The following is a 55085-nucleotide window of genomic DNA, read 5'->3' on the forward strand; positions in this document are numbered from 1 at the left end:
GTGATCGGCTATGCCGTCGGTGACGGATGCTCCATCTGCACCATCGAGAAGAACGGATCGATCGAGATCGGACCGCTCGTCAAGATCGACACCAGCGCGGGCCTGCCGTCCGAGCTGTGCTGGCTGGCCATCGCGCCCGATGATCGCACGATCTACGCAACGAACTTCGGCTACAGCAACATCAGCAGCTACCGCATCAATGGTAGCGGCCTTGAGATTGCGTGCGATCCGGCGTGTCCGAAGGTCCCCGGCGACGGCACCGCGAGGGGATTGAACGGAACCGTGACGAGCGGTCCCAGCGATAGCTGGATCTCGCCGGACGGCGCCTATCTCTATCAGATCTACGGCAACGCCTCGAAGCTGGTCAGCTACAGCACCCAGCCGGACGGTTCGCTGAAGGAGATCGGCAGCGTCAAGATCCCGTACAACGGCTCCCAGGGTCTTGCGGGTTTCTGATCCCGGTTTCACGACATGAGGTCCGGGCGTGGTCGGCATTGCCGTTCCACGCCCGGCCTCTCCCTCGCCGATATGCGAGACACACACGGTCAATCATGAGCCCCGAGACGGATGTTTGAAGCAATTCACGAGCGCTCTCGCGGGACATCCGCGGCTCATCCCGGCCATCCGGGAGAAGGGCAGAGCGCCACGGAAAAATTCGATCTGCAGCGCGCTGTCGGGGAAGCTCGCGTGGTGTTCTCCGGCGCCGCAAACGGCACGGAGATCATCGACGTCTATCAGAAGTTTCCGATGGCCGTTGCCTTCCCGAATGTCGACGATCGTCGGCGCAAGGAGGCGGTCCTCATCAATACCTCGGGCGGTGTCGCAGGTGGCGACGAGATCAGGATCGAGGTGGTCGCTCAAGGCAATGCGTCGGTCGCGGTGACCACGCAGGCCGCGGAGAAGGTCTATCGGGCGCTGGATCGGCCTGCCCGAATCCGGACGCGGTTAAGGGCGGAGGGAAATGCCCGGCTTGCGTGGCTTCCACAAGAGACGATCGTCTTCAACCAGGCGCGCATCGCGCGGCACACCGAGATCGATGTGTGCTCGGGCTCCGAATTGATTGCCCTTGAGTGGCTGGTTCTTGGCCGCATCGAGAGCGGCGAGGAGGTTCTTGCCGGACATATCCTGGACAGTTGGCGCGTCAGGGTCGACGGCCGTCTGGTATGGGCGGATGGCTTCCTCGCCTCCGACCAGGCGCTCCTGCAGCTTCGGAAGACGGCGCTGCTCTCGAACTGGAAGGCGATCGCGACAATGATCTATTTCGGTCCGGGTCTCGAGGCCCGGCTCGAGAGATTGCGCGAGATCGGTGCTTCGCTGGAATGCGCGTGCGGCGTCACGATCGTGGGCGCGATCATTGTGGTCCGGATCGCCGCGATTGCAAGCGTGGATCTCAGGCGAGGTCTGCGCCGCTTCCTCGATCAACTCGACCATGAACTCGGATCCGGTCCCTTCGGAGTGCCGAAGATGTGGTCCTGTTAGCAGCGCGGCCAAGTGGGAGGAGCATCTTGAATCTGACGCCACGGGAACGAGACAAGCTGATGATCGCCCTCGCCGCGATCGTTGCGCGCGGCCGGCTCGCGCGAGGCGTCAAGCTGAATTATCCCGAAAGCATCGCATTGATTTCGGATGCCATCATGGAAGGCGCCCGCGACGGACGATCGGTCGCGGATCTGATGTCCGAAGGCGGCCGGCTGCTGCGCCGCGACCAGGTCATGGAGGGCATCCCGGAAATGATCCGCGAGATCCAGGTGGAGGCAACGTTTCCGGACGGGACCAAGCTTGTCCCGGTGCACAACCCGATCCGATAGGAGCTGATGATGCGCATCATCCCGATTTGCGTCGCCGCGTTGAGTCTGCTTGCGGCGCCGGCCTTCGCTCATCCCATTCCGGGTGCGGGCAGTTCGTTCGACGCCGGTCTCGTCCATCCGTTCAGCGGCGCGGATCATCTGATTGCGATCACCTTGGTGGGAACGTGGAGCGCGCTCGTGGGCGGATCCGCGAGAGCCGTGTGGCCGCTGACCTTTCTGATCGCGATGCTGGGCGGCTTCGCCGCGGCAAGCGCAGGACTTCAGATGGGCTTTGTGGAGGCAGCGATCAGCCTCTCGGTGGTGGCGCTGGGAGCGTTCGTCGCGTTCGAATTCAGGATGCCCGTCATGCTGGGCGCGGCGGCTGTCGGCCTGTTCGCGTTCTTCCATGGTCACGCCCACGGAACTGAAGCCGCCGCGATGCTTGTTCCCTACGTGATCGGCTTCACGACGGCGACCGCCGCTCTTCTCCTGACCGGCATGGTCATCGGGCTCTGGGGAGGACACGCGGCCAGAAGAAGCTTGCTTCGCGCGGCGGGCGTTTGCGCCGGGCTTGTCGGGCTGCTGCTGCTTGGAGGCGTGGCATGATTCCCGGGGAGGTCATTCCGGCCGGCGGCGACATCGTCCTGAACGGGGACAGGACCGGACCATCGATTGCGGTCGCCAACACCGGCGACCGGCCGGTCCAGGTGGGCAGCCATTATCACTTCGCCGAAGTGAACGCCGCACTCGTGTTCGATCGATCCCTTGCCCGTGGCTGCCGCCTCGATATCCCGGCCGGGACGGCCGTGCGGTTCGAGCCGGGTCAGTCGCGCGAGGTCTCATTGATTCCGTTTGCCGGAGCGCGGCGCATCTACGGCTTCAGCGGCGGCGTGATGGGACCTCTGGAATCGGCGACCGATGCGTCCGGCGCCAACGAATAAGGTGAGGAAGACATGTCCCACACGATGAGCCGCGCGGCCTACGCGCAGATGTTCGGCCCCACGGTCGGCGACAGGGTGCGCCTGGCGGATACCGACCTGTTCATCGAGCCCGAGAGGGACCTCACGATCTATGGCGAGGAGGTCAAGTTCGGCGGCGGCAAGGTCATTCGCGACGGCATGGGACAATCGCAGCTCACGCGCGCGCAGGGGGCGGTCGATACGGTCATTACCAACGCGCTGATCCTCGATCACTGGGGAATCGTCAAGGCCGACATCGCGATCAGGGACGGGCTCATTGCCGCCATCGGCAAGGCGGGCAACCCCGACATTCAGCCGGGTGTCTCGATCATCATTGGGCCGGGGACGGAAATCATCGCGGGCGAGGGCAAGATCATCACCGCCGGCGGAATGGATACGCACATTCATTTCATCTGCCCCCAGCAGATCGACGAGGCGCTTTTCTCGGGCGTCACGACCATGATGGGTGGCGGCACCGGACCCGCCGCTGGGACGACGGCGACCACCTGCACGCCGGGGCCATGGCACATCCATCGGATGCTCGAGGCGCTGGATGGGTTCCCGATGAACTTCGGCATTTTCGGCAAAGGCAATGCGAGCCTACCCGCGGGCCTGGTCGAGCAGATCGAAGCCGGCGCGTGCGGCCTGAAGCTGCACGAAGACTGGGGCGCAACGCCCGCATCGATCGACTGCTGTCTCTCTGTCGCCGACGACATGGACGTGCAGGTCATGATCCACACCGATTCCCTGAACGAAGGCGGGTTCGTCGAGCGCACGATCGCCGCGTTCAAGGGCAGGACGATCCATGCGGCCCATACGGAAGGGGCCGGCGGCGGGCATGCGCCTGATATCATCAAGGTCTGCGGCGAGAGCAACGTCATTCCGGCCTCGACAAATCCCACGCGCCCCTACACTGCGAACACGCTCGACGAAGCACTCGACATGCTGATGGTGACCCACCATCTGGACCGCCGCATTCCGGAGGATGTCGCCTTCGCGGAGAGCCGCATCCGAAAGGAGACGATCGCCGCCGAGGACATCCTGCACGACCTCGGCGCGTTCTCGATCGTGTCGTCGGATAGCCAGGCGATGGGGCGCGTCGGCGAGGTGATCACGCGGACGTGGCAGACCGCCGACAAGATGAAGAAGCAGTTCGGGCGGTTGCCGGAGGAGACCGGGCAGAACGACAATTTCAGGGCGCGGCGCTACGTCGCGAAATACACGATCAATCCGGCCATCGTGCAGGGAATGTCACGCCATGTCGGTTCGGTCGAGGTCGGGAAGCTCGCGGACATCGTCGTATGGGATCCGGCGTTCTTCGGCATCAAACCCGACATGGTCCTGAAATCCGGCATGATCGTCGCCGCGATCATGGGCGACCCCAATGCGTCGATACCGACGCCTCAGCCGGAATATTACCGGCCGATGTTCGGGGCCTTCGGCCGTTCTCCCGGCAGAAATTCGGTGACCTTCGTCAGTCAGGCCTCGCTCGAAACGACGAGGCAATTGGGCCTGGCAAAGCAGCTCCTGCCGGTCTCGAACACGCGATCGATCGGCAAGCATTCCATGATCCTCAACGACGCGCTGCCCCGCATGGAGGTCGATGCCGAAACCTACGAGGTGCGGGCCGACGGACGGCTGCTCACGTGTCCGCCGGTGAATGTGGTCCCGATGGCGCAGCGCTATCTCATGTACTGACGCGTTGCCGGCATGGTGGTGCGATGACAGAACAGACTTATGGACATACGGCGCTGGCGTTCCTGAGGCTGCAGAGCTGGCTCTCGCCGTCGTTCCCGAACGGGGCCTACAGCTACTCGCACGGACTGGAGTGGGCCGTGGAGGCCGGCTATGTCTCCGATCGGCGCAGCCTGGTCGATTGGCTCGAGGCCGACCTTTGCTATGGCTCCGGCCGAAACGAAGCCATCTTCTTCAGCGAAGCCCACCGATGCGTGGCCGAGGGCGCCGAGGACCAGCTCCCGGAGCTGGCCGAACTCGCCGCCGCTTCCCGCGGCACATCCGAATTCGTGCTCGAATCCGCACAGCAATCGTCCGCGTGCCTTACGACCCTTCGCAGTGTCTGGCCGGATCGAATTCTGGACATGTTCTCCGACCCGAAATGTCCGCCGGTGCTGGCTGTCCTGCTCGGAGCGCGAGCGGCGCGCGAACGGATTGCCGTCGACATCGCGCTGCCGGCATTCCTGCACAGCTACATCGCCAATCTGGTGAGCGCGGGCGTGCGATTGGTGCCGCTCGGTCAGACCGATGGTCAGCTTGCCATCGCGGCGCTCGAGCTGCCGATCCTGTCGCGCAGTGAAATCGCAAGCCGTGAGACGGTCGAGGATCTCGGTTCGGCGGGCCTGATGGTCGAGCTCGCGTCCATCGCACACGAGCTCCAATATACGAGGTTGTTTCGGTCATGAAGACGATTGAACGCGAGAGCAGTTCTCTCCGCACACCCGGCATTGCGGCAACCAACGGGCCGCTGCGCGTCGGCATCGGCGGTCCGGTCGGTTCCGGAAAGACGGCGCTGGTCGAGGCGTTATGCAAGCACCTGCGCGATTTCTACGAGATCTACGTCATCACCAACGACATCTACACCAAGGAGGATCAGCTCATCCTGACCCGTGCGCAGGCATTGGCGGCAGAGCGCATCATGGGGGTGGAGACGGGTGGCTGTCCGCATACGGCCATACGGGAGGACGCCTCGATGAACCTGGCGGCGATCCACGACATGAACCTGAAGTTTCCGGACGCGGAGCTTTGCTTCGTCGAGTCGGGTGGCGACAATCTCGCCGCCACCTTCAGCCCGGAGCTTGCGGACCTGACCGTCTACGTGATCGACGTCGCCGCAGGAGAGAAGATCCCGCGCAAGGGAGGGCCGGGGATCATGCGATCCGATTTGCTGGTCATCAACAAGATCGACCTGGCTCCCATGGTGGGCGCAAATCTGGAGATCATGGAAGCGGACGCGCGGCGGATGCGAGGCGCGCGACCGTTCATCTTCTCCAATCTGAAGAGTGGCCAAGGTGTCGACGAGATCGCGGGCTTCATTCTGCAGAAGGGCGGGTTGTCCGCCGCGACGCTGCCTGGAGGTGCCGATCGATGACGTATGATGACCAGGAGTTTGCCGGCGATCTCGCTAGGCTGCGCCGCAGCATCGACAATCTGGATGCAGCGATGGTGCACCTGCTCGCAGAACGCTTTCGCTGCACGGATGCGATCGGAAAGCTCAAGGCCAGACATGGACTGGAGTCCCGGGATCCCAGACGTGAAGCGGCGCAATTGAAGCGGCTTCGCATGCTCGCCGCACAGAGCGGGCTCGATCTGGATTTTACCCGGAAGCTGCATGCCCTGGTCGTGCGAGAGGTCATCACCAATCATGAGGCGGTGAAGTTCGAGTCGGGAGCCGGCTAGAGCCGCCAACCCCGGGAGCTGCATTTGTCGAATGATCTGCGCAGCTGCGCCGCCGCTCTGGCGATCGTGGCAAGCTTCTGGACGCACCCCGCGATCGCGGACGAACCCGGAAACGCCGACTATGCGGCGCTGAACAAGGCGATCGTCGATGGCAAGGAATTTCGCATGCTCGTCGACCTTTCAGCCTGTCAAGTTCGCGGCACGGGCGCGGCGGGACCTCCGGTCAAGGCGAGCATGCGGTTTGACGGATACATGATCCAGCCTGACGGGACGATCGCTTTCGCGACGACCCATTTCACGGTGAGACCGGACAAGGCGGTCAGGGAATTCCTGTCGTTCAGGGTGCACCCAAACGGCAGGATCGAAGCGCGCACGATGATCCTGGATGCCGTCAATGACGCCGTTCTCAAGGATACGGCATTCGATTGCGAGATTGGAAAAGGCGCGACATTCCACTGGTGACGCGCGGTCGTTACGCGGACTGGTCGACCAGACTGCCGGGCTGCTGGCCCTTCTTCTCCAACTGCTTTTCGATGGCGTCCCGGATCTTCTGCTCCACCGCCGCTTTCTGGTCCGGGGTCATGTTGGCGAGGTCGGCCTCGCTGAGATTCATGCTCTTCAGAATGGCGGCCCGCATACGGTCGAAGGGATTCATCTTCGCGTATTTCAGGAATTCCTGCACGACGCTGCTGTCGCCCGATGCGCTATCTTCGCTTGCTTGCGAGGGCCCACCATTGTCGGTCACCGACGGCTTCGATGCACCGGTCGATGAGCCGGCTTTTGCAGGCTGGTAGCCGAAGATTGAAGCTCCTGGCGTGACTTGCATGTTCGGTCCCTCGAGACGATCGCGAAGGGCAAGCAACGTGCGTGCCAAATCATTTCGTTCGATTTCCCGATGTTTCCGGGCGCGCGCTCATCGGCAGCTTGAAAAAATTGCCGGTGCGGCGGTGTCGCCGGCAAAGTTTGCCCGGTCGCCTGCGCGAATCGCGTCGTCGCGCGTGCCGTCGGCACCGATCAGGTTGCCTTCACTCCGGCGCTCGCCGGGCGTCGCCAAAGGCCGAGCCTGAACCATAGCAGCCTGGCGGCGGTCGATGGCCATCGCACCTCCCAGGCAGGTCGCCGCGGTTTGTCCAGGCGCTCGGCAATCAGGAATGCACTGGTCGCGGCCATCGCCGGCAAATGCCCGCCTTGCGTCGCCAACGGAACGAGCATCAGCGCCCAGCAGGCGCCGCAACACCAGATACCCTGGGTGACGCCATATCCGAGTGCAGCCAGGTCGGCCCTGATTCCATACGCCGCCAGCGGCGGCTGGTCGTGGCAGTGGTTCAGGCAGATCTGTTTCCCGGGGGAGAATTGCCAGACCAGGACGAGCGATCCTGCCAATGCGATCGTGACGATCGATGATGATTGCATCAGTTGCAGCGCCAGCACGGCCAGCACGATGGGAACGCCACAGGCAACCCAGATGGCGCAATATCCGATCATGAAGAGCGCCATCGACCGTATGCGTCGACGCGGCAGGCTTCGCGCACGCACGTGCCCGATAGCGCCCGCGAGCATCGGCGTCATCATCGCCGCGACCATCAGCATCCATTCGCCGGCGAGTCTTGCCGGCGAATAGAACGTCATGGCAAGGGCGAGCTGATCGAGCGACAGTGCCGGCCAGACATCGCTGTTGCAGAAGGCGACGAGCCTGCGTTGATCCGACAACGCCACGACCGCCGCCCACGCGGCGGCAGCCGCGACGGTGAGCGGAATACGGATTTGCAGACGCTCGTAGGCCGCGGGCGTCATGAGCTGCCGTCAATCGCCCTGTCGGACGATGCTGATGCGGCCGACACTCACGTCGGCCGACTGCTGCACCGGCGCGACGGCCTGGAGGCGAACGCCGACCTTTGCGGGATCGGCATTGCCCGAACCGGCGAACTCCGAATAGGGCTTGGTAATGTTCAGCGCGTACGACAAGCCGTCTCCCGTGTGCCCGGTATCGCTCTCCGTCGCCTTGGTGACGCCGAACAGCCCGATGCTCCCGACCTGCCGCTCGAAGGACGGTGCGCCGTCCTTCCCCGCAAACTGCAGATAGACCTGCAGCACGGTGGCGTCGGAATATCCGCGCACATTCTCCAGATTGAGAAAGACCTGCTCCGCGCGTGCCCCGGGCGCGGGGCCGGCAGCCAGCCTGGCGGCAACTTTCGTATGCGTACGCGCATCGAGCTGGACGGAGGTCTCGGCACCTTTCCCTGCGATGGGAAGCGATTGGGCATTGGCGCCAAGCACCTCAACTGTTGCTCCAGTCGATCTCGCCATCGCGACCGCTCCGGGTGATGTCGCTGTCCTGCCGGCGACGGCCGCCAATGGCGCGCCTGCCGGCGAGAAATCGCTGTAAGTATAGCCCACCCCGGCAAAGTCCGACATCTGTTCCGGCGTGTACTCCCACGGCGAGCCGTCGGGGAGAGGAACGACAAATTTATGCTGGCCGACGCTGGCAGGTCCCTTTTTCCAACTGGCTTCTTCCGGATCCGTGTTCTGGGAATCGCTCTGCCTCCAGCTTTGCCACAGCCGATCGATATTCGCGTGGTGCAGCCAGAAGATGGGATCCAGACCGGCCGTCACCGGTGACGACATCAGTCCCGGCAATGGCCTCGTGCTCGCCTCCGGGAACATCTTCTCGCCGCCGACAAGGCCGTGAACCTGGTCGTGCGGTTGACTTTCGATGTCGCCATGCTTGGTGCCGCCGTGCTCGAAGCCGGTGTCGATGCCACCGAAGCCGCGGTCGCCGCCACTTGCCACACCGGTGAACTCGTGAACGTCCATCGCATCCAGGTTCACGGCATCGAGCGGGACGAAGACCTTGCCGGGCTGCGAGGGATCGCCGGGTCCCCACCGCTGTTCAATAAAGAGGGGATTGTTACCTGTGCCGTCCGGCCAGTCCGGGCTGCCGAATGCCGGCGGCAAGCCATCCTGACCGGGTTTGAAGTAGTTCCAGTAGGGCAGGGTCCAGTCAGGCGGCCCGCCGAGCGTCACGACGGTCGAACGAATGAGCTTCTCAAACCCGATCAGATAGCCGCGGTGCCACGGCAGAAAATACCAGCTGCCGTGCTGACATTGCTGCCAGAACTCGTCGAAGTCGGCCTGGGCAGGAACCTGCTCGGCAGGCGCCTTGTAGCCGTAGAACTCCCACAGGCCCTGATGATAGCCGTGCATGCCGGCCCAGAAGCGCCAGCTGGTTCGATCGTTGAGCGGCTTCGGCCTCAATGCGCCAACCGCGCGCGCGTACCAGAGAATCGGATCCGCCCAGTCGCCGCCAAGCTCCCACACGTTCTGTCGAACCAGCATGCCGCTCTCCTTGTCGCTTGACTGCGGCGCCGGCCCGCCGAGAGAACGGGCAGGCGGCTCCGCCGGATTGATCTTGCTCTCATCCACCGGCTCGCTCTGAGAGCCGGCATCTTGGGTCACTCGGACTTCTGCCGAGGACGCTCCGCAATGGCCGCGGTCAGGAAAATAGACGAAAAATCTATGGTTGTGTAGTAGTGAATTCTAACCGTTAGCGCGAGCAGCCTTTGATCGGCCGGCGTCGGCCGCCGGAAATGCCTGCAACGACAGGAGAATAGCGGCGCATGAACGTGCGAACTCACGGCCGGCAACAATCTGCGACAAAACGCCGTTGATCCCGGTCGGCCGCGCGCATCCTCAGAACGTCGTGATCGGCTTGCCGTCCGCCCCGACGAGACTCGACGGCGCCTCGCCGAACACCAGCCCCTCCGGCTGAAACTTGATCGTCTTGCCGCCCTCGACGAAGTCGGCGAAATTGCGCGGCGTGGCCGAGTGCACGCCGTTGGTCAGGAAGTCGTCGATCTCGTAGCAGGTGTCGGGCTTGCCGCCGGAGCCTTCGCCCAGAAACTTCTGGAAGGTCTGGCTCGTCACCTTGGCCTTCTTGCGCGCCGACCAGTTGGTGTAGCGGCGATAGAGCTTCGGCAGGATCACGGGGCCCTTGTCGGTCGCGAGCACGTCGGTCTCGTTCTTCCTGGGTTCGCGCAGGTCGAAGTCGAAGGCGGGAATCGTCCTGGCGAGATGCTTCCAGACCGGCAGCTTCTGCGCGCGTGCGGGCTTCGCGAGCGCGAGGAAGGCCTTGATCTCGTCGTCGTTCATCGAAGAGTAGAAGGTCGGATAGGCAAAGCCCTGCTCGACCAGCCAGTGGTTGATGTCGATGGTCTTGCCGGCGACCGTGACCTCGATGTCGCCGACCAGCCGTCCATAGGTGTCGAACACCTCGTTCGGCGCATCGACATGGGTGAACACCCGGCAGGCGAGCGTCGGCCCGCCGGCGCTGCTGAGGAAGTCATGCAGCGCCTTGCTCGTCGTCGCGCCAAGAAACTGCCGGTAGGGGTGTGTGACCTCGTGATAGGCCTGCCGCTTGGCGTCGCTCAGGCCCTTCTTCTCGGCGGCCGAGAGCGGCGAGGGCTGATAATGCAGCTCCGGCGCGTCGATACCTTGAAGGCGAATGGTGAGCTTGCCGTTCTTGATCGGCGCCGTCGCGGTCCGGCCCTTGACCTTGGCGCCCTCGAAGACGTGGGTCGGCTGGAACGGCACCGAGTCGTTCTTGCGGAAGCGGATCGCGTCAGGGGCGACATTCACCACGACCTTGGTGGTGTCGGCGTCCGACCGGCCCTCCGGCCAGAACTGGCTGACATCGATGGTGCCTTCGACCTCCAGCAGTCCAACGGGCATCGGGCGCTCCTGTCAAACAAACGCGGCGGTCGCCTCAAGCAGGCGACTCGCACGCGCACTGGCAGGTAGCGGATCATCTTCGTGCGACAGGCCCGTGACGGGGCGCGGCCGCGAGACAGTGCAACGCGGCCTTCGAGCGGAGCGGGCGGGGCATGATTGGTCCGTCGTGCAACGCATGCTGTGGCGACGACGGACCATCCTAGATTGGTGCGGAAGCCTCCGCGCTGCTCCCGCTCGGAATCAGGGTCGGTACGGACAGACCATCGTCAGGTGGAGCAGCGTCGGCGCCTGGTCCTCGCCGTTGTCGTATTCCCACTCCAGCCGGATTTCGTGCCGGTCGGCATAGGCGTCGCTCGCCGCGTGGCTGATGATGTTCGTCTTCATCGGGATCGGCGGCTCGGAATTGAAGCACTTCCGCACGCAGGCATCGAGCAGCGCGCATCGCGTCAGCGGGATCACGCCGGGCTCGTCCTTGGACAGCGGGACCGTATTCAACTGCGTGGTGAGGTCGACGCGAGCCCGTCCCTTCTCCTTGTGCCAGTACGCCGCGCTCCCGTCCGGCCATTTGTCCGCTGGCGTCAGGATCAGATGGTACTGGCCGTACTCCAGGGTCGGCACGTGGATGTCCGACGACGCCTTGAGGATGTCCACGCTCCTCTGCATATTTTCCAGAGGGAAATAATTGTCGTTCATCAAATCTTTGAATGAAGCCCCGGTGTAAGTTCTCGACCCCATCGTCTTTTCCCTCAATATGTCCTTGGCTTTGTGAAAATACATACAGCTCCGCGACGCCGGTTAGTTTTGCCAACCCGGCTTCGCCGAATATATGCCCCATCTTTGCTGGGATTTGCATAGGCTACCACTCAGGACTGTGTTTCGTCCAGATCGCCAACCGCACCGTGCTCCGCTAACGGCGATGGGCAAGTCCGATTGCTAAGCGGTTCTTGATAGGTATTCTTACCACGAGTTGCTCGCGGGCGCTGGACGACAGCGACGCCGCGATCCTTGAAGGCGCAGGAATGCATTGCTTCGCGTGCCAGTCGGCGATTGATTCGGACGATAGCTGGTGCTCCAAGTGTGGGGCGGCGGTACGTCGGCGTGCTGATCCCGACAGCGAGCGGCGGTTTGTGACAATTCTCCGAGCCGACGTCATCGACTCCACAGGGCTTGTTGCCGAATTGGAGCCGGAGGAGGCCGTCTCACGCCTGGAGCCAGCGCTGGCGGCCATGAGGGGCGCGGTACGCCAGTTTGGCGGCATCGTCAGCAAGGAGTTGGGGGACGGCTTGGCCGCTGTCTTTGGTGCCCCGATCGCCGACGACAACCATGCTCCGCTGGCCTGCCATGCGGCCATCGAGCTTGTCCGGCGGGTCGGCAGTCTTGGCGATCCCGGACTTCAGGTTCGGGTCGGCCTCCATTCGGGGCACGTCGTCGCCTATATGGTCGCCAGCGAGTTTTCCAAGGTCTACGAGATCGGAGGAGCCGCTCAGCATCTTGCCGCGAGGCTGGAGGCAGCGGCCGAGGCCAATCAGATCTACGTGTCGGAAGCCTGCCAGAAACTCGCGGATGGACATGTCCGATTCGAAGGCTTGGGCCGCAAGGTGCTGCGCGGTTTCAACGAGCCGCTGCCGGTCTACCGTGTCGTCGGAGCGAGCGACCTTTCAAGCTGGCGGGTGCGACGAGCGCGGAGCGTTTCGCGGTTTGTCGATCGCACGACTGAGCGGGCCCTGTTGGGACGTGCCGCTGAGAGGTCCAGTGCAAGCCGGCAGACGGTCCTGCTGATCGGCGATGCAGGCATCGGAAAATCGCGGCTCGCGCATGAGTTCGCCCAGGAGCTCAAGGCCGATGGCTGGCGGCTGATTGACGCCGAGTGTAGTCCGAACCTTCAGGGCGTGCCGTTCAGCGCGCTCAAGCGCACCATACTTTCGATCATCGAAGTTGCCGCCAGAGATTCGGATAGTCTGGTCGACATCCGAAAGGAGTTGCCGGCAATCCATCAGCTCGCGATCGATTCCATATTGGATATTCCGGTCGCGGATCATCGCTGGAGTGAGCTGGAGCCTTACGCGCGCGCGCGTGCCATTTCCGATGCAAGTTGCGCCATCGTGCAAAGCCTGGCCTTTCAACAGCGTACGGTTCTTCTCATCGAGGACCTGCACTGGATCGACCGAGCCAGCGATGCGGTTGTTGCTGCAATTGCGTCGTTACAGAGTCCCAACCTGATAGTTTTTCTCACGAGCAGGCCGAACGGCATGCCCGAGTGGATCGCACGCTGCCATGCGGAAGTGATTGCAATGCGCCCTCTGGATGACGATTCGGGATTGGCCATGTTGGCCGATATGCTCGGACCGTCGGCGATGAACACCGATTTGAAGAACCGGATCATCTCTCATACTGCCAACGTTCCTCTATTTCTCGAGGAAGTCTGCCGTGGACTGAAAGATAGTGGCACGCTTCGCGGTCAGTGGGGTGACCTTGCGCTCGTTCGACCTATTGACGAGCTCGGCATCCCTACCAGCATTCAGGGGGTGATTGCGGCGCGGCTCGATCGTGTCTCGAGGCAGGAGCGCTCGGTTCTCCAAATAGCGGCTGCGCTGGGGCCGCGCTCAAGCGTGATGATGCTGCGGAACGTCGCCGCGCTGCCCGAAGACATTCTCCAGGATTGCCTCGGAGCGCTCGACCGAGCCGAGATCCTCGTCAGGATCGATAGTGAACTTGAGGACTCGATCGAGTTCCAGCACGAGATGGTCCGCCAAGTGACCTACGAGTCGATGGTCGAAAAGGTGCGCGAAAATATACATGGGCGAATACTTGCGGCCTTCGAAAGCGACGAGACATGGAGCGACGGTCCTGACACGCTTTGCTACCACGCAATGCGCGCGAAGGATTGGCTGAAAGCGTTCGGGTACGGGAGAGGTGCCGCGCAGAAATGTCTTGTGCGCTCGGCGTATGCCGATGCGGTCGACTATTTCGGGATCGCGATGAGTTCGCTCGACAAGATGCCGATGACTCTCTCGCGGGAGGCGGATGCAATTGACCTCCGGATGGAGGCGCGAATGGCATTCATCTGGTCCGGTCAGGTTGCCGAGTGGATCGATCTCGGAAAGGAGGCCGAACGCCGGGCTAGTGGAATTGACGACATCGGAAGAAAGGTCGCCGCCATGACCGTCATGGCGGGTGGACAGAATTTCTACGGAACGCCAACTGAAGCGGTTGCGCTCGGCCAGGAGGTCGTTGGCCTCGCCGAGAAGTCAGGCAACCCGGGTTGGCGCAACCTTGCACAATACAATCTGGGACAGGCCTATTTTCTCGCCGGTCGATATCGCGAAGCGGAGCAGACGTTGGCGCAAGGCCGCGCTAATCTCATGGGGCCGGACGCAAGCGCGCCCTTCGGAACTCCCCCAAAATACACGCTCCTCCTCTGCTGCATGATGAAGAGCTTCACGCACACCGTCATGGGTGAGCTCGACACCGCCGGCCAGCTCCAGCAACAAGCCGCTGCGATCGCGGAGGAGACGGGCCGCCCCTATGACCGCGTCGCCGCCGCCTATAGCGGCGGCTGGCTGATGCTCGGCCGCAATGAGCCGGCCGCGGCCGCTGCCATTCTCGAAGACGGGTTCGTGCTGGCGCAGAAGCACGGCATCCGGCTGTTCGTGCCGGTGCTCGCCTGTCATCTCGGCATCGCCTATCTGGAGCAGGGGCTGTTCGACCGGGCGCGCGGCATGCTGGCCGAGGCGCGCGAGGAGGCGAAGGCGGTCGGCTATACCTCGGCGGTGCTGCGCAGCTCGATCTACCTTGCGCTCGCAACCTTCCGCCTCGGCGACGTCCAGGCCGCGCAGAACATGCTGCGCGAGGCGCGCAACACCGCCCGCCAGCAGGGGTTTTCCGGCCTCGAGGCCGAGGCGCTGTTCGGCGAGGCCGTGGTGACGCCGCCGACGGATGCGGCGAACAAGGCCGCGATCATCGTCGCCTTGCGCGCGGCCATCGCGATCGCCTCCGAGAGCGGCGCGCTGCCGCTCCAGCACAAGGCCGAGGCGATGCTGACCGAGATGCTTGCCCGGGGCGGCGAGCTGATCTGACCCTGCTCCCTCCCTGGCGTGCGATCGTACCGCCGGGCTGATTTTTTGCCCGACGGGCCGTTTGAGTTTCGCAGGCAAAGCAAGGACTTAAGAGACCGTCTCTACTGTGCATGGGGTTGTTTTCGACATTTTACAGGGAGGACCACCACCTCCAGCCGGCGCCGTTCAAGGTCTCATGACTTGCCGGACGCGGTCTGTGCGCCCCGATGACGAAGCCCCTTGCACGGACGCCAAGGTCGGCTACCGTCGGCACTAGCCGCAGGGCCAGGTGACTTTTGATTTACATTTTTTAGCATCTTCTTCGGCGCCGCGACGGCGCGACGCCCACCGGACGAGGCGGGGCCATGAGCACACGGGACCAGTCAGCTTTGTTGGCGCCGGTCGAGCGCGATTTGCGGCTCGATCTCTTCCGCGGCATCGGGTTGTGGATGATCTTCCTCGATCACATCCCGCACGACGTCGTGGCCTGGCTGACCTTGCGCAACTACGGCTTCAGCGACGCCGCCGAGTTCTTCGTCTTCATCTCCGGCTATCTGGTCGGCTGGATCTACGGGCCGATCGTCGCCGGCGGCTGGTTTCTCGCCGCGCTGAAGCGGCTGTGGCGGCGCGCGGGCGAGATGTACGTTGCCCACATCATGCTGTTCCTGCTGTTCACGGCGCAGATCGCGCGCACGGTCAGGAGGTTCGACAACCCGATGTATGCGGACGAGTTCAACGTTCACAATTTTCTCGACCATCCGGACATCCTGATAGGTCAGGCGCTTTCGCTGCGCTACAAGCCGGTCAATCTCGACGTGCTGCCGCTCTACATCACGCTGGTGCTCGCCGCGCCCTTCATCGTGTGGGGCCTGGTGCGCCGGCCGAACCTGACGCTGGCTGCCTCCGTGGTGTTGTATGTGTTGGCGCGCCGGTTCGACTGGAACATCGCCTCCTATCCGCCGGGCACGACCTGGTACTTCAACCCGTTCTGCTGGCAGCTGATGTTCGTGTTCGCGGCCTGGTGTGGCGTCGGCCAGATCGACAAGATCGCAACATGGGTGTGGTCGAAGGCGGTGATGGGACTGGCGGCGGCCTGGCTCGCCTTCGCGTTCCTGATCGTGATGACCTGGCACATCCCTGCGCTCGAGGCGCTGATCCCGAAATGGATGATCAAGGCGATCTACCCGATCGACAAGACCGACCTCGACATGCTGCGCTTCACGCACTTTCTGGCGCTGGCGGTCTGGGTGATCTATTTTATCCCGCGCCACTGGAAAGCGTTGCATTTGAAATGGTTGCACCCGGTCATCCTCTGCGGCCAGCATTCGCTGCCGATCTTTTGCCTCAGCGTGTTCCTGTCGTTCTCGGCGCATTGGATCCTGATGCAATTCACCAGGGGCGTCTGGGAGCAACTCGCCGTCTCGTTCGCCGGCTTCGTCATCATGTTCGGGGCGGCGTGGCTGCTCGACCGCGCCGAGCGGGTGCCCAGCCTCTTCGTCAAGGTGACGGATGTCGACGACGAGCGGGAGACCGCCGCCGAAGGCGCGCCGGTAACGATCATCGGCGCGGCTCCGGCTCGCCGCTGAGAACACATCGCGTCGCCGGGACGATTTTTCGGGAGAGATGCATGTCGAGATTTTTGTTGACGATTGCCGGCGCCCTCCTGCTCCTCGTCTGCAACGCGTCGGCGCAAGCGCCGTCGCCCGAGGCGATGGATGCTGCGCGAAAACTCGTCGCCACGCTGAAGATCGCAGATCAGTATCGCGCGGCGCTCCCGCAGCTCCTGCTCAAGCTGAGACCCGTGGTCGCGCAGGACCGGCCTGAGATCGAGCGCGATTATGACGCAATGACGGCGCCGGGCTCCGACATCTACGCGCCGTTCTTTGCCTCGATGATCGACCAGATCGCCGCTCTCTATGCCCAAAACTTCACCGTCGACGAGCTGCGCCAGATCGAGGCGTTCTATGCCCAGCCTGCTGGCCGGAAGTTTATGGAAAAGTCCGATGCGCTGGCGCAGGCGAGCGCGCAGATCGGCCAGGACGTCAACCAGAAGGCCGCAGATGAACTAAAGCTGCGCCTCATCGAGGCGCTGCGCCAGAAAGCGCACAAGCCGTAGACCGTCATGCTCAGTGAATCGCGGCGTACATGATCCTCTCCTCCGTTGCCTCCAATGCGGAGAATTCCTCCACGACCTTGCCCTGGCGCGAGACCAGGATGCGGTCGGAGAGCGCCATGATCTCGGGCAGGTAGGATGAGATGACCACGACCGCCTTGCCCTCGTCGGCGAGCTGATTGATCAACTCGTGGATCTCGACGATGGCGCCGACGTCGACGCCGCGCGTGGGTTCGTCGAAGATGATCAGATCGGGCTCCTGAACCAGCGATTTGGCGATCACGACCTTCTGCTGATTACCGCCGGAAAGCTCGACCACCTTGCCGTCGTTGCCGATCGCGCGAACCTTGAGCCGTTCGATCCAGGTCCTGCCGATCGCCTCGTTCTCTCGCCGCGACAGCATCATGCGGCCCTTGGGAAATTTCGACAGAAGGCCGAGATAGATGTTGCGTGCGATCGAAGACGTCTCGAAGAAGCCTTCGACCTTGCGGTCTTCAGTCACATAGGCGATGCCGGCCTGCACCGCCGGCGCCGGCACCCGGTAGCGCACCGGCTTGTCGTGCAGCAGGATCTCGCCGCCATGGAAGAAGTCGCGCTTCAGCACGCCGGAGACGATCTTGAACGTTTCGGTGCGGCCGGCCCCGACGAGGCCGAATACGCCGGTGATCTGTCCCGCGAATACCGACAGGGAATTGTTCTTCACCATCGGCGCCATCTTCAGGTTCTGCACGGTGAGCACGCGCGCGCCGGGCGGCCGCACGCTGCTCTTTCGCGCACCGTAGAGCGTGTTGGAGAGGTCGCGCCCGACCATGGCCTGCACGATCGCCGCACGGTCGAAGTTGGTGGCATCGTCGGTGACGACATGCTTGCCGTCGCGCAGAACCGTGATGCGGTCGGCGAGCAGCAAAGCTTCTTCCAGGGCGTGCGAGATGAAGACGATCGAGACACCGCGCTTCTTGAGATCGCGGACGAGGTCAAAGAAGTATTTCTTCTCTTCCGGCGTCAGCGACGCCGTCGGCTCGTCGAAGATGATGACCTTGGCGCGGTGCAAAACCGCGCGCGCGATCTCCACCATCTGCTTCTTGGCGGCGCCGAGGCCGCCGACGGTGGCGGTCGGCGTGACGTCGAAATTGAGCGATTGCAGGAACTGCTGCGCAGCGATGTAGATGCCGCGCAGGCGGTTATAGAATTTCTCCTGCCCGAGAAACAGATTCTGCGCGACAGTCATGGTCGGCACCAGGCTGTTTTCCTGGAACACCATGGCGATACCGAGATTGCGCGCCTCCAGCGGTGTCCGTGGTGCGACGTCGGCGCCGCCGACCGTCATGGTCCCTGACGTCAGCGTCACCACGCCGGCCATCACCTTGGTCAGTGTCGATTTGCCGGCGCCGTTCTCGCCGACCAGCGCGTGGATCTCGCCGCGGCGCAGATCGAAGTCGACCCCGTCGATGGCGGGCACGCCGGCGTAAAGTTTTGTGGCCTTGCGCAGCGAGAGTGCGATGTCGCTCATGAGCGGAACTCCTCGGCAAGACCGGACAGCGGCAGTCGCAGCACGCGGCCCGGTCCCTTGGCGATCAGGACGAGATCGCCGCCCATCTCGATCGCCGCAACGATACCGTGATTGGCGCCGTCGACCCGGCTGTGCAGCGAATAGAGCGGCTGGCCATCTGCATCGAGTCGGATGACGAGGCCATAGGAGCGCGGCGGCGCCCACGGCTTGATCACGCCCATGGTCTTGATGTGTGCACCCTGCATCGGCTCCTTGAACGAGAAGCCCGAGCGCAGGCGTGGGGCAACCCAATACGCCGGATCGATCTCGGCCATCATTCGCTTGCGGTAGGCTGGTTCGCGCAGCACGAACTCGATCAGCTGGGTGCGCGCCGTGAAGGCGGTGAGCCAGTAGCCGCCGCCCGCGGCCTTCGACATCCGCGAGGGGTAGACGGGCAAGTGAGCGAGCACGGTCCGCGGCGGTGCGCCCGGCGCAACAAGGACGAGCCGGTGGCGCCAGCTCTCGCTGACCAGCACGCCGTTGCCATGCACGCAGGCACCGAAGGCATGGCCGAGCCCCTGAGCCAGCGGTGTCACGGTCTTGCTGGCGGAATCGAGCCTGAACACGCGGCCGGTTCGGTTGAGCTCCATCAGGTCGCGTGCCCAGTCATCGACGCCGCATGTCGCCGAGCCGTCCGTCGCGATCAGCGTGTTGTCGCTCGCGAGCGTCAGTGCGTTGACGGCATTGAACGCGCTATCGGCAAACGTCACGCTTGGCTGCTCTGCCGAGGGGTTTGCGTAGAGCCGCACCTCGCGTCCCCCGAGCGCGACCGCAAGGCCACCGCCGGGGAGGGCACACAATGCCGAGATCGGCCGCTCGAAGTTGCGGACCTCCGATGCCGTGCCGTCATTCAGAGACATCAGCCGCTGGCCCGCCGCGATGAAGAGGTTGCTTCCGTCGGTGGCGAGATCCTCCGGCGCCTCGCATGTCAGCAAGGTTTCGGCGGATTCCAGCTTCTGGTTGGGCTTCAACGCGCCGTCGAAGGACGGCACGGTGATGGTGGCGTCGCCGCGCCCGAGAAAGCGGTTGGCGAACTCTCTGACGGCCGCGATCACGATTGCTTCCCCCATCGCTTGTCGTACTGGACGAAGTTCGGATCGGCGTTGTCGAGCTTGTAGCGGCCGATCCGGTTGTTCAGGATGCCGCCGAGATAGAGATAGCCGCGATGCTCGCGCATCGAGGTGATCATCGGATGGTTTTCGCCGCGCAGGTCCCAGAACGATTCGACGATCTTGCCCTGCTCGTTGAACTTGACCACGCAGCCGGTGTTGATGTTGGGGAACAGCCATTCGTCCACCGGCACGCGCTTGCCCATGCGGCGGCGGAAGCCGGGCATCTTCCAGGCGAGGTCGAGCGAGGGGCTGCGCATGCCGACCAGCGCCAGCCAGTAATTGCCGTCGGAGGCGAGGTTGATGTTATCGGGGTAGCCCGGAAGATTGTCCATGACGACCTCGACCTTGCCCTTCTTTGACCCTGCGAACCAATAGCGCTTGATCGAGCAGCCGAAAGTTTCGGCGAACAGGATCGACTGGCCGTCGCTGGCGACGCAGATGCCGTTGGGGAATTTGAGGCCGCGCAGCTCGGTGCGCGTCACGCCGGTCTTGGTGTCGTAGGAGATGATGCGGCCATTGCCGCGCGCCTCGAGGCCGTCGATCGGCCACTCGTCCATCTCGTAACGCACGGTTGCCTCGGAGAAGAAGATCAGCCCGTCGTCGGTGATATCGAGATCGTCGGCGAGCCGCAGGCGGCTGTCATCGTTGACCGAGCGCATGCTGCGATTGGTCTCGTCGGTCGCCTTTTCCACCGTGCCGTCAGGCTTGATCCGGTAGAGCCCCATGCCGCCGATGCAGACGTAGAGATTGTCCTCGCGGTCGAAGGCCATGCCGAGCGGCTGGCCGCCGATATGGGCGAATACCTCCATCTTCTGATAGTCGGGCGCCAGGAAGCGCATGATGTCGCCATGGCGCGAACCCGCATAGAGATTGTCGTGGCGATCGAGGATGACGTCCTCCGGCGCCTCGATGCGGCCGAGACCGATCGACTCGACGTTGCGCAGCTTGTCGTTCTGCTCGAACGGGCCGCCTTGCCCGATCTCGGTCGGCGGAGGCGGAGGTAGCGCGTGATAGGTTGGCGCAACGTAGACCTTGCTGATGATGCGGGTTCGGTTCTTCTGCCAGCGGATATCGACCATCGCGGCGACCAGCAGGATGCCGGCAAGCGCCATCCGGTTGACGCCGCCACGTGCATTCATGGTCGTCAGGCCATTGGTGATCAGGAGCACGATCAGCACCCCGACTGCCGATTTGGCGACCGAGCCCTTGCCGCCGCCGAGCGTGATGCCGCCGAGCACCGTCGCGGTCAGCACGATCACCTCCAGGCCAACGCCGATGTCGCCGCCGACGGTGCCGAGCCGGGACGCGAAGAACAGCGCACCGATGCTGGTCAGCACGCCGCTTGCGACGTAGCAAAGCGCGATGGTGCGGCGGACGGGAATGCCGGAATTGTACGCCGAGCGACGCGAGCCGCCGATCGCGGTGATGTGCCAGCCCGGGCGCAGCCGGGTCATGAAGATATGGCCGAAGATGGCGATGACGATATAGACGAGCGCCACGGTCGGAATGCCGAAGACGCTGCCGCTACCGATGAAATCCCAGGACGGGATGTCGGGGAAGGCCGACGCGATCGCGTTGGAGTAGCGCTGGATCAGGAGATCGTAGGCCGAGCGGTAGATGATCAGGGTGATCAGCGTGGTGATGAAGGCCCGCAGTCGCAAATATCCGATCAGGATGCCGTTGACGGCGCCGAGCAGTGCGCCGCAGAGCAGGGTGGCGGCCACCACCGCCGGGACCGGCCAGCCCAGCACGTCGAGCAGATAGAGGGCACAGAAATCGGTCAGTGCGAAGATCGAACCGACTGAGAGATCGATGCCGCCGACGATGACCACCAGCGCCAGCCCGAGCGCGATGAAGCCGATCTCTCCAGCCTGGCGCGCGGTGTCGGCAAGGCTCGCCGGCGACAGGAAATTGTCGATGGACCGGCTGAGCGCGAGGCCGACGATCAGGAGAAGGATGACCGGGATGGCTGTCTCGGTCCATCGCTTGGACAGGATTTCACCGAGCAGATGGTCAGGCCAGTAACGGTAACGCAGGCTTGTCAGAGTGTCGCGCATCGGCATTCCGGGACCTTGCAAGTTTCGAGACCGCGTCCCGGACGTGAGATCGTCCGGGACGCCTGGGTCTTGCGTCGCGACAATTATTTCTTGAGGTCGCTGAGATTCCAGCAGGCCATCTGGCTGTCGGCGTTCTCCTTGGTGATCGGAATCAGCGTGGTGTATTCCGAGCCCTTGACGGAGCCGGGCTTGATGCCCGACGACAGCAACCATTTGATGGTGCCGGCCATCTGCGCGGCCTGGGTCGGCACGTCGTAGCTCATGTTGAGATCGAACGCGCCCGACTTCACCAGTTCGCACGCGCCCTTGCGCTCGCCGCCGCCGGAAGTTGCCACGAACACCTTGCCGGTGAGGCCGGCCTCCTTGACGGCCGCCGCCGTGCCGATGTCCATGCCGTCCCAGAAGCCGACGATGCCGCAGAGATCGGGATTCTGCTTCAGCACCGTCTGCGTGATCGCCTTGGCCTTGGCTGCATCCCAATCGGCGGCCTGGCTCGACACCACCTTGATTTCAGGATGCTTGGCGAGCACGTTCTCGACGCCCTTCAGCGTATAGGCGCTCGCGGCGGCCGACAGCGCACCCTGGATGATCGCGATCTTGTTGGACTTGCCCTCGCAGGCCTTGACCACGCCTTCGGTCTGGCGTTCGCCGATCTCGACCCAATTGGCGCCGACGAAGGCCGAGCTGCGATAGGCAGAGCCCATGTTGATCTGGATGACGTAGATGCCTTCGTTCTCGGCGCGCTGCAGCAGCTTGGCGTAGGTCTGCACGTCCGGATTATGGACCACCATCACCGCCGGCTTCTCCGAGATCAGCGAGGTGACGGCCTGCGCGCCGGCATTGGTGTTCCAGTTGGCGTCGCGGATCACGAACTTGACGCCGAACGGCTCGAGCTCCTTCTTCAGGCCGGCATACCAGCCCTCCGTGAGGTCGAAATTCATGGCGACCGGCACATAGGCCACGGTCTTGCCGGCCAGTGCCTCCTTGAACGGCTTCTGGAATGGCTCGTCCAGACCCTGCTGGGCGAGGGCCGGCGCGGTCATTGCCGCAAGACCCAGTGCGGCAACAATTGCCTTTGTCGGGGTGCCGAAATGCTTCATTGCTTCCTCCTTGGTTGTGGTTGTCGTTATTGTTGGATCGCTCAGATGTCGCCCTGTTGTGCCGTTTCCTCGTTGCGCGGATTCAGGAAAGAGTCCGTGATGACGGCGAGCAGCAGCACCACGCCCTTGATGAGATTCTGCCCGGCGTAGGAGATGTCCATGATGGTCATGCCGTTGAGCATCGTGCCAATCACGAGCGTGCCGATGACGACGTTCAGCACGCCGCCGCGTCCGCCTGACAACCCGATGCCGCCGAGCACGACGACCAGGATGACGTCATAGATCAGCGTCGAGTTGAAGATGCGGGTCGGCATCGAGTTGACGGATGCGGCCATCACGAGGCCGGCAAAGCAGCCGATCAGGGCGGTGATCACATATTGCAGGACGATGATCGGGCGAGAGGGAATGCCGGTGACACGCGCGGCGTAGGGGTTGTCGCCGATCGCATAGATATAGGCGCCCCAGCGCGTCTGGCGCAGCAGGAACGCGACCACGATGCAGGCGATTGCGAACATCCAGATCGACGTCGGAATGCCGAGAATGGTGCCCTGTCCGAGCCGCTCGAAGCCGTCCATGCCCGGGCTCCATTGCACGACGTCGAGCTGGAACAGTGCGGTCTGCCCGAGCCCGGCCAGCAACAGGCCTGACGCCAGCGTCGCAAACAGCGAAGGGACTTCGGCATAGGCGATCAGCCAGCCGTTGACGAGGCCAAAGGCAATCGTGAGCAGGACGGCGGTCAGCAGCGAGGCCGGTAGCGAATGACCGTTCTGCACCATCTGGAGCACCAGTCCCGGCGGCACCGCAAGGGCTGCGATCAGCGAGATGTCGATGCCGCGTCCGATCACGACGATTGCCATGGCAAGGCCGAGGATGCCGAGCACTGCCACGTTCTGGAGCAGCGTCAGCATGTTGTCCGCCGTCAGAAAGCCGCGCAGGAAGATCGAAAACACAAGGAACAGCAGCGCAAAGACTGCGAAGACGATCTCTTGCTGATTGAAACGAAAGCGCTTCATCCCCGTCTTGCCTTTCTTCGACCCGGCTGTTGCGCGACCGTCAGGACGATCGGTTCTCAATGCGATAGGTTTGTGGAAGCGTTGCAAGGCTTTCGACGAGCATCTTTGTTCGATCCAGATCACCGGAATGGACCGAGATGCTGACGACTGTGTTGAGCTTCTCGTCTTTCTCGACGAGGATATCTGCCGCGGTGTCGGGGCCGAAGATGCGATCGATCTCGGTCCTGACCTTTTCCCGGACGGCGAGATCGCGAAGCGTGGGCTTGAAGATCTTCCCGACGGCGGTAACCGGAAGAGCTTCGAGCAGGACGACGCGCTTTGGCCTCGCAGGAGGCTCATTGACGTTGTGTTCGAGATGCTCGCGCAATTGCGCCAGATCGATTGTCTGTCCGGGTGACGGCACCACGAAGAGGATGGGAACCTCTCCGGCGTATGCGTCCGGCATGCCAACGGCCGAGCTCATCTGCACGCCGGGGAAGACATTCGCGACGTCCTCGATTGCGGCAGGGTCGATGTTGTGACCGCTTCGTACGATGAGGTCCTTCTCACGCCCCGTCAGCACGAGGCGTTGATCCGAGGTGAGATAGCCGACGTCGCCGGTGACGATCCAGTGGTCGTCGGTGAGCACGCCCTTGTTGTGCTGGGGATCGACGTATCCGGGAAACACCTGCGGTCCCCTCACGAGGACAAGACCGCTCGTGAGAGGCGGACACTCTGTCTTCAGTTCGGCATCTGCCAGAACGACGATTTTGGTCTTTGCGAACGGCGCCCTGAAGCCGACGCTGCCTTGCACGGGAGTGCCGCGGCCGGGATTGAAAGCGATCGCGGCCGCGGTTTCTGTCATCCCGTAGGTCTCGAACAAGGTAATCCCGGTCCGCGCCTGAAACCTGTCGCTGACAGCCTTGGGAGCCACGGCCCCGCCGGTGAGCGCCATGCGAACGGTGCTGACATCGGAGGACACGATCGGCACCTCGGCAAGAGCAGCAATCGACGTCGGCACTCCGCTCACGATGGTCGCGCGGAAGCGCTCCACGGTGTGCCAATAGTCGCGAATCGCGTCGGGACTTCTGAGGCTGTACGGCGAGGGAATGATCACATGACCGCCGGCAGCGAGAATCGACAAGCCGAGCGTCATGGTGCCGCCGACGTGAAACAGCGGAAAACCGTTCACGGCGGCATCCAGCTCATCCAGTCCGTGGACCTGAGCAAAGCTCCAGGCCGCATGGATCTGGTTGCCATGTGTCAGCCGAACCAGCTTAGGTCGTCCGGTGGTCCCGCCGGTGTGGAAGAGGGCGCAGATCGCATTGCGATCGGTCGAAGGTGCGAAGTCCAGTGTGCCGCGCGCGCTCGCGGCCGTCTCATTGAAGTTTAGAAATCCTCCAGGCAGCGGACCGTTCGCGCCCATCACAAAAATGGTCTTCAGCGACGGGACGCGTTTCGCGACATTGGCCGCCTTGGCCCAGATCGCGCGATCGGCCGCTTCGGCCGGGATCACCAGCACAGTCGCGTTCTGCGCCTCGAGCAGATCGGCGATCGCGTCCTCGTTCAGGAGATAGTTGATCGAGCTGGCGACACCGGCAACCTGCGCGCCGAGCAATGCGGGAAACAGCGGCGGCAGGATCGGACAGAGGAACGCGGCGGTTCCGCCGTTCTCGCCGATTCCGTGCGACCGGAACAGATTGGCCGCGCGCGTGATCTCCGCAAGCAATTGCCGATGCGTCAGCGTCGCGTCGCCCGCTTCGCGCGAGCCTTTGGTCAGCACCGTCAGCGCGGGACGTTCGGGGTGCAGGTGCGCCGTCGCTTCGAAGAGGTCGAGCAGATTGCGGGCGGGGATGAGCGAGTCGTAAGGCCGCTGCTCCAGCGCCTCGATATCGGCGATGGTTTTGACCGGCTGCGTGAACCGCGTTGTGATTTGCGATGACAAGGCCCTGCTCACGGGCATCGCCATTCGGGCGGCACGGCAAGCTGTGCAGCAGTTGACTGGACCTGACGCAAGCGAACGTTTCCCGCCTATTTTGTGGACTGCTTTTTGTTCTTCATAGGCCACATGCCGGAGCGCGGCTTGCTCCGGAGCGCAAAGCTTTTGCTTCTCCGCGCAAACGGTCTTGCGTGTAGGCGGCGGCCCTCTAGAATCTCGATGCGTGGCCAGCTTGTGCGATGCACAAACGACGTTCATCATGGCGGCGCAACGGATGGGCGGACGATGAACCTGGTGTTTTCGACAGACGATCTGGAGCCGTCCAAACGCTACGCCGCGTGGCAAGGCGCGATCTGCGATGTCTACGTCCATGTCGACGTGAACGCCGAGGAGCGGTCCGACTATCACGGCTTCATTCGCGAGGCACGGTTCGGCGCGGTGACGATGACCGACGTCCTGCTGTCGGAGCAGCGCATCTCGCGCCGCGAGCGGCACATCGCGAAGCTCGACAAGGATTGCTACTACGTCGAATTCGTTCAGCAGGGCCGGGTCAACGTGCTCCAGGCCGGCCAGACCCTGCTGTCGAATCCCGGCGTGAGCGCGATCTTCTCGGCCTCCGAGGCCTATGATCTCGAATGCGTCGGCAAGGTGCGATCGCTCTATCTGGAAATCCCGCGCGCGGAATTTTCGGCGCGCTTCAGCGAGGGACGGCTGCCGGTCGTCACGACGATGGCAACGAGCCGAGGACTTGGCCGGATCGCCGCCGAGTTCTGTGCGACGCTCGCCGCGGAGGGCGCGCCGCTGGACGAGACCGCGAGAACGCGACTGGGCGGTGAGCTGATGGACGTGCTGGCGCTCGCGCTCGACATGGGCGAGCGGGACGAATTCTCCGAGGATGCGACCGCTGCGCAGGCCCGCCTGCGCTCGGTCAAGGCCTGGATCGAGGCGCACCTCACCGATGCGGATCTGTCGCTGGAGAAGATTGCGAAGAGCAATGGCGTCTCGCTCAGGCATCTGCATTATCTCTTTCGGCTGACCGATGTCTCGGTGTCCGAATGGATTTTGGATCGCCGGCTGCAGCGCTGCTATGACGTGCTGACGCGCCCAGAGCTACGGTCGCTGTCGATCACCGAGGTCGCCTATCAGCTGGGCTTCAGCAGTTCGTCCTATTTCAGCACGGTGTTCCGCAGGAAGTTCGGCCACAGCCCATCGGATTTGCGGCGCCGCTAGAGGACCTGCACCGCGCGAGGCGATGCAGGTCGGTCGTCAGCGTTACTTCACCAGCGGGCAGCCGCCGTCCTTCAGCGGCCGGAACGCCTGGTCGGCCGGCACTTCGGCGAGCAGCTTGTAATAGTCCCACGGGCCCTTGGATTCCTCGGGCTTCTTCACCTGGAACAGGAACATGCTGTGCACCATGCGGCCGTCCTCGCGCAGGATGCCGTTGTCGGTGAAGGCATCCTTCACCGGCAGCTCGCGCATCTTGGCCATCACGGTCTTGGTGTCCTTGGTGCCGGCGGCCTGCACGGCCTTGAGGTAGTGCAGCGTGGCGCTATAGGTCGCGGCCTGGTTCATCGTCGGCATGCGCTTGATGCGCTCCTGGAAACGCTTGCCGAAGGCGCGGGTCTTGTCATTGAGGTCCCAGTAATAGGCCTCGGTGATGATCAGGCCCTGCGCGAGCTTCAAGCCCAGGCTGTGCACGTCGGAGATGAACATCACGATCGCAGCCAGATTCTGGCCGCCGGCGACGATGCCGAACTCGCCGGCCTGCTTGATCGCGTTGATGGTGTCGCCGCCGCCGTTGGCGAGCCCGATGATCTTGGCCTTGGAGGCCTGGGCCTGAAGCAGGAATGACGAGAAATCGGCCGTGTTGAGCGGATGCTTGACGCTGCCGAGCACCTTGCCGCCGGCTGCCTTCACCACATCGCCGGTGTCGCGCTCGATCGAATGACCGAACACGTAGTCCGCGGTGAGGAAGAACCAGCTGTCGCCGCCGTTCTTGACGATGGCGCTGCCGACGGTGTGGGCGTTGGAATAGGTGTCATAGGTCCAGTGCGCGGTGTAGGGCGAGCAGGATTTTCCGGTGATGTCGGAGCTTGCCGCATCGGTCACGATCATCACCTTCTCGTACTGCTTCGACAGCTCCATCACCGCGAGCGCGGTGGCCGAGGTCGGCAGGTCGATGATCATGTCGACGCCCTCGGTCTCCCACCACTTTCGCGCGATGGTGGAGGCGACGTCGGGCTTGTTGAGCACGTCGGCTGCGACCATCTCGATCGGCTTGCCGAACATCTGGCCGCCAAAATCCTCGATCGCCATCTTGGTGGCTTCGACATTCCCCTGGCCGCCGATGTCGGAATAGACCGAGGAGAAGTCGGAGAGCACGCCGATCTTGAGCGGGGTCTGCTGGGCGGAGGCGGGGACGATCAGGGCAGCCGACAGCAAGCCGGCCGCAGACACGAGTGCTGCGATAGGTCTCATGGATACGTTTCCTCTTGTACGGGACTATTCTGTCCCTTTGTCGGACAAAGTTAGAGCGAGGTTCCCAAGGAGTCAATTTGCTGCATCTGCGGCATGAATGACGCAGTTTGACGCGCCTTCGGGGCGATCCTATAGTTTGTCGGACAATCGCCATTGGGGGCTACCGTGCCGATTTCGCCGCTCTTCCGTCCGATCGATGTCGCGCCGGCCTATCAGAAAGTCGCCGACGCCATCGAGCGCGAGATCGTCAATGGGCGCATCAAGCCCGGCGATCCCATCGGCACCGAGCATGATCTGGTGCGCCAGTTCGGCGTCAACCGCTCGACCATTCGCGAAGGCATCCGTGTGCTGGAGGAGGGCGGCTTGATCAGCCGCGATTCCTCGCGCCGTCTGCACGCCTGCCTGCCGCGCTACACCAAGCTCGCAAGCCGCCTCAGCCGCGCACTGGTGCTGCACGAGGTGACGTTCCGCGAGCTCTACGAAGCCTCGATGACGCTGGAGGTGGCGAGCATCGAAGGCGCGGTGGAGCGCGCGACCGAAGAGAACCTCGCCGAGCTCACCAACAATCTCGTGCGCAGCGAGGCCGTGGTCGGCGATCCCGCCACGCTCGCCGAATGCGATGCCGAATTCCACGTGCTGGTCGCCAAGGCCTCGCAGAACCGCGTGCTCCAGCTCGCACGCGAGCCGGCGGCGCAGCTGTTCTATCCGACCACAGAGATGATCGTGACCGGCGTTGCCGAAGGCGGCCCACGCCTCGTCGCCGCGCACCGCCATCTGATCGAAGCGATCCGCCGCCGCGACCGCGAGGCGGGCGTGCTCTGGACGCGCCGGCACTTGCAGGACTGGCGGCGCGGTTTCGAGAAAATCGCCTCGCTCGATCGGTCGGTCGAGCACATGTACATGGAGCACGCCCAGGCGGCCCGGCGCAGATAGGCGCCTGATGAAGACGCAAGATTTCAGCCAAGAAATCCAACAAATAAAGACATCACACGGAGGAGCACATGACCGGCGACATCGCGGCCACCATCTCGAAAGCGCGCGAGCATTCCATCGGCGACCTCTTGCGCCGTTCGGCGGGGCGCGAGCCGAACAAGCTTGCAGTGAGCTGCGGCGATGTGAGCTGGACGTTTGCCGAGATGGACGCGATCTGCAACCGGCTCGGACGCGGCCTGCTCAGTCTCGGCGTCAGCAAGGGCGATCGCGTTGCCGTGCTCTCGCGCAATTCGCATGCGTTTGCGGCGTTGCGCTTCGCGCTGGCGCGGATCGGTGCGGTGCTGGTGCCGATCAATTTCATGCTCAACCCGGATGAGATCAATTTCATCCTGAAAAGCTCCGGCGCGAAGCTGCTTGCGACCGGCCCCGATTTCGTCGAGCCGGCAAAGGCCGCAAGCGCCAGGGATTGCGCGGTCGAGAAGATGATCTGGCTGCCGGGCGAGGATCCGGCCACGTCGCCCGCGGACATCACCACTTTCGACGATCTCCTCAGCCCCGACGGGTCGTTCCTGGAGGCCTCGGTCGACAGCCGCGATCTCGCACAGATCGTCTACACCAGCGGCACGGAATCGCTGCCCAAGGGCGCGATGCTGACCCATGAAGCCGTGATGTGGCAGTACGTCAGCTGCATCATCGACGGCGGCATGAGCGCGGACGACAAGTTCCTGCACGCGCTGCCGCTCTATCACTGCGCCCAGCTCGACGTCTTCCTGGGGCCGCAGATCTATCTCGGCGCCTCCGGCGTGATCACGGGCAAGCCGACCGCCGACAATATCCTGGCGCTGATCCAGGCGCACAAGATCACGTCCTTCTTCGCGCCGCCGACGATCTGGATCGCGATGCTGCGCTCGCCGAATTTCGACAAGACCGATCTGTCGACCTTGCAGAAGGGTTATTACGGCGCCTCGATCATGCCCGTGGAGGTGCTGCTCGAACTGCAGCGCCGCCTGCCCAACGTCAAATTCTGGAATTTCTACGGCCAGACCGAGATCGCGCCGCTCGCGACCGTGCTGCGGCCCGAGGACCAGCTGCGCAAGGCCGGCTCGGCCGGCAAGCCCGTGCTCAATGTCGAGACGCGCGTGGTCAACACGGCGATGGAAGATGTGAAAGTCGGCGAGGTCGGGGAGATCGTGCACCGCTCGCCGCATCTGCTCTCCGGCTATTACAATGACCCCGTGAAGACCGCGGCGGCATTCACCGGCGGCTGGTTTCACTCCGGCGATCTCGCCACCGTCGATGCCGAGGGCCACATCACCGTGGTCGACCGCGTCAAGGACATGATCAAGACCGGCGGCGAGAATGTCGCGAGCCGCGAGGTCGAGGAGATGGTCTATCGCATCCCCGCGGTGTCGGAAGTTGCCGTCGTCGGCCTGCCCGATCCGCGCTGGATCGAGGCGGTGACCGCGATCGTCGTGGTCAAGACCGGCGAGACGCTGGATGAGGACGCCGTCATCAAGCACTGCGCTGGCCAGATGGCGCATTTCAAGGTGCCCAAGCGCGTCATCTTCGTCGACAGCCTGCCGAAGAACCCGAGCGGCAAGCTGCTCAAGCGCGAATTGCGCCAGCGCTTCGTCGGCGGCGAGACGCTCGACAAGGCGATCCAGACGAATTTTGGAACGTAAGCACGGAGCGGTCGCCATGAAGGTCTGGCAGGTCGCGCGCGACTGGTCGATCGAGGGGTTGGAGCTGGCCGATCTGCCGGAACCGACGCCTGGCCCCGGCCAGGTCACGGTGCGGATGAAGGCGGCATCGCTCAACTACCGTGATCTGCTCACGGTGCAGGGCAAGGGCGGCGTCACGAGATTGCCGCTGATCCCGTTCTCGGACGGTGCCGGCGAAGTCATCGCGGTTGGTGACGGCGTTGCCCGCATCGCGGTTGGCGATCGCGTCTGTCCGATGTTCTTCCAGTCCTGGATCGACGGGAAGGTGTCGGCGACAAGCCGCCGCTATGCGCTCGGCGGTACGCGGCCGGGCGTGTTGCAGGAGGTGATGCTGCTCGATGCCGAGGGCGTCAGCCGCATTCCATCGCACCTTTCATTCATGGAAGCGGCGACGCTGCCCTGCGCCGGCCTCACGGCGTGGCGAGCGCTGTTCGAGGAGGCCAGGGTGAAACCCGGTGACACCGTGCTGGTGCAGGGCACCGGCGGTGTCTCGATCTTCGCGCTGCAATTCGCAAAGCTCGTCGGCGCGAGCGTGATCGTGACGTCGTCGAGCGACGAGAAGCTCGAACGTGCCAAGGCGCTCGGCGCCGACCACACCATCAATTATCGTACGGTGTCGGAATGGGGCAAGGCCGCGGCCGATTGGACCGGCGGCGGTGTCGATCACGTAGTTGAAGTCGGCGGCAAGGATACCTTTGCGCAGTCGCTCGAGGCGATCAGGGTCGGTGGCAACATTCTGGTGATCGGCGTGCTCACCGGCGTCTCGCAGCAGATCGCAATCCCGAGCCTGTTCTCCAAGAACCTGCACGTCATCGGCTTGTCAGTCGGCAGCCGTCGGATGTTCGAGGGGATGACGGCCGCGATAGGCCGCAACGGCATGAAGCCAGTGATCGACCGTGCGTTCGGCTTCGATGCCGTGCCGGACGCGTTGCGGCTGATGCAGCAGGGCGGTCACTTCGGCAAGATCGTGGTTGAGTTTCCTTAGCCCATCTCGCCGGAGAGCTTCCTGACGTCGTCGGGCGTCCGTCCGAAGCGGCGGCGGAATGCGCGGTGGAAGTAGGAGACGTCGTGAAAGCCGGCGAGGTGCGCGATCTCGATGATCTTGCGCGCGCGCAGGTTTGGATTTCGAAGCAGCCGCTCGGCGCGCAGCAGCCGCTGCTCCAGCACGAAGCCGCTATAGGTGATGCCGGCCTGCTCGAACATCAACTGAATCGTGCGCGGGCTGATCCGGTGCGCGGCTGAAAGGACGCTGAGCGACAGCGCGGGGTTGTCGAGCTGGGCCAGGATGTCGGATTTGAGGGTTTCGAGACGCGCCGCCGCGAGGCCGCGCATGCGAGCTTGCTCGGCGACATCGCCGCGCGCTCCGATCATCAGCACGGAGAGGTCGAACAAATGCTGCGAGACCGCATCGAGCTCCGCAGGCGCGAGCTTGTCGGCATAAGTGTGCGCGAGGTCATAATATCGCAGGAACATCGACGTGATCGGATTGGCGCCGGGGATCGACTGCGCAATCAGGTCCTCGGCATTCGGGCACGCGCGCAGCAGCGCCTTGCGCGGCAGCAGCGCGGTCTGGAAGTTGCCGTGCGTCGTCTGGGTGATATGGGCGCCCTTGATCGAGGGGTCGCCGATCGTGACGTCGCCGGCGGCGACCTCCAGCGGACGTCGTCCCATGGCCCCGCTCAGCGCCGAATTCGGCGACATCGTGATCACCAATTCGTCGTTCGTCCCCAGCGATACGAAGGACATCGGCGTGCCGAACGAGGCCGAGAGTCGGAGGCGCGGAAGAATGGCCGGCGAAATGGTCCGGTGAACGCGTCCTTCCCCGATCGGAACGAAATCGACGTCGGCGACCTGGCGGCAAAACTGCTCGCGCCATCTTTCATAGGCCTGGCCATTCGGGTCGCCATCGAATGAGAGTTGAGGCTGGATCATCGATCGGGAAGGGCAGATTAGTTGGCGAATTACGGCAGGTTGTATCGTCAGGCCGGTGCGCCGCAACCGCAAAAACGCTGGATTGCGTGATAAGCCACTCACGATGACGCCCTGTGACCGCGACCTGGTGCCGCAGCCCGGTGTGCCGAGATGAAAAAGCGCGAGCGCTAGCAGCGCCCGGTGCTTGAGCAGCATGGTGAACGCATCAGGCGCGTGTCGGGGTCATCCTCCTTGCAGCCGCGCGAGGCGGGGTCGTCGATCGCCTTTGCGGGGATCATCAGCACGCAGGCGATCGCGATGGCGCCGAACACGGCCGCCAGCACGAACACGGCGACATAGCCGAACGTGTAGCCGAGATAGCCCGACAGCGGCGGGGAGGGGAGCGCGATGCCATCGAGCGTTGAATGACGGCCGGCGGAAATGGTCTTGCACAAGCAGGGCTGACAAGACGGGCTCACATGACCGGCCAACTGGCGCCGGGGCGGACCGGAAAGTAACATGTGCTAGCCGGGTTGGTTCCTCCGCACTTGCGATGGGAGGGCTACGGCGTCATCTCGTGGGTGTCCCCTCCTTCTTCTGGATCACGGCCATGCCTCTCTGGACCTGCGAAACCTGCGGCGCCCAATTTCCGGAAGGCGAAAAACCGCCCGCATCCTGTCCGATCTGCGAGGACGAGCGGCAGTTCGTGAACTGGAAGGGCCAAACCTTCCTCACACGCGAAGCGTTGGCGGAACGGCACCGCCTTGCCTGGCGGGACGATCTCGGCCTCACCGGCGTCGGGTCCGAGCCGAGCTTCGCCATCGGCCAGCGCGCGCTGTTGGTGCCGCTCGGCGACGGCTGTCTGATGTGGGACTGCGTCCCGCTAGCGACGCCGGAAGCCATCGCGCATGTGCGCTCGCTCGGCGGGCTGAAGGCGATCGCGATCTCGCATCCACACTACTATGGCGCGCTTGCCGACTGGAGCGAGGCGTTCGGCGGCGTGCCGGTCTATCTGCATGCCGACGATCGCCAATGGGTGACGCGTCCGCATCCCTCGATCGTGCACTGGACCGGCGATCAGCAGCGCATCTCCGACGATGTGCTGCTGTTGCGCACCGGCGGTCATTTCGCGGGCGCCACCATGCTGCACCATGTGCGCGGTGCGGAGGGCAAGGGTGCGCTGCTCACCGGCGATATCGCGCAGGTGACGATGGACCGGCGCTTCGTCAGCTTCATGTACTCCTATCCGAACTACATGCCGCTCAACGCCGCCGCGGTGCGGCGGATCGCGGCCGCTGTGGAGCCGCTCGCCTTTGACCGCATCTACGGCGCCTGGTGGGGCCGCAACATCGCCTCCGGCGCCAAGGCCGCATTCGCAGCGTCCGTGCAGCGATACATCGCGGCCATCGCCTGACGCGTGACGACCATACCCTCTTGTTCTGATCTAATAACTGTACTATAAGTACAGATATTAAGCGCGACGCAACGATGCGTTTGCCGGTCCGGCACGAACAATGCATCGTTGTCTCGGCGGGCGCATGCTGCGGCCGCGTGAGCGGGAGTTGGACGCATGACCGGGCAGCGCGACTACGAGATCTTTGAGGCCGGCGACGTCACGCTTCAGTCCGGCGCCGTCTTCCCCGCGATGAAGCTCACCTACAAGACCTACGGCACCCTCAGCCCCGCCAGGGACAACGTTATCCTCTACCCGACCTCGTTCAGCGCCCAACACTACGACACGGAATGGCTGATCGGGCCCGATGGCGTGCTCGACCCTACGCGCTACTTCATCATCATCCCGAACCTGTTCGGCAACGGCCTGTCGTCCTCGCCATCGAATTTCGGCGACGCGCCATTCCCGCAAATCACCTATCACGACGCCATCGCGGTCCAGCACCGGCTGCTGACCGAGCGTTTCGGCATCACAAAACTCGCGCTGGTCTATGGCTGGTCGATGGGCGGCATGCAGACCTATCACTGGGCGGCGCTGCATCCCGACATGGTCGCGCGGGCCGCGGTGGTCTGCGGCAGTGCGCGCTGCGCGCCCTATAATTACGTCTTCCTCGAAAGTGTGAAGGCTGCGCTGACCGGTGATCCCGCCTTCCGCGACGGCCGCTTCGTCGAGAAGCCCGTTGCCGGCTATCGCGCCATGGGGCGCGTCTATGCCGGCTGGGCGATGTCGCACGGCTTCTATCGCGACGAGCTCTGGCGCGAGGCGGGCTTCACCTCGCTCGAGGATTATCTGGTCCGGAACTGGGACGCGACCTTTGCCCGGCGTGATGCCAACGATCTCCTCGCGCAGGCCGGGATCTGGCAGCGTGGTGACATCAGTCGTTGCGCGTCATTCGGCGGCGATCTCGACCGGGCGTTGGCCGCGATCAAGGCGCATATGCTGCTGATGCCGGGTGCGACCGACCGCTATTTCGATGTCCGCGACAATGAGGACGAGCTCGGCAGGCTGGTCAACGCAAAATCGGCGGTGCTGCATCCGATCCCGTCGCTGCACGGCCATCGCGCCGGCAACCCCGTCAGCAATCCGCGCGACCAGGCCTTCCTCAAGGCCGAGATCGCAGAGCTTCTCAGCAAATAGGACGAGCCTTCGATGATGACTGACGCGACTGTTTCAGAGCCCGGCCATCGCCTGAAGCCGCTGAGCCCGGCGATGCTGCGCGAATTGTCGGTGCGCTCGAACCTCAGGGGGGCCGCGAAAAGTCTCAGCCATTACGGCCTGGTCGTGCTGGTCGGCGCGCTGGTCTGGAAGGTCTCTTCAGCCTGGGGCGTGTTATGGGCGCTGCCGCTGATCGCGGTGCAGGGCTATTTCGTCGCCTTCCTGTTCATGGCGCTGCACGAGACCGCGCACAAGACTGCGTTCAGGAGCCGTGGCCTCAACCTTGCGGTCGGCTATCCCTCGGCCTTCATCATCGGACAACCTTACGAATATTACTGCCTGTTTCACTGGGACCATCACCGCTACACCCAGGATCCGGACAAGGACCCGGAGCTGATCGTCGGCGTGAAGCCGACATCCGACACGCAGCTTGCGCTCGCCTATAGCGGCCTGCTTCAGGTCGCCGGCCGCCTCCGGTTGATGCTCGGCCACGCCGTCACCGGCAAGGTCACCGTGCCCTGGATTCCCGAAAACAAGCGCGCCGTCATCGTGCGCGAGGCGCGCGCCTATGCCGGGCTCTATGCGCTGCTGCTCGCGCTCTCGCTGTGGTCTTCCTCAGCGTTGCTGCTCTGGGTCTGGATTGTCCCGCTGATCATCGGGCAGTCCTTCCTGCGGCCCTATCTCTATGCCGAGCACACCGGCTGCGACCGCACCCGCAGCGCCTTCCAGAACACGCGCACCACCTACACCAGCGCGATCGTCAAATGGTTCGCGTGGAATATGCCCTACCACGTCGAGCACCACGCCTATCCCTCGATCCCGTTTCACGCGCTGCCGAAGCTGAACGAGATCGTCGACGACGAGATCGTCCATCGCGGCCGCGGCTATATCAGGACGACGCGCGAGACCTGGGCCTGGTTTCGCCGGCATCGGCAGATTGGTTAACCCAATGCAAAACTCCGGCCGCGATGCGACCGGAGCTTTGTCGAGGGCGTCAGATATCAGTAGATCCCGTAGGCGCAGACATTCACGACGCGGACGCGCAGGCCATGGCGGGTCCTGACGACGCGCTCCTGGTAGCAGTTGCTGACGCCGGTGTTGACGTAGACGCCGCCAAAGCCCCAGCCGGGACCCCAGTGATGATGGAAGCCGTGGGCCGAAGCCGCGGTGGGCGCGAGAGCGGCAGCACCGAGCGAACCAGCGGCGATCAGACCAAGAGCAAGCTTACGAAACATTTTCATTCTCCAGTGTGGCGCTAAGGCCGTTGTTGTGTCCCTGCTTCTCCGTCGGGCTGAGACGCGAACGCGTTCAGGGCGCGAGGCAGGAATCGTGTTTCAGGAATGTTTCGTGAGCTTCGGTGAAATGCGCCGCTGTCAGGCTTTTCGCGCCGCTGCGCGATAGCGCGCAGCCATCGCCTGCGTCATCTCCGCCATCTTCTCGCGGAGATCGGCGGGCTCCAGCACTTCGGCTTCGGACCCCAGCCGCAACAATTCGGATGCCGCGTGCCATGACGTCTTGCCGGTCGGAACGCGCGCGATGCGCCAGCCGTCCGCATCCGCGGTCTCTTCAAGCTGGGTGCGCGCCTTGACGTAAGGCTGGCTCAGCGCGTCGAGCAGTTTGACGCCGAACGGCGACAGCCGCACGATCGCGACATTGGGATGCATCTCGGCTTCGAGGCGAAGCGTCGCAGCCTGCCAATAGGCGGCGAGATCGAACGCGGCGGGACGATCGAAGCGGTCGTCGAGCGCGGTGCAGTCCAGCACGCGCGCGATGCGATAGGTGCGCGTGCTGCCGTCGACGTGACCGGCGAGATACCAGCTGCCGCCCTTCAGCACCAGCCCGAGCGGTGCGACGCGGCGCTGCTTCTCCGCGCGCCAGCTCTGGTAGCGGATCCTGATCAGCGTCCCGCGCAGAGCCGCGCCGGCAATGGTGCGCAGATGTTTGGGCTCTTCCGTCTCGCCGAACCAGCCGGGTGCGTCCAGGTGAAAACGCTCCTGCATCCGCCCGGCGTCTTCGCGAAGGTTGGCAGGGAGTGCCGCCATCAGCTTGTTCTGCGCGGCGATCATCGCCGCGTCCAGCCCGAGCGCCGCGGCCGGTCCCGGCAGTCCCGCAAGGAACAGGGCCTCCGCCTCGTTCTGCGACAGGCCGTTCAAGCGCACGCGATAACCGTCGAGCAGGCGATAGCCGCCCTCCGCGCCGCGGTCGGCATAAACGGGGACGCCGGACGCCGCGAGCGCGTCGATGTCGCGATAGATCGTGCGCACCGAGACCTCGCAGGCTTCCGCAAGCTCGGGCGCAGTGACCTGCCCCCTGGCCTGGAGGGTGGTGAGGATCGACAGCATTCTGCTCGCGCGCATGATCCCTTAAACCATACCTGACACAGGATGTCAGGTATGGTCCGCTACAAGCGCCATCGCCAGCCGGCCAGATGGAGACCTGTTATGACCGATCAAAACCGCATCACCCTGTATTATTCGCCGCAAAGCCGCGCCACGGGCACGCGGGTGCTGCTGGAGGAGCTGGGCGCGCCCTACGATCTCCACGTCCTCAACATGAAGGCCGGCGAGCAGCGCCAGGGCGCCTATCTTGCCATCAATCCGCTCGGCAAGGTGCCGGCGGTTCGCCACGGCGAGGCGCTGGTGACCGAGCAGGTCGCGATCACCATCTATCTCGCCGATCTGTTTCCGCAGGCGGGGCTGACGCCCACGCTGAACGATCCGCTGCGCGGTCCTTACCTGCGCTGGATCGCCTATTACGGCGCATCGTTCGAGCCGGCCTTGATCGACAAGTTCATGCAGCGCGAGCCGGCGCCGATCATGCAGTCGCCCTATGCCGATTACGACACCATGCTGGGCGCGCTCGAGACGCAATTGTCGAAGGGGCCGTATCTGCTCGGCGAGCGCATGACGGCGGCGGATGTGTTGTGGGGTGTCGCGTTCAGCTGGACGATGATGTTCGGCATCGTGCCGAAAAAAGATGTATTCGTTCGCTATGCCGAGCGCATGACCTCGCGTCCCGCGTTCCAGCGGATCAATGCGGCCGACGACGAGATGGCGGCGCAGCATGCCGCGGCTGCTGGTGGTTGAACGATCCAGGGTTGCAGATGACAAAGTCGATGCACACGACCAACTGCTTCAACACCTTCATCCGGGTCGCTGAAGACTGTCCCGCGCATACCGGCGAGGAGCCGCCGCTGCGCGCGGGAAAGCCGACGGTGGCGTGCCTGCAGTACGGGATGATCGCCAAGGCACCCTACAAGCACACGTCCGACGACGTGATCTTCGCGACGTCCGCGCCGGGACGCGAGCTCGATGTGAAGGCGACGAAGACGGAGAAGCGTGCGGCCCGTGAAGCGTTCTTCTCCCGAGGGCAGGCGTGCATGAGGGCGTCGAGCCTGGGCAAGCGCTTCGGCTGGGGCGTTCATGCCGACAGTGAGGGCCGGATCGCGATTTACGCCGTCGACAGCAAGCGCTACCAGGCGCTCGTCCGCGATCCCAAGCTGGCGCAGGTGCGCGCGATGCGGTCGCAGCGGGCGTGATCAGAATTTTGGCGGCCGTTTTTCCGCGAACGCCCTGATACCTTCCTTGATCTCGTCGCCGCGCATGCTGTCGCGGTGGCGCTGATCGGCGGCCGCTTCGTCCAATTCGCCGCGGGCGAATTCGTTGATGGCGCGCTTCATGCCGGCCATTGCCTGCGGCGCGTTGCCGGCGAGGATGTTGGCGAGCTTGTCGACCTCCTCGTCCAGGAATTCCACCGGCACCATGGCGGTGAGATAGCCGATGCGCAGCATCTCCGGTGCGCTGATCTTCTGCGCGGTGAGGAACAGCTTCTTCGCGTTGTCGACGCCGAGCCGCGTCACGTAACGCTTGATGCCGCTTCGGTAGTAGTGCAGCCCGAGCCGCGCCGCCGGCATGAACATCTCGGCGGTGTCGACGCCGATGCGGAAATCGCAGGCGAGCGCGAGGTCGGTCGAGCCGCCATAGACGCCGCCATTGAGCCGGCAGATCGTCGGCACGCCGAGATCCTCCAACCGGTTGACGACGACCTCGAACGCCGAGCCCGCGCTCTGCTGCTCGTTGGCGCTGACCGCGCGCTCGGCAACCGAGTTGAGGTCATAGCCCGCCGAGAAGGCCCGCCCCGTGCCGGTCAGCACCAGCACGCGGATATCAGGATCGGCCTCGATCCGGTCGAAAAGTCTGACCAGCTCGCTGAGATCCTCGGCCTGGAGCCGGTTGAGATGTTTGGGCCGGTTGAGGCGGATGGTGGCGCGTGCGCCGTCACGTTCGAGCACGGGGCCTGAGGCTGCGTCGGCTGTGTCCGACATTCTTGTCTCCATTTATTTGTTTTCGAGTGTGCGGCGCTTGGCTTCCGCATCGATGGTTTCGGCGAGATCGGGATGCCGCGCCATCAGCACGCGGAAGTCGACGAGGTCGAGCACCAGCAGCCGCGACACCTTCGTGGTCGAGACATTGGCACCGCGCTTGTTGTTGCCAAGCAGCGCCATCTCGCCGAAGAACGCGCCCTCGCCGAGCTGGACCTTCTTGCCGGGCAGGTCGACCTCGACCTCGCCGGCGGCGATGAAATACATGCAGTCGCCCTGCGTGCCCTTGCGGATGATCATGGTGCGCGCCGGCAGCTCCATGGTGCGCAGCATGTGGGTGACGTCGGCGATGGCGGCAGGCCCGAGCGCTGCGAAGAACGGCACCTTGCTGACGGATTCCCAGGTCTTGAGGAAGTTGTCGCGGCGGGTCTCGGCGGCAAAGCCGGTCGCCAGGATACCGGTCCACAGCCCGAACACGCCGAGGCCCGAGATCATTACCATCGCCGCCACCATGCGCCCGAGCGGCGTCACCGGCACGACGTCGCCGTAGCCCGTCGTCGTCAGCGTGACGACAGCCCACCACAGCGCGGCGGGAACGCTGCCGAAGGTTTGGGGCTGCACGTCCCGTTCCAGGAAATATTCAGCGACGGAAGCGAGGAACACCACCATCAGGAAGATCACGAGCACGCTGACCAGCGGCCCCGATTCCAGCACCAGCACCCGGCGCAGCTGCCGCAGGCCCGGAATGCCCGGCACCACCTTCAATACCCAGAGCACGCTGAGCAGCCACGCCGTCTTCGGCTCGATGCCGATCAGGAGCGCGACCGGCACGGCCAGCGCGCCCAGAGCATCGACCACTCCGGCCGAGGAGGTCATGTAGAGCGACAGGCGCCCCGTCTGTGCCATGTGGCGCAGCCGGACCACCCATTCGAACACGAAATAGACGAGGCAGGCCCATAGCAGGGCGTCGACCCAGCGGTGCACCGTCTCGTAGGCCGGGTTGACCGTCAGCAGCACCATGCTGAGCACGCCGAGGCCGACCGCCACATAGGCCGCCTTGGTCATGTTGCGGCCGGCCGTGGCGGCCACGAACTGGGCCAGTGCGGGGATCAGCGGCTTGGACATGCGGGAAGGCGGGCTCGGTCGTGTCTCTTGCGGTCCCGGCTGGGACGCCGCCGCCAAAGTGCCCGCCCGGGCAGGAGCCGTCAACGACGGGCAGGGGGCTGCCGGCAGCATCGTCCGACAGGCATGCGGCAAGCCCGGTGCCGTGGGGATCCGGGGCGCTACCTGAAATGTGGCGGCTCGTCGTAGCCGCGGCGGCTGCTGAAAAAAAGCAACATCATCAGGCCGATGCCGACGACGATGGCGAAACCCGCTCCCAGCGCCAACGCCACATAGCCTTCCGTCGGGATCGGCTCGCCCTCGATCGCCATTGCGGAATAGGCGAAATAGCCGGCCGCCACCAGCATGCCCAGAAGGATGATGACGAGGAGTGTACGCATGGCGCGTGCTCCGGTTGTATCCGGGAGCAAACGGTTGTGGATGGGGGCGGTTCCCGGATTCGGCCCGGCGATTCGCGGGAAATGTCGGCAAGGCGCTGCTGCGAGACCCGTCAGATCGACAGGTCAGGCACTCTGAGCTGTCTTCACCACGACGATCTTGCTCTCGTCCTGCTGGGGAGGGGCCGTATCCTGGGCGACCTTGTCGGCCTCGCCGCAGTGGCGTTTGAGATAGTCGCGGCGCATGCCGATCTCGTCGCGGACGAACTCGTAGCCGAGCTTGAAGGTGTCGAGTCCGTCGGTACTGATCGTGCCGTCTCTGAGACCTATGACGGCGCCGCGCAGAATGCCCTCTAGCTCATCCTGGAGACATTCGAGCTGGTCCAGCGAATGGGCGTGCTCGATGCGTTCGCCGATGTCGAGGACGGCGGTAGAAAGCTCGCCAGCCTTCTCCGGCGCGATCCGGGTGATCTTGGCGTAGATAGCAGCGAAGATCGAGCCGATCACGCTGAGCGCAGCAGCGCCCAGATACATCAGGTCGCTGTACTTATCCATGAACGACTTGGTGTCGTCGTTGATGTAGTCGGCCGCCCCCTGATGCGCCATCACGTAGGCATCCTTCTCGACGGAGGCCGGCTCGATTCGGCTGGCGAAGCCGTTGTCGAGCCCGAGCGCGGACTTGTTCTCATAGACGACGCGCGCGAGTTCGCCCGCCGTGCTCGCCGACATCCTTGATTGCGCGACCAGCAGCCATTCGAGCCCGATCGTGTCGAGGTCGTCGTCGGGAATTTCCGGCGATGCGGACAGCGTGCCCGCAGTCAGCGTTTCGCTGGAAATGCCGGGAATCTTGCGCGCCAGCGCCTTGGCCTCGTCGATCGCGTTCAGTGTGAAGCCGCCGCGCTTGGCGACCTGCTCATAGGCCTTGTCCCGCACCGCCCTGGAGGCATGGACGATGGCGATCACCGCGCCAAAGCCGCTCGCCGGCGCGAACAGCTTGTCGAGCGTTGCGCCCTGCGGCGCCATCTGGATCTTCGCGGCGTCCGAACCGTCGGGGATGTCGAGGATGCTACGGACGAAGGCGAGCGAGGATTCGTTCTCGGCAAGGACGGCAACTTTCTTCTTCTTCAACTCGGCGAGCGATTTGATCTTCTTGTTGCCGGGACCGAGCAGCAGCACCAGATCGTGCTCGAGGATCGCGAGCGTGCGCGCCCGCAGCGGCACCTTGGCGTCGGTGCGAAGGACGGCGAGGTCAGCCTGCTTGCGGTCGAACTGTGCGAGCGCCTTGGCATTGTCTGCGTTGTTGACGATCTTGATCCGGAAGCGCGAGGCGTTGTTCTTCAGCAGCGTGGCGAGCTTGGCGGCGAATAGCGCTTCGTCGCTGTTGGGGGTGCCGACGGCAAAGGTCAGCGTCTCCGAATTGTGCAGCATGGCGCGGCCGCCCCAGACGGTGGCGAGCGACAGCAGCAGGGTCAGCACGACGTAGAGAAAGACCTGCTGCTGATTGGTCTTGATCACCTTGGGGCGCCGCGGCGGCGGTTCGGTCGGTGACGAGGTTGGGCCTTCAGTACTCATGGCAGCACTCCGGCCCTATTCCTGAGTGGCGGACGGCTCGCGGATGCGATCGCGGCGGGCGCCCTGCAATTCCTAAACGTCTGAAAAAAGAACGATTTTCTCTGCCGACAATGATAGCGCGCCGATGCCGGAATGCAAAATTCGAGCCGGAGGTAACCTTACTCGATCTGGCCGCGGCGATTGGTCATCCTATCACCAGTTAGCCACAGTTGGCGATTTTCCAGTTCCCCCCGGCTGCATTCCGTCGCGGGAGATGTCATAAATCACACGTCCCGGCGATTTGACCGGTCCAAAAAGAAGTTGCGCTAACGCTCCGATCTTTCTTGTCACGTCAATGAGGGCGTCAGCTTGTCGTTTCCACCCATGTCATCGGCGGTTCCGGTCGAAGCGCTCATTGGCTGGATGTTGCTGCTCACCTTCAAGCACATCATCGCCGATTTCGTGCTCCAGACCGCCTGGATGGCGCACGGCAAGGACCAGAAGCACGGCTGGGCTTTGCCGCTTCTGGTGCATTGCCTGATTCACCTCGCGGTTGCGCTGCCGCTGATCCTGATCGTGGCGCCGCGATTCTGGTTCGTCGCGTTCATCGACTTCGCGATCCACATCACCATCGACCGCGCCAAGGGGTTCGTCTCCGCCAATTTCGGTGTCGACCTCCAGCATCCCTGGTTCTGGACCCTGATCGGCGTCGACCAGGCCCTGCATCATTTGACCGGTTTCGGCCTTTCCATCTTCATGGCGGCGAACTGAGGCCGGCGGCTCTCCGGAGTGGCTGCCGGGCCTGCATGGTTCGAGACGGCGCTCCGCGCCTCCTCACCATGAGGGGTTAGGATCTTTCAGCAGAAACAGACCTCATCCTGAGGAGCCCGCCAATGGCGGGCGTCTCGAAGGATGGCCGCATGCGGTCGCCAACCCCGTTTTCAACCCACCAGGTCGCCTCCGATTCGCGACCAGGGCGCAAGGACCCCGGGTGACTACCGGGCGGCGTGGTTAACCTTTCATTAGAGAATTGCGCTGCATCTTCGGCATCGAGGGAGAACTGCAATGTTTTCAAGCCGCGACGCCTATGAAAGCGATTTCTGCCCGGTCCGCGACGAGCTCCTTGGCGAGATGTATCGCGCCAGCGAGAGTGGCCTGCCGAGGCTGGTTGAGAGTGTTTCCCCTGACGCGCGCGCCAGGCTGGCGCTGTTCTGCTATCGCCGCAGCCATCTGCACTCGCTGGCGGTCGCGATCGCAGCCAGCTGCAACGAGCGTGACCTGATCGACAATGGCGGCCGCGTCGGCTCGACGCTCTACGCGCTGTCGCGCGAAAGCGCGGTCAAATCGTCGCCGTCGCTGTCGGGGGGCCGCAAGCCGATCACGCTGTCGACCAAGCCGCTCTCGGTGCTTGCACCGCTTGAGGACGGGTTCGACGACGAGGTCAGCGAAGCCGTTCCAGCTGCAGCCGTTCCAGCCTAAGCGACCTCGATTGCCGGCAGTCCGAATTTCCGCCGTGCCATCGCGCATTCGGCGTCTCCCGGCATGCAGGTGCGGCACACCTCCGGCCGCACCTCGTAAATGCCGCAGGCCGTCTGCTTTCCGATCTCCCCCCGCAACGCCGAACAGCGATCGCCCTCGCAGCGCATGCCGGATTGGCGCGCGTTGACGAGCGTTTCGGGAATTGCGGCAAGCTCCTCGTCGCTCTCGATCGAGAAGCGCGGCCAGTTCTCCGAATAGCCACAGCAGGCGCCGCAGCTCTGGCACCAGCTCGACAGATCGACGGGGGAGGTCTCTTCCATCGCGCTCACGTGTCCTTTGGCGGGCCCCAGACCAGGCTCTGCCGCCATCTCGCGCGCAGCACGTCGCGCCGCTCCGGATATTTATCGTCGAGATAGTTCGCATCCACGACGCGATCGGTGCGGAAGCTGCGGAAGTCGCCGCGCAGCTCGCACCAGGCCGCAAGCAGGCGCACGGCTTCGAGATAGCCGACCGAGATCGGCCAGATCATGCGCTCGCTGGGGCGGCCCTGCTCGTCGCGATAGCGCAGCATGATCTTCCTGCCTTCGTGGATCTGGGTGCGCGTGCGCGCCATGTCGAGGCGGTCCGGCTCCCTGTTCCAGCTCGGCCGCGCGCGGCTTGCCGGCTCCAGCACGAAGGGACGCAAGCGCTCAGGCACGGTGTCGGCGATCTTGGCCATCAAATCTTCGGCCGCGCGTGCCAGTGCGGAATCGGCATGGCCCGCGACCCATTGCGCGCCCAGCACCGCCGCCTCGATCTCGTCGGGTGTCAGCATCAAGGGCGGCAGGTCGAAACCCTTCTCGAGGATGTAGCCCATGCCGGCTTCGCCGCGGATCGGCACCCGCTGGCCGATCAAGGTTGCGATGTCGCGATAGATGGTGCGCTTCGAGGTCTCGAGCTCGGCCGCGATCGCGTCCGCGGTCAGCGGCTTACGCGTGCGCCTCAGCACCTGGATGATCTGAAACAGCCGGTCGGCGCGTCTCATGGCAATTCTCTTATCGGGGGACGGATCAGAAAATGGCGCGCTGCTGCTGACAGGATGTTGGCAGCAGGGGGTGTCTATACCGGGACAACACATCGACTGAAGAGGATTTGTCCATGATCATTCCAACCCATTTTGGCCCGGCGATTCCGATGTTGCGGGCACAGGTCTGGTCCGCCTGGGCGCTCGGCCGCCTCGTTTCGCTCGATCTCATGGCCGTCGACCTCCGATTTGCTCTCGCAAGCGTGATGGCACGCTTGCTGACCCAGGCTGCGGACGCGCTGGCCCGCCATGTCATGGCCCGCGCCTGGCGGGGGGCCCGTTTCGCAGAAGATATCACGGCTGCTGCCACCATGGTGGCAGCAGCCGGTCACTAGGTTCCCTCAAAGTTTCGCAAGTCCAAATTTCGCAAGCCCAAATTTCGCAGGTCCAGGAGAGAGTTCGCATGATCACGCTTTATGGCTTTGGCGCCGGCTTCGGCCTGCCGGAAATCAGCCCCTTCGTCACCAAGACCGAGGTGCAGCTCAAGATGGCGGGACTGCCCTACCGGAAGGAGCGGGCGATGCCGCCGGCCTCGCCCAAGGGGCAGCTGCCGTTCATCGACGATGGCGGCGAGGCGGTGGCCGATTCCACCTTCATTCGCGCCCATATCGAGCGCCGCTATGGCTTCGATTTCGACGCCGGGCTGTCGCTGGCCGAGCGGGCGCAGGCCTGGGCGTTCGAGCGCATGATCGAGCATCACGTCTACTGGGCGCTGGTCGGGGCGCGCTGGGTCGATCCGGTCAACTTCGCCAAGGGACCCGCGCATTTCTTCGACGGCGCGCCGGAGCACAATCGCGAAAAGTTGCGCGAGGATGCGCAATTCCGTGTCGCCGAGAACTATCTGCTCTCGGGCCTAGGCCGCCACGCGCCCGACGACGATGTCGATCTCGCGGTACGTTCGCTGTTCGCGCTCTCGGTCCAGCTCGGCGACAAGGCCTACCTGATGGGCAACAAGCCCTGCGGTGTCGATGCCACCGCCTTCGGCGCGCTCGCCGGAATCCTGACGCCCTTCTTCGAATCCGGCCTGCGTCAGCGCGCCGAGGGATTTGCGAACCTCACCGCCTATGTCGATCGCATGATGGACGATTATTATCCGGAGTTCGCCTGGACCCCGCTGCGGCAGGCGGCCTAGCGCTCAGCTGTTGCCGGCGTATGGGGCACTGAGCTTCCACATCGTCATGGCCGGGCTTGTCCCGGCCATCCACGGCTTGCGGCAGGGCCCAGAGAACGTGGATGCCCGGGACAAGCCCGGGCATGACGACGTCTGCCAGTGAAAACAAAAGAGCCGGCCCAACGGGCCGGCTCTCGTCGTCTTAAAACTTTCGCCGCGCCTTACCTCACGAGCGTGTACTTGCCGTTCTTCACCGTGAGCAGGATGCGCGAGCGCTCGTCGAGGCCGTAGCGGTCCTTTTCGGTGAAGTTGTAGACGCCCTGGCTCGCTGCCAGCTCCTTCTCCGATAGCAGCGCCTGGCGGATCGCTTCGCGGAATTCCGGTGTGCCGGGCTTTGCGGTTTTCAGCGCCGTCGGAATGATGCGCTTGAGGATCTCGAACGCATCATAGGAGTGACCGGCGAACTGGCTGCGGCTGTTCGGGCCGTACTTGGCCTCATAGGCGGTGTTGAGCGCGAGGCCCGGCTTCTTGGTGGCGGCTTCGTCCGGCTGGTCCTCGGGGTCCATGACGGGACCGGAGGCCATCAGCACGCCTTCTGCTGCTTTGCCGGCGATGCGGATGAAGTCCATGCTGGCGGCGCCATGGGTCTGGTAGATCAGGCCCTGATAGCCGCGCTCGCGCAGCTCGGTCTGCGGCAGCGCGGCCGCGGTACCGGAGGCGCCGACCAGGATCGCGTCGGGGTTGGCGGCGACGAGCTTCAGCACCTGTCCGGTCACTGACGTATCAGGGCGGGCGAAGCGCTCCTCATCGGCGATGGTGATGCCCATCGGCACCGCCTGGGCCTTCAGGTCGTTGAACCAGAGGTCGCCATAGGAGTCGGAATAGCCGATATAGCCGACGGTCTTCACGCCCTTCGACTTCATGTGGTCGTACAGCACCTTGCCCACGATCGGGATCGGCTGCGGCATCGCCACCGACCACTTCATGCGCTCAGGCGTGATCGGGAACGGCGCCAGGCCGAAATGCGGAATGCCGGCCTCGTTGGCGACGTTGGAGACCGCGATGGTCGGCGGCGTCAGTGCCGAGCCCATGATGATGTCGGCCTTGGATTCGGTCACGAAACGGCGGGCGTTGGTGGTCGCCGTGGTGGGATCGCCGCCGTCGTCGAGCACGATCACCTTCAGCGGCACGCCGCCGATCTCCTTCGGCACGAATTCCAGCGCGTTGCGCTCGGGAATGCCGAGCGCCGCGCCCGGGCCGGTCGTGGTGGTGGTGATGCCGATGGTGATTTCGCTGGTCTGGGCCAGCGCAGGCAGAGCCGGCAGGGCAAGCGTCGCCGCAGCGATGGCGGCGGTCAGGTAAAAGCGTTTCATCTATTCCTCCCTTGACGTGTTTCTTTGAAAGCAGAAATCGGGGGGTAATTCAGCCCCCTCTTTTGGTGATGCGGCGATTTAGCTCCAGACCTAGCTCCCCGTGAATTTGGCTACCATTTCCGCCGGAAACGGTGCCGATTTCAGCTTGTCGGGGTTAACGGGATCGCGGCGGACCAGGACGCGGGTCTCAAAACCCTCGATCGCCAGCGCCTCGCCCTTGTAGACGTTGTGCTTCACCTCGAAGCTCGAGCGCTTGATGCTCTCGATCTTCGTTTCGATGGTGATCCAGTCGCCATAGGTCGAGGGGATGTAGAACTTGGACCGCGTGTCGACCATGGGGATGCCCACCAGGCCGTATTTGCGGACCAAATCCTGCTTTGAGAATCCGGCGACCTCGAACAGGGTCGACGTCGAATCGTCGAACATCGCGAAATAGCGCGGGTAATAGACGATGTTGGCGGGGTCGCAGTCGCCCCACTGGATCTGGACGTCGCGCCGGTTCACGAACATGCGATGGCCCTGCTTTCGTTGCGCCTTACTTCGGCGCCATGCGCAGCGAGCCGTCCAGGCGCACCACTTCGCCGTTCAGGTACGAATTCTCGACCATGTGCAGCGCGAGCGCGGCGAACTCGTCGGCGTGGCCGAGCCGGCGCGGGAACGGGATCGCGGCGGCGAGCGAGTCCTGGGCTTCCTGCGGCAGGTTGGCGAGCAGCGGCGTCAGGAACAGGCCGGGCGCGATCGTCAGCACGCGGACGCCGAACTGCGCGAGCTCGCGCGCGATCGGCAGCGTCATGCCGACGATGCCGCCCTTGGAGGCCGAATAGGCCGACTGGCCGATCTGGCCGTCATAGGCGGCAACGGACGCCGTATTGATGATGACGCCGCGCTCGCCGGTCGCCTGCGGCTCGAGCTTGGACATCTCGGTTGCGGCGAGGCGCAGCATGTTGAAGGTGCCGATGAGGTTGACCTTGATCACCTTGTCGAAATCGGCAAGGGCCATCGGCCCGTCGCGGCCGACCACGCGCTTGGCGACGCCGATGCCGGCGCAATTGACCAGCACGCGCGCGGGTCCATGCGCCTTGGTCGCCTGCGTGATCGCAGCCTCGGCCGAGGCGGCATCGGAGACGTCGCAGGTCACGGCAACGCCCTTGAGCTCGGCGGCGACGGTCTCCGCAAGCTTGGCATTGAGGTCGAACACCGCGACCTTGGCGCCCTGCGCCGCCAGCTTTCGCGCGGTCGCAGCGCCCAGTCCCGATGCGCCGCCGGTAACGATGACTGCCTGATCCTTCAACAACATGGCGTTCTCCTTTGGCGATGGTTTCTTAGCCGACCGATATCACACGGTCCGATGGATTGGCAGCGTAGAGCTCCTCGATCAGCGCGTCGCGATGTTCCAGCACCGCGCGTTGGTTGATCGAGCCCTTGTCGGTGACTTCACCCTTGTCGATCGAAAGCGGCGTATCCAGCAGGATCGCGCGCGTGATCCGCGTCGAGGAACCGGTGGCCGAAGACAGAAAACGCGTCAGGCGCTCGCGGAAGGCCTCGCGCACCAGCCGGTCGCGGGCGGTGACGGTGAGATCGTCGGCCGGCAGCGTCGGGTTGATCAGCCGGCAGCCGTCGAGATCGAGCAGCACCAGCGCGGAGATTTCGTCGCGGTTGATGCCGGCGATGACGACGTCGCGCACCAGCGGCGCGCAGGCCGCGACGAAGCGCGCACGCAGCGGGCCGACACTGACCCAGGTGCCGCTGCCGAGCTTGAAGTCTTCGCTGACGCGGCCGTCGAAATCGAAGCCGGCGTTGAGATCGTCGGGATCGACGGGCTTGAGCGCGTCGCCCATCTTGTAAAATCCTTCCTCGTCGAAGGATTTCGCGGTGATTTCGGGCTGACGCCAATAGCCGGGCATTACGTTCGGCCCCTTGGCGCGCACTTCCATCTTGCCGTTGTTCGGCACCAGCTTGGCGTCATTGCCTGACACGGGCAACCCGACATGGCCGGAGCGGCTGGTGCGCGGATTGACCGACATGAAGAACGGCGCGGTCTCGGTGGCGCCAAGGCCCGTCAGCATCGGCACGCGGTAGCCCTTCTCCTTCACCGCGAGCTCGTCGAGGCTGTTCCAGACGAACGGCGACAGCGCGGCGCCCGAGAAGAACATCGCGTGCAGCCGGTCGAAGAATTTTGCGCGCAGGCCCTGGTCGTCGCGCAAATACGGCAGCAGCGATTCATAGCCCTTGGGCACGTTGAAATAGACCGTCGGCGAAATCTCCTGGAGATTGCGCACGGTCTCCTCGATGCCGCCCGGCACCGGCTTGCCGGCGTCGAGATACATCGAGCCGCCATTGTAGAGCGTCAGCCCGATATTGTGGTTGCCGCCAAAGGTGTGATTCCAGGGCAGCCAGTCGATGATGACCGGGGGCTCGTCCTTGAGGAAGGCGAGCGTCTCGCGCAGCATCACCTGGTTGGCGCAGATCATGCGCTGGGTGTTGATGACGGCCTTGGGATTGCCGGTCGAGCCCGACGTCAGCAAAAACTTCGCGATCGTGTCGGGGCCGATCCTGTCGTGTATCGCGTCGAGATCGCCGTGGAGCGGCGTCGCCATGAGGTCGGCGAGCAGGGTGACGTCGCGGCCCGGCACGCTGCCCCAGGACGCGGCGATCTCGGTGCCGAGCGTGACATTGGCGGCGAGCGCATCCGCGAACTTGCCGGCGTCCTCGGCAAAGACGAGGCCGGGCGTCAGCAGCTTCATCAGGTAAGAGAGCTTGCCGTAATCCTTCGACACCAGCGAATAGGCCGGCGACACCGGGCAGAACGGAATTCCGGCATAGAACGCGCCGAACGCGAGCAGCGCGTGGTCGATCGAATTGCCTGAGAGGATGACGACCGGCCGCTCCGCCGACAGACCGCGCGCAATCAGGCCGGAGGCAATGCGCCGGCTGGCGGCGAGCAGCTCTGCGTAAGTGATCTTGCGCCAGCCGCGGCCGCCTTCGCGCTCGGCCATGAAAACGCGGTCCGGCGTCGTCGTCGCCCAATGATGCAGGCGGTCGGTGAGGCGGACCGGATAGTCGCCGAGCGGCTGTTTGGGCCGCAGGTAAATCGTGCCGTCGTCGCGCCGCTCGATGTTGACGACGGGATCGCCGAACGAAATGGGCCGCAGCGGGGAAGTGCTCGCGCCGCGCTCCATGCTGGAAGAGGACGGCTGCCCGCTCATGACTTCGGCTTCACCTTTGCGGTCTTGTGTTCGAGGAATTCGCGGATCCTGCGTTTTGCCTCTTTGTCGCTCTGCGCAACTGTTGCCATCAGCGACTCCATCAACAGGCCGGCCTGCGGATTGGCCTCCGCGATCATCGGCAGTGCCTGGAGCACGGCGAAGTTCGTCAGCGGCGCGTTGGAGGCGACTTTGGTTGCAAGCTCCAGCGCCTTGCCGAGCCCGTTGCCGGCCTCCGTCACATATTGCGTAAAGCCGTAGGAGGCGCCTTCGGTCGCGCTATAGACGCGGCCGGTCAGCATCATGTCCATCATCCTGGCAACGCCGATCAGCCGCGGCAGCCGCACCGAGCCGCCGCCGCCGACGAAGATGCCGCGCTGGCCTTCCGGCAGGGCGAAATAGGTCGAGGGCTCGGCGACGCGGATATGGGCGGCGCAGGCAAGCTCCAGCCCGCCGCCGATCACCGCGCCCCGGAGCGCAGCGATCACGGGCACGCGGCTATACTGGATGCGGTCGAACACCCGGTGCCACATCTGCGAATGGAGGAGGCCGCCGGTCGCGTCGTGGTCCTGAAGCTCGGAGAGGTCGAGGCCGGAGGAGAAATGATCGCCGATGCCGTGGATGACGACCGCGCCGATATCCTCGGGCAGGGAGGCAAAGCACTCGCCGATTTCGAGGATAATGCCGTCATTGAGCGCATTGCGCTTGGCCGGCCGGTTCAGGCCCACGGTCAGAACCCGGTCCGCCCGCTCGATCCTCAAAAGCCCGGAGGCGCCCGCGTCAGCGGTCTCGGCGTTTCCCTGTGTCATTTGCGTCCTTGTCAGAATAGTTATGTTGTATAACGAATTCTGGGGGAGTCAAGGAGGGCGGGGAGGATATCACCCCCAGCGGGGATTGAATTGCCTGGATCTCATCCGGCGGTCAGGGGTCTCTACGGCCTTGTGATACGCTGCTGTTGCCGCATCCACCGTCATTGCGAGCGCAGCGAAGCAATCCAGAGTCTCTCCGCGGAAAGATCCTGGATTGCTTCGCTGCGCTCGCAATGACGAGGTGGCAGGCTTCTCACAGCACCTGATGCACGTCGATCACCACGCGATCCGCATGGCGTGCGGCTGAGCCGACAAAAACGTGCTGCATCAGCCAGCGATATTTTTCGTGCCCCGTCTCGAATTTCGGGACCGTGCGAAAGTAAATCAGCTTCGGATCGACCGGCTCACCACGCTTGAGCTTTTGCAGCAGCTCGACCGGGCCGAAGCGCATGCCCTTGTTCTCGACATAGACGATGGCGCCGTCATCCGTTTCGAAGGCGTATTTGGCTTCGAGATCGATCAGCTCGTTGGGACGGATGGTCTGGAAGTCGGCGCCGAACGGCAGCACCTTGCCGGTGATCGCGCCCGTCACCTCGCCGCCGATAATCGGGATGATGCGGCGGACGCCGATGCCGGTATCGCCGGCCGTGATGACGTCGCCGATTTTTGCGGTGACGGTGAAGACGTATTTGGTCTCGAGCGCCGGTGTGGTCATCGCTTCTCTCCGATCGATTGCGCCAAGCGCAGTGCTCTTCCTTCTCCCCTTGTGGGAGAAGGTGGCGCGAAGCGCCGGATGAGGGGTTGTCTCCGCAAACGCAAGTGTGCGGGCGGAGAGATACCCTCACCCGTCTCGCCGCTCCGCGGCGAGCCACCCTCTCCCACAAGGGGAGAGGGGACAACAGCGCGTCGCGCAGTAGGCGTTCACTAGTTCGCCATCATGCGTGTCGGCAGCCAGGTCGCCAGCAGCGGGAACGCGATCAGGATCACCAGCCGCACCAGGTCCGTCGCCACGAACGGGATCACGCCCTTGAAGATCGTGGAGAAGGAAACGTCCTTCACCACGCTCTTGATGACAAAGACGTTCATCCCGACCGGCGGATGGATCAGGCCGAGCTCGACGGTCATCACGATGATGACGCCGAACCAGATCGGATCAAACCCGAGATGCGTGATGACGGGAAAGATGATCGGCACGGTGAGGATGATCATCGCCATGGCGTCCATCAGGCAGCCGAGCACGAGATACATCACCATGATCAGCGCCAGCACGCCGTAGGGGCCGAGGCCGAGACCGGTGAGGAATTCGGTGACCTTCTGCGGCGTCTGCGTCACCGTGAGGAAATAGCCGAAGATCAGCGCGCCGATCAGCACGGTGAACACGGCGGCCGCGGTGCGCGTCGCCTGCAGCAGCGAGGCCAGGATCTTCTCGCGGTTGAGCCGGCCGGTGACGACGCCGATGATGAAGGCGCCGGCGGCGCCGACGCCGCCGGCTTCGGTCGGCGTGAAGCGCGGCAGGAACGGCAGGCCGTAGAGGCCGCCGATGACGAACACGAACAGCAAGACCGGCGCCCAGATGTCTTTCAGGCCCGCAAAGCGCTCGCGCCACGGCAGCACCTTGCCCTTGGGCAGGAAGTCCGGGCGGAAATGACCGATCAGGAAGATCGTGATCATGTACATGGTCATTGCCAGCAGGCCCGGAATGATGCCGGCGATGAAAAGCTTTCCGATGTCCTGCTCGGTGATGATGCCGTAGACCGCGAGCACGGTGGAGGGCGGCAGCATCGCGCCCAGCGTGCCGCCGGCGGCGATCACGCCGGTGGCGAACGACTGCGGATAGCCGAAGCGGCGCATCTCGGGGTAGGCGACGGCGGAGAAGGTCGCGGCGGTCGCGACGGAGGAGCCGCAGATCGCGGCAAAGCCGCCGCAGGCGCCGACGGTGGCAATGCCGAGCCCGCCGCGCAGATGCCCGACAAAGCCGTTGGCGGCGCGGAACAGCTCGCGGCTCATGCCGGAATTGCTGACGAAGGAGCCCATCAGCAGGAACATCGGGATGACGCCGAAGGTGTAGTCGGTGACCGTGCGCATCGAGGTCTGGCCGACCAGCTTCAGAGCGGCCGTCCCGTTGACGAGATAAGCGAAGCCGGTCACGCCGACGAGGCCCATGGCCATGCCGACGGGCACGCGCAGCAGCATCAGGACGAACAGGGAAACGAAGCCGATTAAGGCGACGGCATCGGTGCTCATGATTACTCCGTCGCCTTCAATTTGGGATCGTGCATGTCTTCGGGATGGAAGATCAGGCGGTAGGTGCGGATCGCGATCAGCAGCACGGCCGCGGCATCACCGATCCACGCGACCGCGAAGAACGGCCAGGTCGGCATGTGCATGTCGAAAGTCTGGACGTTGTCGTTGTAGGTGCCGCGCACCTTGTCGAACAGCGTCCAGGTCTGCACGGTGACGACGAACAGCAGCACCAGCGTTGCGAACACGTCGATCCAGCGCTGGTAGCGCGGCCCGACATTGCCCCAGACGAGGTCGACCGTGATGTGGGTGCCGCGATAGGACGTCGCCGCGATGCCCCAGAAAATGAGGATGCCGAGCAGCATGCGGCCGATATCGAACGAATCGGGGATCGAGTAGTTCAGCGTGTTGCGCAGCAGCACCGACAGGAAGATGTCGAGCGCGACGATACCGACGAAGCCGGCCGCGATCCATTCGATCGTGTCGATGATGCGGTCCATCCAGGAGCGCTTCATGGGAGGTGTCACGTCGTGTGCTGTCATTGTTTGATCTCGGTCTCGCCGCGCACTTCACCTCGCCCCGCTTGCGGGGAGAGGTCGAATTCGAGCGTCGCTCGAATTCGGGTGAGGGGGGACTCTCCGCGAATCGAGCTGTCACCGTCTCTGCGGAAGCAGCCCCTCACCCCAACCCTCTCCCCGTAAGAACGGGGAGAGCGGGAAGAAGAGAGCTGGCCGCGGCCGCAGCTTGGCGCTATTCCGCCAGCGCGTTGTACTTCTTCAGCGACGCCTTCAGCTCGCTAAGCGCCGCGTCCGGATCGGCGCCGGCCTTCTTGGCGCCTTCGCCCCAGGTCTTGACCAAGGGATCGGCGGCCTTCTTCCAGGCGGCGGTCTGTTCCGGCGTCAGCTTGTAGACCTCGTGGCCGGCTTCCGCCTTCACTTTGTCGACGCCGGCGTCCTCGAACTTGCCCCAGTGCTCGCCG

58 protein-coding genes (2 of these 58 running past the window's edge) are annotated in these 55085 nt (G+C 64.0%); 27 read left to right on the forward strand and 31 right to left on the reverse strand.

Going from position 1 to position 55085, the window contains the following annotated elements:
• From ABIA90_RS10825 to ABIA90_RS10870, 10 genes are all read left to right on the forward strand, one after another.
• Positions 1-456, forward strand: partial view of a beta-propeller fold lactonase family protein gene (locus ABIA90_RS10825; protein ID WP_354118803.1) — the 3' portion only. Its footprint begins 819 nt before the window's first position; the window shows 456 of its 1275 coding nt (coding positions 820-1275); its start codon lies beyond the left edge, outside the window; it ends in the stop codon at positions 454-456.
• A 111-nt stretch (positions 457-567) separates the two neighbouring features.
• Positions 568-1479: an urease accessory protein UreD gene (locus ABIA90_RS10830; protein ID WP_354118804.1), complete on the forward strand. Its 912-nt coding sequence runs from the start codon at positions 568-570 to the stop codon at positions 1477-1479.
• Positions 1480-1505: 26 nt separating this feature from the next.
• Positions 1506-1808 carry an urease subunit gamma gene (locus ABIA90_RS10835; RefSeq protein ID WP_028148889.1) on the forward strand — a complete coding sequence of 101 codons (303 nt, stop codon included), beginning with the start codon at positions 1506-1508 and terminating at the stop codon, positions 1806-1808.
• A 6-nt stretch (positions 1809-1814) separates the two neighbouring features.
• Entirely contained in the window at positions 1815-2393 is a 579-nt protein-coding gene (locus ABIA90_RS10840; RefSeq protein WP_354118805.1) for a HupE/UreJ family protein, read from the forward strand.
• Positions 2390-2728, forward strand: coding sequence for an urease subunit beta (locus ABIA90_RS10845; RefSeq protein ID WP_354118806.1), 339 nt, complete (start codon positions 2390-2392; stop codon positions 2726-2728). The genes ABIA90_RS10840 and ABIA90_RS10845 overlap by 4 nt, the downstream gene beginning before the upstream one ends.
• A 12-nt stretch (positions 2729-2740) precedes the next feature.
• Complete coding sequence (gene ureC, locus ABIA90_RS10850) at positions 2741-4444, forward strand: urease subunit alpha (RefSeq protein WP_354118807.1); 1704 nt, start codon at positions 2741-2743, stop codon at positions 4442-4444.
• A 137-nt stretch (positions 4445-4581) separates the two neighbouring features.
• The gene (locus ABIA90_RS10855) at positions 4582-5166 is read left to right on the forward strand and encodes an urease accessory protein UreF (RefSeq protein ID WP_354118808.1); all 585 of its coding nucleotides are present in this window, start codon (positions 4582-4584) and stop codon (positions 5164-5166) included.
• A complete protein-coding gene (gene ureG / locus ABIA90_RS10860; protein WP_354118809.1) occupies positions 5163-5852 on the forward strand; it encodes an urease accessory protein UreG in 690 nt (229 codons plus the stop codon). Before ABIA90_RS10855 ends, ureG begins: the two co-directional genes overlap by 4 nt.
• On the forward strand, positions 5849-6160 hold the full coding sequence (locus ABIA90_RS10865) for a chorismate mutase (protein ID WP_354118810.1): 312 nt from the start codon (positions 5849-5851) through the stop codon (positions 6158-6160). The genes ureG and ABIA90_RS10865 overlap by 4 nt, the downstream gene beginning before the upstream one ends.
• Before the next feature lie 24 nt (positions 6161-6184).
• Entirely contained in the window at positions 6185-6622 is a 438-nt protein-coding gene (locus tag ABIA90_RS10870; protein WP_354118811.1) for a VirK family protein, read from the forward strand.
• 10 nt (positions 6623-6632) lie between these two features.
• On the opposite strand, the gene ABIA90_RS10875 is transcribed toward ABIA90_RS10870, so the two are convergent.
• The 5 genes from ABIA90_RS10875 to ABIA90_RS10895 all read right to left on the reverse strand — a co-directional run bounded on the left by ABIA90_RS10875 (position 6633) and on the right by ABIA90_RS10895 (position 11623).
• Positions 6633-6986: a hypothetical protein gene (locus tag ABIA90_RS10875; RefSeq protein ID WP_354118812.1), complete on the reverse strand. Its 354-nt coding sequence runs from the start codon at positions 6984-6986 to the stop codon at positions 6633-6635.
• A 188-nt stretch (positions 6987-7174) separates the two neighbouring features.
• The gene (locus tag ABIA90_RS10880; RefSeq protein WP_354118813.1) at positions 7175-7954 is read right to left on the reverse strand and encodes a copper chaperone; all 780 of its coding nucleotides are present in this window, start codon (positions 7952-7954) and stop codon (positions 7175-7177) included.
• Between the two features lie 9 nt (positions 7955-7963).
• Positions 7964-9496, reverse strand: a complete 1533-nt coding sequence (locus ABIA90_RS10885) for a tyrosinase family protein (protein WP_354118814.1) — start codon at positions 9494-9496, stop codon at positions 7964-7966.
• Between the two features lie 354 nt (positions 9497-9850).
• A complete protein-coding gene (locus ABIA90_RS10890) occupies positions 9851-10888 on the reverse strand; it encodes a thermonuclease family protein (RefSeq protein WP_354118815.1) in 1038 nt (345 codons plus the stop codon).
• 240 nt (positions 10889-11128) lie between these two features.
• Positions 11129-11623 (reverse strand): hypothetical protein, encoded by a 495-nt coding sequence (locus tag ABIA90_RS10895; RefSeq protein ID WP_502916633.1) that lies wholly within the window; start codon positions 11621-11623, stop codon positions 11129-11131.
• Positions 11624-11907: 284 nt separating this feature from the next.
• On the opposite strand from ABIA90_RS10895, the gene ABIA90_RS10900 reads away from it, so the two are divergent.
• The 3 genes from ABIA90_RS10900 (at position 11908) to ABIA90_RS10910 (ending at position 17059) form a co-directional block, all read left to right on the forward strand.
• Entirely contained in the window at positions 11908-14964 is a 3057-nt protein-coding gene (locus tag ABIA90_RS10900; protein WP_354118877.1) for an ATP-binding protein, read from the forward strand.
• A 344-nt stretch (positions 14965-15308) separates the two neighbouring features.
• Positions 15309-16529, forward strand: coding sequence for an OpgC domain-containing protein (locus ABIA90_RS10905; RefSeq protein ID WP_354118817.1), 1221 nt, complete (start codon positions 15309-15311; stop codon positions 16527-16529).
• Between the two features lie 41 nt (positions 16530-16570).
• Positions 16571-17059, forward strand: a complete 489-nt coding sequence (locus tag ABIA90_RS10910) for a DUF2059 domain-containing protein (protein WP_354118818.1) — start codon at positions 16571-16573, stop codon at positions 17057-17059.
• A gap of 10 nt (positions 17060-17069) precedes the next feature.
• Here ABIA90_RS10910 and ABIA90_RS10915 read toward each other — a convergent pair whose 3' ends face one another.
• From ABIA90_RS10915 to ABIA90_RS10940, 6 genes are all read right to left on the reverse strand, one after another.
• Entirely contained in the window at positions 17070-18566 is a 1497-nt protein-coding gene (locus tag ABIA90_RS10915; RefSeq protein ID WP_354118819.1) for a sugar ABC transporter ATP-binding protein, read from the reverse strand.
• Positions 18563-19660: an NHL repeat-containing protein gene (locus ABIA90_RS10920; RefSeq protein ID WP_354118820.1), complete on the reverse strand. Its 1098-nt coding sequence runs from the start codon at positions 19658-19660 to the stop codon at positions 18563-18565. Before ABIA90_RS10920 ends, ABIA90_RS10915 begins: the two co-directional genes overlap by 4 nt.
• On the reverse strand, positions 19657-21780 hold the full coding sequence (locus tag ABIA90_RS10925; protein WP_354118821.1) for an ABC transporter permease subunit: 2124 nt from the start codon (positions 21778-21780) through the stop codon (positions 19657-19659). The genes ABIA90_RS10920 and ABIA90_RS10925 overlap by 4 nt, the downstream gene beginning before the upstream one ends.
• A gap of 77 nt (positions 21781-21857) precedes the next feature.
• Positions 21858-22874 (reverse strand): sugar ABC transporter substrate-binding protein, encoded by a 1017-nt coding sequence (locus ABIA90_RS10930; protein WP_354118822.1) that lies wholly within the window; start codon positions 22872-22874, stop codon positions 21858-21860.
• A 41-nt stretch (positions 22875-22915) separates the two neighbouring features.
• Entirely contained in the window at positions 22916-23887 is a 972-nt protein-coding gene (locus ABIA90_RS10935; RefSeq protein WP_354118823.1) for an ABC transporter permease, read from the reverse strand.
• 40 nt (positions 23888-23927) lie between these two features.
• A complete protein-coding gene (locus ABIA90_RS10940) occupies positions 23928-26177 on the reverse strand; it encodes an AMP-binding protein (protein ID WP_354118878.1) in 2250 nt (749 codons plus the stop codon).
• Between ABIA90_RS10940 and ABIA90_RS10945 the strand changes: the two genes are divergently transcribed.
• Complete coding sequence (locus tag ABIA90_RS10945) at positions 26091-27035, forward strand: helix-turn-helix domain-containing protein (protein ID WP_354118824.1); 945 nt, start codon at positions 26091-26093, stop codon at positions 27033-27035. The two genes, ABIA90_RS10940 and ABIA90_RS10945, sit on opposite strands and share 87 nt — an antisense overlap.
• 42 nt (positions 27036-27077) lie before the next feature.
• On the opposite strand, the gene ABIA90_RS10950 is transcribed toward ABIA90_RS10945, so the two are convergent.
• A complete protein-coding gene (locus ABIA90_RS10950) occupies positions 27078-28283 on the reverse strand; it encodes an ABC transporter substrate-binding protein (protein WP_085403529.1) in 1206 nt (401 codons plus the stop codon).
• A 165-nt stretch (positions 28284-28448) separates the two neighbouring features.
• Between ABIA90_RS10950 and ABIA90_RS10955 the strand changes: the two genes are divergently transcribed.
• The 3 genes from ABIA90_RS10955 to ABIA90_RS10965 all read left to right on the forward strand — a co-directional run bounded on the left by ABIA90_RS10955 (position 28449) and on the right by ABIA90_RS10965 (position 31922).
• Entirely contained in the window at positions 28449-29216 is a 768-nt protein-coding gene (locus ABIA90_RS10955) for a FadR/GntR family transcriptional regulator (protein WP_085403530.1), read from the forward strand.
• Positions 29217-29284: 68 nt separating this feature from the next.
• Entirely contained in the window at positions 29285-30898 is a 1614-nt protein-coding gene (locus ABIA90_RS10960) for an acyl-CoA synthetase (RefSeq protein ID WP_354118825.1), read from the forward strand.
• 16 nt (positions 30899-30914) lie between these two features.
• Positions 30915-31922 carry a zinc-dependent alcohol dehydrogenase family protein gene (locus tag ABIA90_RS10965; protein ID WP_354118826.1) on the forward strand — a complete coding sequence of 336 codons (1008 nt, stop codon included), beginning with the start codon at positions 30915-30917 and terminating at the stop codon, positions 31920-31922.
• Here ABIA90_RS10965 and ABIA90_RS10970 read toward each other — a convergent pair.
• Positions 31919-32608 (reverse strand): helix-turn-helix domain-containing protein, encoded by a 690-nt coding sequence (locus ABIA90_RS10970; RefSeq protein ID WP_354118827.1) that lies wholly within the window; start codon positions 32606-32608, stop codon positions 31919-31921. The genes ABIA90_RS10965 and ABIA90_RS10970 overlap by 4 nt on opposite strands.
• Here ABIA90_RS10970 and ABIA90_RS10975 point away from each other — a divergent pair.
• Entirely contained in the window at positions 32607-32747 is a 141-nt protein-coding gene (locus ABIA90_RS10975; RefSeq protein WP_231143863.1) for a hypothetical protein, read from the forward strand. The two genes, ABIA90_RS10970 and ABIA90_RS10975, sit on opposite strands and share 2 nt — an antisense overlap.
• A gap of 289 nt (positions 32748-33036) precedes the next feature.
• Here ABIA90_RS10975 and ABIA90_RS10980 read toward each other — a convergent pair whose 3' ends face one another.
• A complete protein-coding gene (locus ABIA90_RS10980; protein ID WP_354118828.1) occupies positions 33037-33303 on the reverse strand; it encodes a hypothetical protein in 267 nt (88 codons plus the stop codon).
• A 155-nt stretch (positions 33304-33458) separates the two neighbouring features.
• Between ABIA90_RS10980 and ABIA90_RS10985 the strand changes: the two genes are divergently transcribed.
• From ABIA90_RS10985 to ABIA90_RS10995, 3 genes are all read left to right on the forward strand, one after another.
• Positions 33459-34262, forward strand: coding sequence for an MBL fold metallo-hydrolase (locus ABIA90_RS10985; protein ID WP_354118829.1), 804 nt, complete (start codon positions 33459-33461; stop codon positions 34260-34262).
• Positions 34263-34418: 156 nt separating this feature from the next.
• The gene (locus ABIA90_RS10990) at positions 34419-35438 is read left to right on the forward strand and encodes an alpha/beta fold hydrolase (RefSeq protein ID WP_354118830.1); all 1020 of its coding nucleotides are present in this window, start codon (positions 34419-34421) and stop codon (positions 35436-35438) included.
• A 15-nt stretch (positions 35439-35453) separates the two neighbouring features.
• Complete coding sequence (locus ABIA90_RS10995) at positions 35454-36401, forward strand: fatty acid desaturase (RefSeq protein ID WP_354118879.1); 948 nt, start codon at positions 35454-35456, stop codon at positions 36399-36401.
• A gap of 56 nt (positions 36402-36457) precedes the next feature.
• On the opposite strand, the gene ABIA90_RS11000 is transcribed toward ABIA90_RS10995, so the two are convergent.
• Complete coding sequence (locus ABIA90_RS11000; RefSeq protein WP_014498305.1) at positions 36458-36691, reverse strand: hypothetical protein; 234 nt, start codon at positions 36689-36691, stop codon at positions 36458-36460.
• A 138-nt stretch (positions 36692-36829) separates the two neighbouring features.
• On the reverse strand, positions 36830-37813 hold the full coding sequence (locus tag ABIA90_RS11005) for a helix-turn-helix transcriptional regulator (RefSeq protein WP_354118831.1): 984 nt from the start codon (positions 37811-37813) through the stop codon (positions 36830-36832).
• Positions 37814-37897: 84 nt separating this feature from the next.
• On the opposite strand from ABIA90_RS11005, the gene ABIA90_RS11010 reads away from it, so the two are divergent.
• Both ABIA90_RS11010 and ABIA90_RS11015 read left to right on the forward strand, forming a co-directional pair.
• Positions 37898-38542 (forward strand): glutathione S-transferase family protein, encoded by a 645-nt coding sequence (locus ABIA90_RS11010; RefSeq protein ID WP_354118832.1) that lies wholly within the window; start codon positions 37898-37900, stop codon positions 38540-38542.
• 29 nt (positions 38543-38571) lie between these two features.
• Positions 38572-38994 carry a DUF6157 family protein gene (locus ABIA90_RS11015; RefSeq protein WP_354118833.1) on the forward strand — a complete coding sequence of 141 codons (423 nt, stop codon included), beginning with the start codon at positions 38572-38574 and terminating at the stop codon, positions 38992-38994.
• Here ABIA90_RS11015 and ABIA90_RS11020 read toward each other — a convergent pair whose 3' ends face one another.
• The 4 genes from ABIA90_RS11020 to ABIA90_RS11035 all read right to left on the reverse strand — a co-directional run bounded on the left by ABIA90_RS11020 (position 38995) and on the right by ABIA90_RS11035 (position 42848).
• Positions 38995-39780, reverse strand: coding sequence for an enoyl-CoA hydratase/isomerase family protein (locus ABIA90_RS11020; RefSeq protein ID WP_354118834.1), 786 nt, complete (start codon positions 39778-39780; stop codon positions 38995-38997).
• 12 nt (positions 39781-39792) lie between these two features.
• Positions 39793-40902, reverse strand: coding sequence for a cyclic nucleotide-gated ion channel (locus ABIA90_RS11025; RefSeq protein ID WP_354118835.1), 1110 nt, complete (start codon positions 40900-40902; stop codon positions 39793-39795).
• 158 nt (positions 40903-41060) lie between these two features.
• Positions 41061-41279 carry a hypothetical protein gene (locus tag ABIA90_RS11030; RefSeq protein ID WP_135214674.1) on the reverse strand — a complete coding sequence of 73 codons (219 nt, stop codon included), beginning with the start codon at positions 41277-41279 and terminating at the stop codon, positions 41061-41063.
• Positions 41280-41402: 123 nt separating this feature from the next.
• Positions 41403-42848 carry a TAXI family TRAP transporter solute-binding subunit gene (locus ABIA90_RS11035; RefSeq protein WP_354118836.1) on the reverse strand — a complete coding sequence of 482 codons (1446 nt, stop codon included), beginning with the start codon at positions 42846-42848 and terminating at the stop codon, positions 41403-41405.
• Between the two features lie 402 nt (positions 42849-43250).
• Here ABIA90_RS11035 and ABIA90_RS11040 point away from each other — a divergent pair, with 402 nt between their 5' ends.
• Both ABIA90_RS11040 and ABIA90_RS11045 read left to right on the forward strand, forming a co-directional pair.
• Positions 43251-43598: a DUF3307 domain-containing protein gene (locus tag ABIA90_RS11040; RefSeq protein ID WP_175618257.1), complete on the forward strand. Its 348-nt coding sequence runs from the start codon at positions 43251-43253 to the stop codon at positions 43596-43598.
• Positions 43599-43892: 294 nt separating this feature from the next.
• Positions 43893-44306, forward strand: coding sequence for a hypothetical protein (locus tag ABIA90_RS11045; RefSeq protein WP_354118837.1), 414 nt, complete (start codon positions 43893-43895; stop codon positions 44304-44306).
• Here ABIA90_RS11045 and ABIA90_RS11050 read toward each other — a convergent pair.
• Together ABIA90_RS11050 and ABIA90_RS11055 are read right to left on the reverse strand one after the other, a co-directional pair.
• Positions 44303-44626, reverse strand: coding sequence for a YkgJ family cysteine cluster protein (locus ABIA90_RS11050; protein WP_167768028.1), 324 nt, complete (start codon positions 44624-44626; stop codon positions 44303-44305). The genes ABIA90_RS11045 and ABIA90_RS11050 overlap by 4 nt on opposite strands.
• Before the next feature lie 5 nt (positions 44627-44631).
• A complete protein-coding gene (locus ABIA90_RS11055; protein ID WP_063980922.1) occupies positions 44632-45330 on the reverse strand; it encodes a helix-turn-helix transcriptional regulator in 699 nt (232 codons plus the stop codon).
• A gap of 113 nt (positions 45331-45443) precedes the next feature.
• Between ABIA90_RS11055 and ABIA90_RS11060 the strand changes: the two genes are divergently transcribed.
• Complete coding sequence (locus ABIA90_RS11060) at positions 45444-45704, forward strand: hypothetical protein (protein ID WP_038933544.1); 261 nt, start codon at positions 45444-45446, stop codon at positions 45702-45704.
• Between the two features lie 68 nt (positions 45705-45772).
• On the forward strand, positions 45773-46501 hold the full coding sequence (locus tag ABIA90_RS11065; protein ID WP_028157342.1) for a glutathione S-transferase family protein: 729 nt from the start codon (positions 45773-45775) through the stop codon (positions 46499-46501).
• Between the two features lie 200 nt (positions 46502-46701).
• On the opposite strand, the gene ABIA90_RS11070 is transcribed toward ABIA90_RS11065, so the two are convergent.
• The 9 genes from ABIA90_RS11070 to ABIA90_RS11110 form a co-directional block, all read right to left on the reverse strand.
• Positions 46702-47853 (reverse strand): ABC transporter substrate-binding protein, encoded by a 1152-nt coding sequence (locus ABIA90_RS11070; protein WP_028151958.1) that lies wholly within the window; start codon positions 47851-47853, stop codon positions 46702-46704.
• A gap of 90 nt (positions 47854-47943) precedes the next feature.
• Positions 47944-48363, reverse strand: a complete 420-nt coding sequence (locus tag ABIA90_RS11075) for an acyl-CoA thioesterase (RefSeq protein ID WP_085403547.1) — start codon at positions 48361-48363, stop codon at positions 47944-47946.
• A gap of 25 nt (positions 48364-48388) precedes the next feature.
• A complete protein-coding gene (locus tag ABIA90_RS11080; protein WP_038933541.1) occupies positions 48389-49150 on the reverse strand; it encodes a 3-hydroxyacyl-CoA dehydrogenase in 762 nt (253 codons plus the stop codon).
• A 25-nt stretch (positions 49151-49175) separates the two neighbouring features.
• On the reverse strand, positions 49176-51059 hold the full coding sequence (locus ABIA90_RS11085) for a feruloyl-CoA synthase (RefSeq protein ID WP_354118838.1): 1884 nt from the start codon (positions 51057-51059) through the stop codon (positions 49176-49178).
• The gene (locus tag ABIA90_RS11090) at positions 51056-51865 is read right to left on the reverse strand and encodes a crotonase/enoyl-CoA hydratase family protein (RefSeq protein WP_063980927.1); all 810 of its coding nucleotides are present in this window, start codon (positions 51863-51865) and stop codon (positions 51056-51058) included. Before ABIA90_RS11090 ends, ABIA90_RS11085 begins: the two co-directional genes overlap by 4 nt.
• 253 nt (positions 51866-52118) lie before the next feature.
• Positions 52119-52580, reverse strand: coding sequence for a DUF3237 domain-containing protein (locus ABIA90_RS11095; protein WP_354118839.1), 462 nt, complete (start codon positions 52578-52580; stop codon positions 52119-52121).
• Between the two features lie 209 nt (positions 52581-52789).
• Positions 52790-54109, reverse strand: a complete 1320-nt coding sequence (locus ABIA90_RS11100) for a TRAP transporter large permease (RefSeq protein ID WP_354118840.1) — start codon at positions 54107-54109, stop codon at positions 52790-52792.
• A 2-nt stretch (positions 54110-54111) separates the two neighbouring features.
• A complete protein-coding gene (locus tag ABIA90_RS11105; protein WP_014498282.1) occupies positions 54112-54621 on the reverse strand; it encodes a TRAP transporter small permease in 510 nt (169 codons plus the stop codon).
• A 235-nt stretch (positions 54622-54856) separates the two neighbouring features.
• Positions 54857-55085, reverse strand: partial view of a TRAP transporter substrate-binding protein gene (locus ABIA90_RS11110; protein WP_208068773.1) — the 3' end only. The gene runs 788 nt beyond the window's last position; the window shows 229 of its 1017 coding nt (coding positions 789-1017); the start codon falls outside the window, past its right edge — the gene reads right to left on this strand; it ends in the stop codon at positions 54857-54859.

The sequence above is a fragment of the Bradyrhizobium sp. LA6.8 genome (genome assembly GCF_040547935.1).
In the GTDB taxonomy this organism is placed as follows: Bacteria; Pseudomonadota; Alphaproteobacteria; order Rhizobiales; family Xanthobacteraceae; genus Bradyrhizobium; species Bradyrhizobium barranii.

What these genes read in the sequence shown, in the direction of transcription:
- ABIA90_RS10830 (WP_354118804.1), top strand. Translation starts at nt 568, where the DNA reads ATGTTTGAAGCAATTCACGAGCGCTCTCGCGGGACATCCGCGGCTCAT.
- ABIA90_RS10840 (WP_354118805.1), top strand. Translation starts at nt 1,815, where the DNA reads ATGATGCGCATCATCCCGATTTGCGTCGCCGCGTTGAGTCTGCTTGCG.
- ABIA90_RS10845 (WP_354118806.1), top strand. Translation starts at nt 2,390, where the DNA reads ATGATTCCCGGGGAGGTCATTCCGGCCGGCGGCGACATCGTCCTGAAC.
- ureC (WP_354118807.1), top strand. Translation starts at nt 2,741, where the DNA reads ATGTCCCACACGATGAGCCGCGCGGCCTACGCGCAGATGTTCGGCCCC.
- ureG (WP_354118809.1), top strand. Translation starts at nt 5,163, where the DNA reads ATGAAGACGATTGAACGCGAGAGCAGTTCTCTCCGCACACCCGGCATT.
- ABIA90_RS10865 (WP_354118810.1), top strand. Translation starts at nt 5,849, where the DNA reads ATGACGTATGATGACCAGGAGTTTGCCGGCGATCTCGCTAGGCTGCGC.
- ABIA90_RS10875 (WP_354118812.1), bottom strand. Translation starts at nt 6,986, where the DNA reads ATGCAAGTCACGCCAGGAGCTTCAATCTTCGGCTACCAGCCTGCAAAA.
- ABIA90_RS10880 (WP_354118813.1), bottom strand. Translation starts at nt 7,954, where the DNA reads ATGACGCCCGCGGCCTACGAGCGTCTGCAAATCCGTATTCCGCTCACC.
- ABIA90_RS10885 (WP_354118814.1), bottom strand. Translation starts at nt 9,496, where the DNA reads ATGCTGGTTCGACAGAACGTGTGGGAGCTTGGCGGCGACTGGGCGGAT.
- ABIA90_RS10890 (WP_354118815.1), bottom strand. Translation starts at nt 10,888, where the DNA reads ATGCCCGTTGGACTGCTGGAGGTCGAAGGCACCATCGATGTCAGCCAG.
- ABIA90_RS10895 (WP_502916633.1), bottom strand. Translation starts at nt 11,623, where the DNA reads ATGGGGTCGAGAACTTACACCGGGGCTTCATTCAAAGATTTGATGAAC.
- ABIA90_RS10900 (WP_354118877.1), top strand. Translation starts at nt 11,908, where the DNA reads ATGCATTGCTTCGCGTGCCAGTCGGCGATTGATTCGGACGATAGCTGG.
- ABIA90_RS10905 (WP_354118817.1), top strand. Translation starts at nt 15,309, where the DNA reads ATGAGCACACGGGACCAGTCAGCTTTGTTGGCGCCGGTCGAGCGCGAT.
- ABIA90_RS10910 (WP_354118818.1), top strand. Translation starts at nt 16,571, where the DNA reads ATGTCGAGATTTTTGTTGACGATTGCCGGCGCCCTCCTGCTCCTCGTC.
- ABIA90_RS10915 (WP_354118819.1), bottom strand. Translation starts at nt 18,566, where the DNA reads ATGAGCGACATCGCACTCTCGCTGCGCAAGGCCACAAAACTTTACGCC.
- ABIA90_RS10925 (WP_354118821.1), bottom strand. Translation starts at nt 21,780, where the DNA reads ATGCCGATGCGCGACACTCTGACAAGCCTGCGTTACCGTTACTGGCCT.
- ABIA90_RS10930 (WP_354118822.1), bottom strand. Translation starts at nt 22,874, where the DNA reads ATGAAGCATTTCGGCACCCCGACAAAGGCAATTGTTGCCGCACTGGGT.
- ABIA90_RS10935 (WP_354118823.1), bottom strand. Translation starts at nt 23,887, where the DNA reads ATGAAGCGCTTTCGTTTCAATCAGCAAGAGATCGTCTTCGCAGTCTTT.
- ABIA90_RS10945 (WP_354118824.1), top strand. Translation starts at nt 26,091, where the DNA reads ATGAACCTGGTGTTTTCGACAGACGATCTGGAGCCGTCCAAACGCTAC.
- ABIA90_RS10940 (WP_354118878.1), bottom strand. Translation starts at nt 26,177, where the DNA reads ATGGACGTAGACATCGCAGATCGCGCCTTGCCACGCGGCGTAGCGTTT.
- ABIA90_RS10950 (WP_085403529.1), bottom strand. Translation starts at nt 28,283, where the DNA reads ATGAGACCTATCGCAGCACTCGTGTCTGCGGCCGGCTTGCTGTCGGCT.
- ABIA90_RS10960 (WP_354118825.1), top strand. Translation starts at nt 29,285, where the DNA reads ATGACCGGCGACATCGCGGCCACCATCTCGAAAGCGCGCGAGCATTCC.
- ABIA90_RS10965 (WP_354118826.1), top strand. Translation starts at nt 30,915, where the DNA reads ATGAAGGTCTGGCAGGTCGCGCGCGACTGGTCGATCGAGGGGTTGGAG.
- ABIA90_RS10975 (WP_231143863.1), top strand. Translation starts at nt 32,607, where the DNA reads ATGGCCCCGCTCAGCGCCGAATTCGGCGACATCGTGATCACCAATTCG.
- ABIA90_RS10970 (WP_354118827.1), bottom strand. Translation starts at nt 32,608, where the DNA reads ATGGGACGACGTCCGCTGGAGGTCGCCGCCGGCGACGTCACGATCGGC.
- ABIA90_RS10985 (WP_354118829.1), top strand. Translation starts at nt 33,459, where the DNA reads ATGCCTCTCTGGACCTGCGAAACCTGCGGCGCCCAATTTCCGGAAGGC.
- ABIA90_RS10990 (WP_354118830.1), top strand. Translation starts at nt 34,419, where the DNA reads ATGACCGGGCAGCGCGACTACGAGATCTTTGAGGCCGGCGACGTCACG.
- ABIA90_RS10995 (WP_354118879.1), top strand. Translation starts at nt 35,454, where the DNA reads ATGACTGACGCGACTGTTTCAGAGCCCGGCCATCGCCTGAAGCCGCTG.
- ABIA90_RS11000 (WP_014498305.1), bottom strand. Translation starts at nt 36,691, where the DNA reads ATGTTTCGTAAGCTTGCTCTTGGTCTGATCGCCGCTGGTTCGCTCGGT.
- ABIA90_RS11005 (WP_354118831.1), bottom strand. Translation starts at nt 37,813, where the DNA reads ATGCGCGCGAGCAGAATGCTGTCGATCCTCACCACCCTCCAGGCCAGG.
- ABIA90_RS11010 (WP_354118832.1), top strand. Translation starts at nt 37,898, where the DNA reads ATGACCGATCAAAACCGCATCACCCTGTATTATTCGCCGCAAAGCCGC.
- ABIA90_RS11015 (WP_354118833.1), top strand. Translation starts at nt 38,572, where the DNA reads ATGCACACGACCAACTGCTTCAACACCTTCATCCGGGTCGCTGAAGAC.
- ABIA90_RS11020 (WP_354118834.1), bottom strand. Translation starts at nt 39,780, where the DNA reads ATGTCGGACACAGCCGACGCAGCCTCAGGCCCCGTGCTCGAACGTGAC.
- ABIA90_RS11025 (WP_354118835.1), bottom strand. Translation starts at nt 40,902, where the DNA reads ATGTCCAAGCCGCTGATCCCCGCACTGGCCCAGTTCGTGGCCGCCACG.
- ABIA90_RS11030 (WP_135214674.1), bottom strand. Translation starts at nt 41,279, where the DNA reads ATGCGTACACTCCTCGTCATCATCCTTCTGGGCATGCTGGTGGCGGCC.
- ABIA90_RS11035 (WP_354118836.1), bottom strand. Translation starts at nt 42,848, where the DNA reads ATGAGTACTGAAGGCCCAACCTCGTCACCGACCGAACCGCCGCCGCGG.
- ABIA90_RS11040 (WP_175618257.1), top strand. Translation starts at nt 43,251, where the DNA reads ATGTTGCTGCTCACCTTCAAGCACATCATCGCCGATTTCGTGCTCCAG.
- ABIA90_RS11045 (WP_354118837.1), top strand. Translation starts at nt 43,893, where the DNA reads ATGTTTTCAAGCCGCGACGCCTATGAAAGCGATTTCTGCCCGGTCCGC.
- ABIA90_RS11050 (WP_167768028.1), bottom strand. Translation starts at nt 44,626, where the DNA reads ATGGAAGAGACCTCCCCCGTCGATCTGTCGAGCTGGTGCCAGAGCTGC.
- ABIA90_RS11055 (WP_063980922.1), bottom strand. Translation starts at nt 45,330, where the DNA reads ATGAGACGCGCCGACCGGCTGTTTCAGATCATCCAGGTGCTGAGGCGC.
- ABIA90_RS11060 (WP_038933544.1), top strand. Translation starts at nt 45,444, where the DNA reads ATGATCATTCCAACCCATTTTGGCCCGGCGATTCCGATGTTGCGGGCA.
- ABIA90_RS11065 (WP_028157342.1), top strand. Translation starts at nt 45,773, where the DNA reads ATGATCACGCTTTATGGCTTTGGCGCCGGCTTCGGCCTGCCGGAAATC.
- ABIA90_RS11070 (WP_028151958.1), bottom strand. Translation starts at nt 47,853, where the DNA reads ATGAAACGCTTTTACCTGACCGCCGCCATCGCTGCGGCGACGCTTGCC.
- ABIA90_RS11075 (WP_085403547.1), bottom strand. Translation starts at nt 48,363, where the DNA reads ATGTTCGTGAACCGGCGCGACGTCCAGATCCAGTGGGGCGACTGCGAC.
- ABIA90_RS11080 (WP_038933541.1), bottom strand. Translation starts at nt 49,150, where the DNA reads ATGTTGTTGAAGGATCAGGCAGTCATCGTTACCGGCGGCGCATCGGGA.
- ABIA90_RS11085 (WP_354118838.1), bottom strand. Translation starts at nt 51,059, where the DNA reads ATGAGCGGGCAGCCGTCCTCTTCCAGCATGGAGCGCGGCGCGAGCACT.
- ABIA90_RS11090 (WP_063980927.1), bottom strand. Translation starts at nt 51,865, where the DNA reads ATGACACAGGGAAACGCCGAGACCGCTGACGCGGGCGCCTCCGGGCTT.
- ABIA90_RS11095 (WP_354118839.1), bottom strand. Translation starts at nt 52,580, where the DNA reads ATGACCACACCGGCGCTCGAGACCAAATACGTCTTCACCGTCACCGCA.
- ABIA90_RS11100 (WP_354118840.1), bottom strand. Translation starts at nt 54,109, where the DNA reads ATGAGCACCGATGCCGTCGCCTTAATCGGCTTCGTTTCCCTGTTCGTC.
- ABIA90_RS11105 (WP_014498282.1), bottom strand. Translation starts at nt 54,621, where the DNA reads ATGAAGCGCTCCTGGATGGACCGCATCATCGACACGATCGAATGGATC.